55 protein-coding genes and 3 pseudogenes (1 of these 58 only partly in view) are annotated in these 56,199 nt (G+C 60.8%); 39 read left to right on the forward strand and 19 right to left on the reverse strand.

Going from position 1 to position 56,199, the window contains the following annotated elements; translation table 11 throughout:
• Window positions 1–229 precede the first annotated feature (229 nt).
• The 4 genes from rhtA to L8K08_RS00020 all read left to right on the forward strand — a co-directional run bounded on the left by rhtA (window position 230) and on the right by L8K08_RS00020 (window position 3,037).
• Window positions 230–1,117, forward strand: a complete 888-nt coding sequence (gene rhtA / locus L8K08_RS00005) for a threonine/homoserine exporter RhtA (RefSeq protein ID WP_106580606.1) — start codon at window positions 230–232, stop codon at window positions 1,115–1,117.
• 165 nt (window positions 1,118–1,282) lie between these two features.
• Window positions 1,283–1,564 (forward strand): hypothetical protein, encoded by a 282-nt coding sequence (locus L8K08_RS00010; protein WP_145165923.1) that lies wholly within the window; start codon window positions 1,283–1,285, stop codon window positions 1,562–1,564.
• A gap of 114 nt (window positions 1,565–1,678) precedes the next feature.
• A complete protein-coding gene (locus L8K08_RS00015; RefSeq protein WP_242193566.1) occupies window positions 1,679–2,410 on the forward strand; it encodes an SDR family oxidoreductase in 732 nt (243 codons plus the stop codon).
• Window positions 2,411–2,446: 36 nt separating this feature from the next.
• Entirely contained in the window at window positions 2,447–3,037 is a 591-nt protein-coding gene (locus tag L8K08_RS00020; protein WP_145165925.1) for a 2-hydroxychromene-2-carboxylate isomerase, read from the forward strand.
• Here L8K08_RS00020 and L8K08_RS00025 read toward each other — a convergent pair.
• A pseudogene (locus tag L8K08_RS00025) lies at window positions 3,030–3,176 on the reverse strand (quinone oxidoreductase); the annotation flags it as partial. The gene L8K08_RS00020 and the pseudogene L8K08_RS00025 sit on opposite strands and share 8 nt — an antisense overlap.
• Here L8K08_RS00025 and L8K08_RS00030 point away from each other — a divergent pair.
• Window positions 3,173–3,364: pseudogene (locus L8K08_RS00030) on the forward strand (hypothetical protein); the annotation flags it as partial. The pseudogenes L8K08_RS00025 and L8K08_RS00030 overlap by 4 nt on opposite strands.
• Here L8K08_RS00030 and L8K08_RS00035 read toward each other — a convergent pair.
• The 3 genes from L8K08_RS00035 to L8K08_RS00045 all read right to left on the reverse strand — a co-directional run bounded on the left by L8K08_RS00035 (window position 3,315) and on the right by L8K08_RS00045 (window position 6,836).
• Window positions 3,315–5,123 (reverse strand): aminopeptidase P family protein, encoded by a 1,809-nt coding sequence (locus L8K08_RS00035; RefSeq protein ID WP_242193568.1) that lies wholly within the window; start codon window positions 5,121–5,123, stop codon window positions 3,315–3,317. The pseudogene L8K08_RS00030 and the gene L8K08_RS00035 sit on opposite strands and share 50 nt — an antisense overlap.
• Before the next feature lie 49 nt (window positions 5,124–5,172).
• Window positions 5,173–6,333, reverse strand: coding sequence for an aminotransferase class V-fold PLP-dependent enzyme (locus tag L8K08_RS00040; RefSeq protein WP_145165927.1), 1,161 nt, complete (start codon window positions 6,331–6,333; stop codon window positions 5,173–5,175).
• 233 nt (window positions 6,334–6,566) lie between these two features.
• Window positions 6,567–6,836: a hypothetical protein gene (locus L8K08_RS00045; RefSeq protein ID WP_145165928.1), complete on the reverse strand. Its 270-nt coding sequence runs from the start codon at window positions 6,834–6,836 to the stop codon at window positions 6,567–6,569.
• 399 nt (window positions 6,837–7,235) lie between these two features.
• Between L8K08_RS00045 and msuE the strand changes: the two genes are divergently transcribed.
• From msuE to L8K08_RS00065, 4 genes are all read left to right on the forward strand, one after another.
• On the forward strand, window positions 7,236–7,799 hold the full coding sequence (gene msuE, locus L8K08_RS00050; protein ID WP_106580598.1) for an FMN reductase: 564 nt from the start codon (window positions 7,236–7,238) through the stop codon (window positions 7,797–7,799).
• Between the two features lie 9 nt (window positions 7,800–7,808).
• Window positions 7,809–8,951, forward strand: a complete 1,143-nt coding sequence (gene ssuD, locus L8K08_RS00055; RefSeq protein WP_242193569.1) for an FMNH2-dependent alkanesulfonate monooxygenase — start codon at window positions 7,809–7,811, stop codon at window positions 8,949–8,951.
• A 198-nt stretch (window positions 8,952–9,149) separates the two neighbouring features.
• Window positions 9,150–10,337 (forward strand): acyl-CoA dehydrogenase family protein, encoded by a 1,188-nt coding sequence (locus tag L8K08_RS00060; RefSeq protein ID WP_242193570.1) that lies wholly within the window; start codon window positions 9,150–9,152, stop codon window positions 10,335–10,337.
• An 11-nt stretch (window positions 10,338–10,348) separates the two neighbouring features.
• Entirely contained in the window at window positions 10,349–11,452 is a 1,104-nt protein-coding gene (locus tag L8K08_RS00065) for a sigma-54 dependent transcriptional regulator (RefSeq protein ID WP_106580595.1), read from the forward strand.
• Here the strand turns inward: L8K08_RS00065 and L8K08_RS00070 are convergent.
• Window positions 11,441–11,806: an antibiotic biosynthesis monooxygenase gene (locus tag L8K08_RS00070; RefSeq protein ID WP_242193571.1), complete on the reverse strand. Its 366-nt coding sequence runs from the start codon at window positions 11,804–11,806 to the stop codon at window positions 11,441–11,443. The two genes, L8K08_RS00065 and L8K08_RS00070, sit on opposite strands and share 12 nt — an antisense overlap.
• A gap of 99 nt (window positions 11,807–11,905) precedes the next feature.
• Here L8K08_RS00070 and soxR point away from each other — a divergent pair, with 99 nt between their 5' ends.
• The 4 genes from soxR (at window position 11,906) to L8K08_RS00090 (ending at window position 15,872) form a co-directional block, all read left to right on the forward strand.
• Window positions 11,906–12,355, forward strand: coding sequence for a redox-sensitive transcriptional activator SoxR (soxR, locus tag L8K08_RS00075; protein WP_242193572.1), 450 nt, complete (start codon window positions 11,906–11,908; stop codon window positions 12,353–12,355).
• Window positions 12,356–12,585: 230 nt separating this feature from the next.
• Window positions 12,586–13,461 carry an alpha/beta hydrolase gene (locus tag L8K08_RS00080; RefSeq protein WP_242193573.1) on the forward strand — a complete coding sequence of 292 codons (876 nt, stop codon included), beginning with the start codon at window positions 12,586–12,588 and terminating at the stop codon, window positions 13,459–13,461.
• 107 nt (window positions 13,462–13,568) lie between these two features.
• Window positions 13,569–14,879: a dicarboxylate/amino acid:cation symporter gene (locus L8K08_RS00085; protein ID WP_242193574.1), complete on the forward strand. Its 1,311-nt coding sequence runs from the start codon at window positions 13,569–13,571 to the stop codon at window positions 14,877–14,879.
• A gap of 78 nt (window positions 14,880–14,957) precedes the next feature.
• On the forward strand, window positions 14,958–15,872 hold the full coding sequence (locus tag L8K08_RS00090) for a LysR substrate-binding domain-containing protein (protein WP_218570672.1): 915 nt from the start codon (window positions 14,958–14,960) through the stop codon (window positions 15,870–15,872).
• Here L8K08_RS00090 and L8K08_RS00095 read toward each other — a convergent pair.
• The 7 genes and pseudogenes from L8K08_RS00095 to leuC all read right to left on the reverse strand — a co-directional run bounded on the left by L8K08_RS00095 (window position 15,853) and on the right by leuC (window position 22,817).
• Window positions 15,853–17,085: an MFS transporter gene (locus L8K08_RS00095; protein WP_242193575.1), complete on the reverse strand. Its 1,233-nt coding sequence runs from the start codon at window positions 17,083–17,085 to the stop codon at window positions 15,853–15,855. The genes L8K08_RS00090 and L8K08_RS00095 overlap by 20 nt on opposite strands.
• Window positions 17,082–17,861, reverse strand: a pseudogene (locus L8K08_RS00100) (2OG-Fe dioxygenase family protein). The gene L8K08_RS00095 and the pseudogene L8K08_RS00100 overlap by 4 nt, the downstream one beginning before the upstream one ends.
• Entirely contained in the window at window positions 17,812–19,173 is a 1,362-nt protein-coding gene (locus L8K08_RS00105) for an ATP-grasp domain-containing protein (RefSeq protein ID WP_242193576.1), read from the reverse strand. Before L8K08_RS00105 ends, L8K08_RS00100 begins: the two are co-directional and overlap by 50 nt.
• Before the next feature lie 29 nt (window positions 19,174–19,202).
• A complete protein-coding gene (locus L8K08_RS00110) occupies window positions 19,203–19,775 on the reverse strand; it encodes a hypothetical protein (RefSeq protein WP_242193578.1) in 573 nt (190 codons plus the stop codon).
• On the reverse strand, window positions 19,748–20,356 hold the full coding sequence (locus tag L8K08_RS00115) for a hypothetical protein (protein WP_242193582.1): 609 nt from the start codon (window positions 20,354–20,356) through the stop codon (window positions 19,748–19,750). The genes L8K08_RS00110 and L8K08_RS00115 overlap by 28 nt, the downstream gene beginning before the upstream one ends.
• A 431-nt stretch (window positions 20,357–20,787) precedes the next feature.
• Window positions 20,788–21,402, reverse strand: a complete 615-nt coding sequence (leuD, locus tag L8K08_RS00120; protein ID WP_242193583.1) for a 3-isopropylmalate dehydratase small subunit — start codon at window positions 21,400–21,402, stop codon at window positions 20,788–20,790.
• Window positions 21,399–22,817, reverse strand: coding sequence for a 3-isopropylmalate dehydratase large subunit (gene leuC, locus L8K08_RS00125; RefSeq protein WP_242193586.1), 1,419 nt, complete (start codon window positions 22,815–22,817; stop codon window positions 21,399–21,401). The genes leuD and leuC overlap by 4 nt, the downstream gene beginning before the upstream one ends.
• 291 nt (window positions 22,818–23,108) lie before the next feature.
• On the opposite strand from leuC, the gene L8K08_RS00130 reads away from it, so the two are divergent.
• The 8 genes from L8K08_RS00130 to L8K08_RS00165 are packed head-to-tail and all read left to right on the forward strand — an operon-like array spanning window position 23,109 to window position 29,266.
• On the forward strand, window positions 23,109–24,308 hold the full coding sequence (locus L8K08_RS00130; protein WP_242193587.1) for a PepSY domain-containing protein: 1,200 nt from the start codon (window positions 23,109–23,111) through the stop codon (window positions 24,306–24,308).
• Window positions 24,308–24,847, forward strand: a complete 540-nt coding sequence (locus L8K08_RS00135; RefSeq protein ID WP_145165945.1) for a thiamine pyrophosphate-binding protein — start codon at window positions 24,308–24,310, stop codon at window positions 24,845–24,847. The genes L8K08_RS00130 and L8K08_RS00135 overlap by 1 nt, the downstream gene beginning before the upstream one ends.
• Entirely contained in the window at window positions 24,844–25,173 is a 330-nt protein-coding gene (locus L8K08_RS00140) for a hypothetical protein (protein ID WP_242193590.1), read from the forward strand. The genes L8K08_RS00135 and L8K08_RS00140 overlap by 4 nt, the downstream gene beginning before the upstream one ends.
• Window positions 25,170–25,730: a DUF6162 family protein gene (locus tag L8K08_RS00145; RefSeq protein WP_242193591.1), complete on the forward strand. Its 561-nt coding sequence runs from the start codon at window positions 25,170–25,172 to the stop codon at window positions 25,728–25,730. The genes L8K08_RS00140 and L8K08_RS00145 overlap by 4 nt, the downstream gene beginning before the upstream one ends.
• Before the next feature lie 20 nt (window positions 25,731–25,750).
• Window positions 25,751–26,671 (forward strand): metal ABC transporter substrate-binding protein, encoded by a 921-nt coding sequence (locus L8K08_RS00150; RefSeq protein ID WP_242193593.1) that lies wholly within the window; start codon window positions 25,751–25,753, stop codon window positions 26,669–26,671.
• Window positions 26,668–27,414, forward strand: a complete 747-nt coding sequence (locus L8K08_RS00155; protein WP_242193595.1) for a metal ABC transporter ATP-binding protein — start codon at window positions 26,668–26,670, stop codon at window positions 27,412–27,414. Before L8K08_RS00150 ends, L8K08_RS00155 begins: the two co-directional genes overlap by 4 nt.
• Window positions 27,411–28,310, forward strand: coding sequence for a metal ABC transporter permease (locus L8K08_RS00160; RefSeq protein WP_242193598.1), 900 nt, complete (start codon window positions 27,411–27,413; stop codon window positions 28,308–28,310). Before L8K08_RS00155 ends, L8K08_RS00160 begins: the two co-directional genes overlap by 4 nt.
• Window positions 28,310–29,266 carry a zinc ABC transporter substrate-binding protein gene (locus tag L8K08_RS00165; protein WP_242193601.1) on the forward strand — a complete coding sequence of 319 codons (957 nt, stop codon included), beginning with the start codon at window positions 28,310–28,312 and terminating at the stop codon, window positions 29,264–29,266. Before L8K08_RS00160 ends, L8K08_RS00165 begins: the two co-directional genes overlap by 1 nt.
• A 170-nt stretch (window positions 29,267–29,436) precedes the next feature.
• On the opposite strand, the gene L8K08_RS00170 is transcribed toward L8K08_RS00165, so the two are convergent.
• Window positions 29,437–30,150: a UTRA domain-containing protein gene (locus L8K08_RS00170; RefSeq protein WP_145165952.1), complete on the reverse strand. Its 714-nt coding sequence runs from the start codon at window positions 30,148–30,150 to the stop codon at window positions 29,437–29,439.
• Between the two features lie 353 nt (window positions 30,151–30,503).
• On the opposite strand from L8K08_RS00170, the gene L8K08_RS00175 reads away from it, so the two are divergent.
• The 6 genes from L8K08_RS00175 to L8K08_RS00200 all read left to right on the forward strand — a co-directional run bounded on the left by L8K08_RS00175 (window position 30,504) and on the right by L8K08_RS00200 (window position 35,881).
• Complete coding sequence (locus L8K08_RS00175) at window positions 30,504–31,571, forward strand: ABC transporter substrate-binding protein (RefSeq protein WP_106580571.1); 1,068 nt, start codon at window positions 30,504–30,506, stop codon at window positions 31,569–31,571.
• Between the two features lie 204 nt (window positions 31,572–31,775).
• Window positions 31,776–32,582, forward strand: coding sequence for an alkaline phosphatase family protein (locus L8K08_RS00180; RefSeq protein ID WP_145165953.1), 807 nt, complete (start codon window positions 31,776–31,778; stop codon window positions 32,580–32,582).
• Complete coding sequence (locus L8K08_RS00185) at window positions 32,579–33,424, forward strand: ABC transporter permease subunit (RefSeq protein ID WP_145165954.1); 846 nt, start codon at window positions 32,579–32,581, stop codon at window positions 33,422–33,424. Before L8K08_RS00180 ends, L8K08_RS00185 begins: the two co-directional genes overlap by 4 nt.
• Window positions 33,411–34,211, forward strand: coding sequence for an ABC transporter permease (locus tag L8K08_RS00190; protein ID WP_106580568.1), 801 nt, complete (start codon window positions 33,411–33,413; stop codon window positions 34,209–34,211). The genes L8K08_RS00185 and L8K08_RS00190 overlap by 14 nt, the downstream gene beginning before the upstream one ends.
• Window positions 34,208–35,197 (forward strand): ABC transporter ATP-binding protein, encoded by a 990-nt coding sequence (locus L8K08_RS00195; RefSeq protein ID WP_010565203.1) that lies wholly within the window; start codon window positions 34,208–34,210, stop codon window positions 35,195–35,197. Before L8K08_RS00190 ends, L8K08_RS00195 begins: the two co-directional genes overlap by 4 nt.
• A gap of 30 nt (window positions 35,198–35,227) precedes the next feature.
• Window positions 35,228–35,881 carry an HAD family hydrolase gene (locus L8K08_RS00200; protein WP_242193604.1) on the forward strand — a complete coding sequence of 218 codons (654 nt, stop codon included), beginning with the start codon at window positions 35,228–35,230 and terminating at the stop codon, window positions 35,879–35,881.
• A gap of 137 nt (window positions 35,882–36,018) precedes the next feature.
• On the opposite strand, the gene L8K08_RS00205 is transcribed toward L8K08_RS00200, so the two are convergent.
• On the reverse strand, window positions 36,019–36,981 hold the full coding sequence (locus tag L8K08_RS00205) for a zinc-binding dehydrogenase (protein ID WP_242193606.1): 963 nt from the start codon (window positions 36,979–36,981) through the stop codon (window positions 36,019–36,021).
• Window positions 36,982–37,119: 138 nt separating this feature from the next.
• On the opposite strand from L8K08_RS00205, the gene L8K08_RS00210 reads away from it, so the two are divergent.
• Both L8K08_RS00210 and L8K08_RS00215 read left to right on the forward strand, forming a co-directional pair.
• Window positions 37,120–39,201: a carboxy terminal-processing peptidase gene (locus tag L8K08_RS00210; RefSeq protein ID WP_242193608.1), complete on the forward strand. Its 2,082-nt coding sequence runs from the start codon at window positions 37,120–37,122 to the stop codon at window positions 39,199–39,201.
• A gap of 118 nt (window positions 39,202–39,319) precedes the next feature.
• A complete protein-coding gene (locus L8K08_RS00215; protein WP_242193609.1) occupies window positions 39,320–41,089 on the forward strand; it encodes a bifunctional diguanylate cyclase/phosphodiesterase in 1,770 nt (589 codons plus the stop codon).
• Here L8K08_RS00215 and L8K08_RS00220 read toward each other — a convergent pair.
• The 4 genes from L8K08_RS00220 to L8K08_RS00235 form a co-directional block, all read right to left on the reverse strand.
• Window positions 41,086–41,457 carry a hypothetical protein gene (locus L8K08_RS00220; protein WP_010565198.1) on the reverse strand — a complete coding sequence of 124 codons (372 nt, stop codon included), beginning with the start codon at window positions 41,455–41,457 and terminating at the stop codon, window positions 41,086–41,088. The genes L8K08_RS00215 and L8K08_RS00220 overlap by 4 nt on opposite strands.
• The gene (locus L8K08_RS00225; protein ID WP_242193611.1) at window positions 41,454–41,792 is read right to left on the reverse strand and encodes a helix-turn-helix transcriptional regulator; all 339 of its coding nucleotides are present in this window, start codon (window positions 41,790–41,792) and stop codon (window positions 41,454–41,456) included. The genes L8K08_RS00220 and L8K08_RS00225 overlap by 4 nt, the downstream gene beginning before the upstream one ends.
• A gap of 96 nt (window positions 41,793–41,888) precedes the next feature.
• A complete protein-coding gene (locus L8K08_RS00230) occupies window positions 41,889–42,344 on the reverse strand; it encodes a YkvA family protein (protein ID WP_058420139.1) in 456 nt (151 codons plus the stop codon).
• Between the two features lie 323 nt (window positions 42,345–42,667).
• Window positions 42,668–43,408, reverse strand: coding sequence for an FKBP-type peptidyl-prolyl cis-trans isomerase (locus L8K08_RS00235; RefSeq protein WP_053255296.1), 741 nt, complete (start codon window positions 43,406–43,408; stop codon window positions 42,668–42,670).
• 247 nt (window positions 43,409–43,655) lie between these two features.
• On the opposite strand from L8K08_RS00235, the gene L8K08_RS00240 reads away from it, so the two are divergent.
• The 5 genes from L8K08_RS00240 to L8K08_RS00260 all read left to right on the forward strand — a co-directional run bounded on the left by L8K08_RS00240 (window position 43,656) and on the right by L8K08_RS00260 (window position 49,894).
• On the forward strand, window positions 43,656–45,464 hold the full coding sequence (locus tag L8K08_RS00240) for a di-heme-cytochrome C peroxidase (protein WP_242193613.1): 1,809 nt from the start codon (window positions 43,656–43,658) through the stop codon (window positions 45,462–45,464).
• Entirely contained in the window at window positions 45,461–46,624 is a 1,164-nt protein-coding gene (locus L8K08_RS00245) for a catalase family protein (protein ID WP_242193614.1), read from the forward strand. Before L8K08_RS00240 ends, L8K08_RS00245 begins: the two co-directional genes overlap by 4 nt.
• Before the next feature lie 413 nt (window positions 46,625–47,037).
• Entirely contained in the window at window positions 47,038–47,262 is a 225-nt protein-coding gene (gene tnpB, locus L8K08_RS00250; protein WP_242195017.1) for an IS66 family insertion sequence element accessory protein TnpB, read from the forward strand.
• 119 nt (window positions 47,263–47,381) lie between these two features.
• Window positions 47,382–48,914 (forward strand): MFS transporter, encoded by a 1,533-nt coding sequence (locus L8K08_RS00255; RefSeq protein ID WP_242193617.1) that lies wholly within the window; start codon window positions 47,382–47,384, stop codon window positions 48,912–48,914.
• 158 nt (window positions 48,915–49,072) lie between these two features.
• Window positions 49,073–49,894, forward strand: a complete 822-nt coding sequence (locus tag L8K08_RS00260) for an IclR family transcriptional regulator C-terminal domain-containing protein (protein WP_242193620.1) — start codon at window positions 49,073–49,075, stop codon at window positions 49,892–49,894.
• Window positions 49,895–50,009: 115 nt separating this feature from the next.
• On the opposite strand, the gene L8K08_RS00265 is transcribed toward L8K08_RS00260, so the two are convergent.
• Window positions 50,010–50,927 carry a LysR substrate-binding domain-containing protein gene (locus L8K08_RS00265; RefSeq protein ID WP_145166159.1) on the reverse strand — a complete coding sequence of 306 codons (918 nt, stop codon included), beginning with the start codon at window positions 50,925–50,927 and terminating at the stop codon, window positions 50,010–50,012.
• A gap of 183 nt (window positions 50,928–51,110) precedes the next feature.
• Between L8K08_RS00265 and L8K08_RS00270 the strand changes: the two genes are divergently transcribed.
• The 5 genes from L8K08_RS00270 to L8K08_RS00290 all read left to right on the forward strand — a co-directional run.
• Window positions 51,111–52,631, forward strand: a complete 1,521-nt coding sequence (locus L8K08_RS00270) for an ABC transporter substrate-binding protein (protein WP_145166158.1) — start codon at window positions 51,111–51,113, stop codon at window positions 52,629–52,631.
• 105 nt (window positions 52,632–52,736) lie between these two features.
• Window positions 52,737–53,654 carry an ABC transporter permease gene (locus tag L8K08_RS00275; RefSeq protein WP_024077467.1) on the forward strand — a complete coding sequence of 306 codons (918 nt, stop codon included), beginning with the start codon at window positions 52,737–52,739 and terminating at the stop codon, window positions 53,652–53,654.
• 9 nt (window positions 53,655–53,663) lie between these two features.
• Window positions 53,664–54,566 (forward strand): ABC transporter permease, encoded by a 903-nt coding sequence (locus tag L8K08_RS00280; RefSeq protein WP_145166157.1) that lies wholly within the window; start codon window positions 53,664–53,666, stop codon window positions 54,564–54,566.
• Between the two features lie 31 nt (window positions 54,567–54,597).
• Window positions 54,598–55,614, forward strand: coding sequence for an ABC transporter ATP-binding protein (locus tag L8K08_RS00285; protein ID WP_242193622.1), 1,017 nt, complete (start codon window positions 54,598–54,600; stop codon window positions 55,612–55,614).
• Window positions 55,611–56,199, forward strand: partial view of an oligopeptide/dipeptide ABC transporter ATP-binding protein gene (locus L8K08_RS00290; RefSeq protein WP_242193624.1) — the 5' portion only. It continues 401 nt past the right edge of the window; only the first 589 of its 990 coding nucleotides appear in the window; it begins with the start codon at window positions 55,611–55,613; its stop codon lies beyond the right edge, outside the window. The genes L8K08_RS00285 and L8K08_RS00290 overlap by 4 nt, the downstream gene beginning before the upstream one ends.

Consider the following 56,199-nt stretch of genomic DNA (forward strand, 5'->3'; position numbering starts at 1 on the left):
CCAAGGAGTTTTCCGTTTCGACTGCGCCGGAAGTGGGGCGAATTATAGACTTCCAGAATCTCCCGTCAACCCTTAATTTGGATTTTCTATCAAACTCCCCCAAAACCTAACGACACCTTCTATATAGAGGGCCAAAATCCAGAAACTGAGCAATATATTGCTCAAAGCTCACCAGTTGAGCATCATAAGCCCCCTGCCTCTCCACCACGACTTTGGACAAACACCCCCAATGACCACCCCACCCCGCAGCCTGGCATCGGCACTGTTCCCGGTCGGCCTGCTATTAATAGCCATGGCGTCGATCCAGTCCGGCGCCTCGCTGGCCAAAAGCATGTTCCCCATTGTCGGCGCCCAGGGCACGACCACCCTGCGGCTGATATTTGCCAGTGTGATCATGCTGCTTCTATTACGCCCATGGCGCGCCAAGCTCACGGCCAAGTCCCTGCGTACCGTCGTCATTTATGGCATGGCGCTGGGTGGCATGAATTTCCTCTTCTATATGTCCTTGCGCACAGTGCCCCTGGGCATCGCAGTAGCGCTGGAATTCACAGGCCCGCTCGCCGTTGCGATCTACGCTTCGCGCCGGGCGGTGGACTTTCTATGGATCGGCCTCGCGATCGCCGGCCTTCTACTGCTCATACCCATAGGCGAAGCCAGCAGCGGTATCGATCTGACGGGCGCAGCCTATGCCCTCGGCGCGGGTATCTGCTGGGCGCTCTATATTCTGTTTGGCCAAAAGGCCGGCAACGACAATGGCGTCCAGACCGCAGCACTCGGCGTAATGATTGCTGCCTTGTTTGTCGCGCCGATTGGCATCGTCCACGCAGGCGCCGCACTGCTGACCCCAGCACTGATCCCCGTCGCCCTGGCTGTCGCCATCTTGTCCACGGCCCTGCCCTATACCCTGGAAATGGTCGCACTCACCCGCCTTCCTGCCCGCACCTTCGGCACCCTGATGAGCATCGAGCCTGCATTCGGCGCGCTTTCCGGACTGTTCTTCCTGCAAGAGCACTTGTCGCTGGCACAGTGGCTGGCCATCACCTGCATTATCCTGGCCTCTGTAGGCGCTACGCTGACGATGCGCAATGAATCCAAACCGCTGGTGCCGGCCGATTGACCGCTATCTAAGGTAGCTCTGGTATTTGCCGCTTATTTAGGCCATGTTTAGGCCGTAAATGAATGTCTTTCATGGAGAATTTCGACAAGGACAGCTGAACGCTACAATCGAGAGCGAGTGAAGCCTGCATCGAGCCTTTTTGCGAAGCGGCTATTAAGGATAGTGATGAAAAGAATATTGATACTGTTCATGGTCGTGGGCATTGCGGGCTGTGCTGCGACCACCAAGACAGAAGTGAAACGGGGCAAAAAAGGGCTGCATATCAACTGTTCGGGGCTGTCCTCCTCCTGGGACCAGTGCTACACCAGCGCAGCCAATTCATGCGGTGCCAAGGGCTACCGGGTTATCGCCAAGTCCGGTGACAACTCCGAGGAGCCTGGAGACTACCCCTTCGGCCTCAACCCTGCCGGCTACACCAGTCGCAGCATGATCGTCATCTGTAAGTGAGCACCCGAGCAGTCTTCATCCGACTGCTCCCCTTTTCTGAAAATCTGATCTCGACCCGGCCCTTTGCGACGCCGCGGCTACACTCCTGCTCGACTATCGAGCAACGGAGTTCCCATGACAGAAAACAACAAAATCGTATTGGTAGTGGGTGCCGGTGATGCCACCGGCGGCGCCATCGCCAAGCGCTTCGCGCGCGAAGGCTACGTGGCCTGCGTCACCCGCCGCAGCGCAGACAAACTGCAGCCCTTGGTCGACAGCATCCAGGCGGCCGGTGGCCAAGCCCACGGCTTTGCCTGTGATGCACGCAAGGAAGACGAGGTCATCGCGCTGGTCGAACAGATCGAAAGCGAGTTGGGCCCGATCGAAGCGTTCGTCTTCAATATCGGCGCCAACGTGCCTTGCAGCATCCTTGAAGAAACCGCGCGCAAGTACTTCAAGATCTGGGAGATGGCCTGCTTCTCCGGCTTCTTGAATGCGCGCGAAGTGGCCAAGCGCATGGTCACCCGCAACCGCGGCACCATCCTGTTCACCGGCGCTACCGCAGGCTTGCGCGGCGCTGCGGGTTTCGCTGCGTTTGCCGGCGCCAAGCACGGCATCCGCGCACTCGCACAAAGCATGGCGCGAGAGCTGGGCCCCAGGAACATCCATGTGGCTCACGTAGTGGTCGACGGCGCCATCGACACCGACTTCATTCGCGACAACTTCCCGCAAAAATACGCCCTGAAGGATCAGGACGGCATCCTCAACCCCGAACACATCGCCGACAACTATTGGTACCTGCACAGCCAACCACGCGACGCCTGGACCTTCGAACTGGACCTGCGCCCCTGGAATGAACCCTGGTAAGCACGCCTCCACAACAATAAGCAGCGAGCATCGACCATGAGTAAAACCCTGGAATTCTTCTTTGACCTCGGCAGTCCCGCCACGTACCTGGCCTACACCCAACTGCCTGCCCTGTGCGCCGCAACCGGCGCGACCCTGGTGTACCAGCCGATGCTGCTCGGAGGCGTGTTCAAAGCCACCGGCAATGCATCCCCCATCAGCGTCCCGGCCAAGGGCCGGTACATGTTTAATGACCTGGCACGGTATGCCCAACGCTACAACGTGACGCTCAAGTTCAACCCGCACTTCCCCATCAATACCCTGATGCTGATGCGCGCAGTGACCGGCATGCAGCGTCACCAACCCGAGCGCTTCCAAGGCTTCATCGACTGCCTGTTCCACGCCCTCTGGGTCGAAGGTCGGAATATGGGCGACCCCGCTGTCGTGGCCGCGGTGTTGACCGAAGCCGGTTTCAATCCGGAAGAAGTGCTGGCCCTGGCCAATGATGAAAGCGTGAAAGCCGCCCTCAAGGACAACACGGAACAGGCCGTTCAGCGCGGCGTGTTTGGTGCGCCCAGCATGTTTGTAGGCAACCAGCTGTTCTTCGGTCAGGACCGTCTGGAATTTGTGCGCGAAGCCCTCAGCTAATCGCTATCACCAATCGCCCCCGAGCGCCGCTTGCGAGCAAATCGTAAGCGGCATTTGCCGTCAGCAGGTCGAATTGATGCGGGTCCATGATCGGCTTGAGCTTGCCCGCATCGATCAACCTGGCCGCGTCGGCCAGTATCGGTGTTGCAGGACTACACCCCGCCGTCACTGCCCATCTACGCGGTCTCGGCGCCCAATCGCCGCCAGTCGGCGCGGGTCAAGGCGTTCGTCGACTATATGGCCGACGCCCTGGCCCAGGCGCCCGAACTGCAACCGATCAAATCGCCGCTGTGCGCACCTGCAACCATTCCAGCGCAGCGCCGCTGAGCAGCGGGCTAAGCCGCTCGCGCACCTCGGCGTGGTAGGCGTTGAACCACTCGCGCTCGTCCGCCGTCAGCAGCGACGGCACCAGGCAACGGGTGTCGATCGGGCACAGGGTCAGGGTTTCGAACTTGAGAAACTCACCGAACTCGGTCTTGCCCGCTTCACGGTTCAACACCAGGTTCTCGATGCGCACGCCCCAACGGCCTGGGCGATAAGTGCCCGGCTCAATCGAGGTAATCATCCCCGGCTGCATCGCCGTTTGCGGTGCAGTGGCGGCCTGGTAGGCAATCACTTGCGGGCCCTCATGCACATTCAGGAAATAGCCTACACCGTGACCCGTGCCGTGGCCGTAGTCCACGCCTTCGGCCCAGATCGGCGCACGCGCAATGGCGTCCAGCAGCGGCGACAGAATGCCCTTGGGAAACTGCGCACGCGACAAGGCAATCACGCCCTTGAGCACCCGTGTGCAGTCACGCTTCTGCTCTTCGCTCGGCGTGCCGATCGGCACCATCCGCGTGATGTCCGTGGTGCCGCCCAGGTACTGGCCGCCCGAATCGATCAGCAGCAAGCCATCGCCCTCGATCAGCGCGTGTTCTTCTTCAGTGGCATGGTAGTGCGGCATCGCGCCATTGGCGTTGAAGGCCGCGATGGTGTTGAAACTCAACGACACATAACCGGGGCGACGGGTACGCGCGGCCGTCAGGTGTTCATCAATAGTCAGTTCGGTAATGCGCTCACGGCCCAGCGCACTGTCCAGCCAGGCGAAAAATTCGCACAACGCCGCGCCGTCCTGCTCCATGGCTTGGCGGATATGCTCGGCGTCGGCCAGGCTCTTGCGCGACTTGGCCAGCGTGGTCGGGTTCAGCCCTTCGACCAGCTTGACGCCGGCATCGAGGTTTTCCAGCAAACCGGCCGTCACCCGCGCCGGGTCAACATGCAAGCTCGCGCCCGACGGCACAGCCCGCAGCGCATCCGCCACTTCGCTGTAGTCGCGCAGGGTCACACCCTCTTGCTCCAGCACCGCGCGTAACTCGGCATCGACCTTGCTCAGCGCCACAAACAAGGTGGCCTGCTGCTGATTGATCAAGGCAAACGACACAAACACCGGGTTGAACGACACATCGCCGCCACGCAGGTTGAACAGCCAGGCGATGTCATCCAGGGTGGCGATAAAGTGCCAGTCGGCCCCCTTCTCTTTCAGGCTGGCACGCAGCGCGGCGAGCTTCTCGCCGCGGCTGACTGTCGCCTGCGGCGGCAGGTGTTGATAGATCGGCTGGTTCGGCAATGCCGGGCGGTCTTGCCAGACTTCGTTGAGCACATCGATATCGGTACGCAGGCGCGCGCCGCGCTCTGCCAGTTTGCCGCCCAGGGTACGCGCCGAGGCCACGGCCATGACCGCGCCATCCACCGCCACCACACCGCCTTCGGGGGTTTGCTCGGCCAGCCATTCCAGCGGGCCGGGTTGGCCGGGCTGCAACTTCACCAGCTCGATACCGCTGCCCTTGAGTTCCTTGGTGGCCTGTTCCCAGTAACGGCTATCGGCCCAGACACCGGCGAAATCTGCAGTGACAATCAGCGTGCCCACCGAACCATGAAACCCCGACAGCCATTGCCGCCCCTGCCAGTAACCCGGCAAGTACTCGGACAAGTGCGGGTCGGCCGACGGTACCAACAGGGCGTGGATGCCCTCGCGGCGCATCAGTTCACGGGTGCGCGCCAGGCGCTGGGGAACCGTTCCATGGGTCAAAGGCTGCGTACTCATTGTGTCTCCTGCTAACCACTAATAATTGTTATGTGTTGCGAATGAAAAATCAGACCGCCCAGAACGCCGGGGCACTGGCGAGTGCGGCTTTGATCAACTGCACGGCCTGATCGATGTCCTGTTCGGTGGTAAACCGGCCCAGGCTCAGGCGAATGGTACGACCAGCGCTGCGCGCGTCATGGCCCAGGGCCAGAAGCACGTGGGACGGCGCGTTGCTCGCAGAATTACACGCCGAGGTCGCCGAGAACGCCATGCCGGCACTGAGTGCGGCGGAATTGAACTCACCTTCACTGAACGTCAGGCTGAGCGTATGGGGAATGCGCTGTGTGGCGCTGCCGTTCAGGCGCACGCCCGCCACTGTTTCCAACTGGTCGAGCAGGCGCTGGCGCAAGGCGACGATGCTGGCCTTTTCCTCGGCAAAGGACTGCGCCGCCAAGGCAAACGCGGTGCCCATGCCCGCAATCTGATGTGTCGCCAGGGTGCCGGAGCGCAGGCCGCCTTCGTGACCACCGCCGTGAATCTGCGCCAACACCTTTTGCTGCGCTCGCGGGCCGACATACAACGCGCCGATGCCCTTGGGGCCGTACAGTTTGTGCGCAGAAAACGACATCAAATCCACCGGCCATTCAGCCAGGTCGATCGCGACTTTGCCGGCACCTTGCGCGGCATCCACATGCAACAGCGCGCCGTGCTCACGCACCCGTGCGCCGATGGCAGGGATGTCGTTCAAGGTGCCCAATTCGTTATTGACCAGCATCAGCGACACCAGAAAGGTGTCGTCACGTAACGCTTCACTCACCGCGGTGGCGCTGATCAGCCCGTCGGCGTCCGGCACCAGATAAGTGACGGCCACCCCGGCTTCCTGCAGCTGCCGCGCGGTATCCAGCGTGGCCTTGTGTTCGATCTGGCTGGTAATGATGTGCCCGCCCGCGACGCCGCGCGCCTGGGCCACGCCTTTGATCGCGAGGTTGTTGGATTCAGTCGCACCGGAGGTCCAGACGATCTGCTCAGGGCTGGCACCTACCAGCTCGGCGACCTGGCGCCGCGCCTGTTCAACCGTTTGCCGGGCCGCCTGGCCGTACGCATGGGAACTGGACGCAGGGTTACCGAAATTGGCATTGAAGCCCAGACACTCGACCATCACCTGGATGACCCGCTCATCCACCGGCGTGGTGGCGGCGTAGTCGAAATACAACGGACGTTTATTCATGACGTTTAAGACTCGCAGAGCGTATTCCCGAGAGCAACGTCTCAGGGGCATCAACCGGAACAGAGGTCGTCAGGTTTAACCGATCGAATGCCATTAAAGAAGAACAACTTTATGCAAATGTGCGTAGGAACGCTCCTGAAATTCAGCTTAACAGGCTGAAGTAGCCCAATGGCAAACAAAAAGCCCGAGGTTCCTTAGGGGAATCCTCGGGCTTTTTGCTGCTGAGCGCCGGCTCAACTGGGACGACCATGCAGCACCACGCTGCGTTCGGCGTTCATTTCGCCTTGGTGATCAAAGCCGAACGGCTTCTGTGGCTGGGCGGTCAGTGCGGCGCGCTGCTGTTGGTATTCATCAAACGACAAGCCGCGACGGCTCAGCGCTTCCAGGGCCAATTGCTTGGTTTCTTCAGCCGTGTAAGGGCGTGATTCAGGTGATGGATGAGTCGCACAGCCAGCAAGGACGGCGCTGACAACGAGTAAGGAAACAGCCAGAAAATGGTTCATGGTGGAGGCCCTGCGAAGGAGGTTTCGAGTCAATGAACACAGGCTACTCCCGCCCCTGCACGGTGAAAATCACCCGCCGTGATAGTCGCTATCAACCGTTCAGACACCTGCAATAGCCAGCGAGACATATTCATTTAAGATCTATAAATATGGAAATACGTTCATTTACGGAATAAACCTAACCCTCTATAAATAGCCCCATATCGAATCAACACTGTTCGCCACGCAACTGTTGCACCAGCAACAGCTATTCAACAAAACACCAGTCAGCCAACAGCTTCACTGTTCAGCAGTGAGCCTGAAGCCCGCGCCAATCAAGGCTTCCAGCCGTTGGTACAGCTCTTGCTCAACACGCTCCACTTCACCCGCTATGTACCCCTGTTGATAAAGGAACTGTTCATGACCCGTCCCCTGAATGTCGTTGCCCTCTCCGGCGGAACCTGGCGCCCCTCGCGCACCCTGGTGCTGACCCAGGCCGTGTTGGCCGAGCTGGCGACGTTACTGCCGATCCAGACCACGCTGATCGAACTGGGCGACATCGCCCGGCCATTGGGCGGCGCCCTGTCGCGTGACGAACTGCCGGCCGAGGTTGAATCGCAACTGTTGGCCATCGAACAGGCTGACCTGCTGATCGTCGCCGCGCCGGTGTACCGCGGCTCCTACCCAGGCCTGCTCAAGCACTTGTTCGATCTGGTCGGCCTCAATTCACTGATCAACACGCCGGTATTGCTCGCTGCCACCGGCGGCAGCGAACGTCACGCGCTGGTGCTCGATCATCAGCTGCGCCCGCTGTTCAGCTTCTTCCAGGCATTGACCTTGCCGATCGGTGTGTACGCCACCGAAGCCGACTTCACCGACTACCAAATAACCAGCGAGCCCTTGAAGGGCCGCATACGCCTTGCCGCAGAACGCGCAGCACCGTTGTTTGCCGCGCACTCCCCCTCTCTGCTGAAAATCGCTTAAGGATTTGTCATGGATGTTTTCTGGTTTCTGCCGACGCATGGCGACGGTCACTACCTGAGCACCACCCAAGGTGCACGCCCGGTCACCCTCAATTATTTGAAACAAGTGGCGCAAGCGGCTGACAACCTGGGCTACTACGGCGTGCTGATTCCTACCGGCCGTTCGTGCGAAGACTCCTGGGTCATCGCCTCGGCGCTGGTGCCGTTGACCGAACGCCTGCGGTATCTGGTGGCAATTCGTCCGGGCATCATCTCGCCCACCGTCTCGGCGCGCATGGCCGCCACACTGGATCGGCTGTCCAACGGCCGCTTGCTGATCAATGTGGTGACTGGCGGCGACCCCGACGAAAACCGCGGCGACGGCAGTTTCCTGGACCACAGCGAACGCTACGAAGTCTCCGACGAATTCCTGCAGATCTGGCGCCGTGTGTTGCAGGGCGAATCGGTGGATTTCGAAGGCAAACACCTGCGCGTACAGAATGCCAAGGCCCTTTACCCACCGGTGCAGAAGCCCTATCCGCCGCTGTACTTCGGCGGTTCTTCAGACGCGGCCCACGACCTGGCCGCCGAACAGGTGGACGTGTACCTGACCTGGGGCGAGCCGCCCGCCGCCGTCGCGGAAAAACTCGCGGATGTGCGTGAACGCGCCGCACGCCACGGCCGTACCGTGAAGTTCGGCATTCGCCTGCACGTGATCGTGCGCGAAACCGAAGAAGACGCCTGGAAAGCCGCCGACAAACTGATCGAGCACATCAGCGACGAAACCATCGCGGCCGCGCAAAAATCTTTCTCGCGCTTTGACTCCGAAGGGCAGCGCCGCATGGCCGCCTTGCACGATGGGCGCCGCGACAACCTGGAAATCGCCCCCAACCTGTGGGCCGGCGTCGGCCTGGTCCGAGGCGGTGCCGGTACGGCATTGGTCGGTAACCCGCAGCAGGTGGCCGAGCGCATCAAGGAATACGCCGACCTGGGCATCGAGAGCTTCATTTTCTCCGGCTACCCGCACCTGGAAGAGGCCTATCGTTTTGCTGAGCTGGTGTTCCCGCTGTTGCCGGAACCCTACGCCAGCCTCGCCGGGCGCGGCATCACCAACCTCACCGGCCCGTTTGGCGAAATGATTGCCAATGATGTGCTGCCCAAAACAAAGGCCTGAGCACGCTGAAATCGGCCTGACAGGGCAGCTGCTTTTCTGTGGGAGCCGGGCTTGCCCGCGATACAGGCGACTCGGTGTTTCAGTGAACCCCGGTTGATGCCATCGCAGCGGTGCGACGACTCGACAAGCCAGCGCCCACACTTGAGCTGCATTGCCAGACCTACAGCGCACGGCTTCTGAGCCAATTGAGGAAACCCCGTGACAGCCAACCCCCACAGCGTCCTGCCATCGCCGCTGCAAACCGCCAAACTGCTGGCCGCCGAATTCGCCCTCACGGCCGTCGAGCGCGACGAGCGTGGCGGTACACCGAAAGCCGAACGTGACGCCCTGCGCCAAAGCGGCCTGCTGGCCCTGAGCATACCCACGCAGTACGGCGGCCTCGGCGCACGCTGGAGCGAAACCCTGGGCATCGTGCGCGAATTCGCCAAGGTCGACAGCTCCATCGCCCATGTCTTTGGCTTCCACCACTTGATGCTCGCCACCGTGCGCCTGTTTGCACGCCCGGACCAATGGCAACCCTGGTTCGAACAGACCGCGCGCAAAAACTGGTTCTGGGGCAATGCCCTCAACCCGCTGGACACCCGCACGGTGGTCAAGGATTTCGGCGGCTGGCGCGAATTCTCGGGTAAAAAAAGCTTCTGTTCCGGCGCCAGCGACTCGGAAATGCTCATCGCCTCGGCGGTGGATGAAAGTGCCGGCGGCAAACTGTTGATCGCGGCCATCCCCAGCGGGCGCAGCGGCATCACCTTGCACAATGACTGGAACAACATCGGCCAGCGCCAGACCGACAGCGGCAGCGCCAGCTTTGAACGGGTGCGTGTCGAAGAATCGGAACTGCTCCTCGATCCAGGCCCACTGAGCACGCCCTTCGCCTGCCTGCGCCCACTGATCGCGCAACTGACGTTCACACACATGTTTCTCGGGATTGCCGAAGGCGCGTTTGAAGAAGCGCGCAATTACACCCTGACCGAAACCCGTTCGTGGCACAAATCCTCGGCCGACGACGTGCGCCAGGACCCTTACGTGCTGCACCACTACGGCGAGTTCTGGGTGGCGCTGGAAGGCGTGCGTCTGCTGGTCGAGCGCGCCACCGATCTGCTCGACCAGGCCTGGGCCAAAGGCGCCAAGCTTAGCGAGCACGAGCGCGGCCAGCTGGCCATTGCGATTGCCACCGCCAAGGTTGCCGCCACCCGCCAGGGCCTGGAGCTGTGCAGCCGCCTGTTTGAAGTCACCGGCGCGCGCTCCACCCACGCCTCGCTGCGTCTGGACCGCCACTGGCGCAACCTGCGCACACAAACCTTGCACGACCCGGTGGACTACAAACTTCACGAGCTGGGGGACTGGGCGTTGAACCAGTCCCTGCCGATTCCCACGTTCTATTCCTAAGAGAGGTGCCCATGCAGCTTTTAACCTTACCGCCCTCGCCCGCCCTTGCGACCTCGATCCGCGCCACGGCCCAGGTCTTCGAAGACCCCAAATCCCAGGCGCTGCTCGACCACATTCAGCAAGTGGCGCCCAGCGAAGCAAGCGTGCTGATCATCGGCGAGACCGGCACCGGTAAAGAGCTGGTGGCACGCCACATCCATAACCTGAGCGCGCGCCGCAACCGGCCGTTCGTGGCGGTCAACTGTGGCGCATTCTCCGAGTCGCTGGTGGAAGCCGAATTGTTCGGCCATGAAAAAGGCGCGTTTACCGGCGCCCTCAGCGCCAAGGCCGGCTGGTTCGAGGAGGCCGACGGCGGCACCTTGTTCCTCGATGAGATCGGCGACTTGCCGATGGCGATCCAGGTCAAGTTGCTGCGCGTGTTGCAGGAGCGCGAAGTGGTGCGCCTGGGCTCACGCAAGAGCATTCCTATTGATGTGCGTGTACTGGCCGCCACCAACGTGCAACTGGAAAAGGCCATCAACGCCGGGCATTTCCGCGAAGACCTCTACTACCGCCTCGACGTGGTCAGCCTGGAACTCAGCCCATTGCGCGAGCGCCCCGGCGACATCCTGCCGCTGACCCGGCACTTCATCGAAGCCTACAGCCAGCGCCTGGGTTACGGCCCGATCACCATCAGCCGCGAGGCCGAGCACAAACTCAAAAGCTACAGCTGGCCGGGCAATATTCGCGAGCTGGAGAACGTGATTCACCACACCCTGCTGATCTGCCGCAACGGCGTGATCGAGCGCGATGATCTGCGCTTGTCCAACATGCGCATCGAGCGCCAGGACGACAGCCAGCACGGCACCGACAACAGCGCCGAAGCCCTGCTGGCGCGCGCGTTTCAAAAGCTCTTCGAGGAACAGGCCGGCGCCCTGCATGAGAAGGTCGAGGACGCGTTATTGCGCGCCGCCTACCGCTTCAGCCATTACAACCAGGTGCACACCGCCAACCTGCTGGGCCTGAGCCGCAACGTCACGCGCACACGCCTGATCAAGATCGGTGAACTGGCGGTAAACAAGCGCAGGCCCGGTGAGAACGTGCAAGGCGAGCGCATGTTGCACCTATCCATTTAGGCGACAGTGCAACGCGTTGTCATGGCTGCGCTCAAAGCTGCGCAGTACCTGGAACGAGTCGAAGGTCACCGCCGTGGCCCGGTGGGCGCGGATCAGCGTCCAGAAATCTTCCTCGCCATGCTCAAAGCATTTGAAGGCTGCCTCGCCCTCCTCGCGCGAGCGCCATTGCAGGTAGTTGAGCACCCGCCGGCCGTCGTCGCTGACCTGCACACTCGCATTGATAAAGCCGCCATGGCCCTGGGCCAGGCGCTCGCTTTGGGTGGACAAGGCCGCCACCAGCGCGCGTTGCTGCCGGGGCTCGATCTGAAATTCGATCAATTGAGTGAAGCTGCGATTCTTCTCTGATACCTGCATGAACACTCCCCTTTCGGTGTAGGCAAAATCTTGCGATTCGATGCCACGCAGGGTAAAACCTCTAGTTAAGTCAAGGTCAAGCATTGTTTCGGAGTTTTCATGCTCAACAAAGCACTCACCGTCGGCCAGTTGGCCGCCCGCAGTGGCGTGGCGGTCACGGCCCTGCATTTTTATGAGTCCAAGGGACTGATCAAGAGCCAGCGCAATGCCGGCAACCAACGGCGCTACCCACGGGATGTGTTGCGCCGGGTGGTGGTCATCAAGATCGCCCAGCGCTTGGGCATTCCGCTGGCGACGATTGGCGAGGCGCTGCAAACCTTGCCGGATGGGCGCACGCCCACCACTGAAGACTGGGAACGCTTGTCGGCGCTGTGGCGAGAGGACCTGGACGCTCGCATCAACAAATTGTTGCTGCTGCGCGACAAGCTCAGCGGGTGTATCGGCTGTGGGTGTTTGTCGCTGGAGGCGTGCCCGCTGCGTAACCAGGATGACCAACTCGGCGAGCGCGGGCCGGGCGCCCAATTGCTGGAACCCACCACTGCACCCTGATCTGGGAATGCGATCAATGTGGGAGCTGGCTTGCCTGCGATGGCATCGCCGCGGTGTGACAGGCATACCGAGGTGTCTGCATCGCAGGCAAGCCAGCTCCCACAGGAGTCCTCAGTGTTTGAAAGGTTGAGGCTCCTACACACTTCATGAACAACCCCTCCACGCTTTCCCCCTTGCCCCGCACGCCGCGTGATTCCAGGATGCAGGCAATCATCACAAGGAGTCATTCCATGTTCGCCGGATTCCAAAAAGACCAGTGCCACGTCAACGGCGTGGACATCAGCTACCGCAAAGGCGGTACAGGTCCCGGTCTGCTCCTGCTGCACGGGCACCCGCAAACCCACGTCATCTGGCACAAAGTTGCCGAGCAACTGGCCGAGCATTTCACCGTGGTGGCTGCCGACCTGCGCGGTTATGGCGACAGCAGCAAGCCGCCGGCCAATGACCAGCACACACACTACTCAAAACGCGAAATGGCCCGCGACGGCGTTGAACTGATGCAGGCGCTGGGCTTCGCGCAGTTCTCGGTACTCGCCCACGACCGAGGCGCCCGCGTCGCGCATCGCCTGGCACTCGACCATCCCGACGCCGTGCAGCGCATGGTGCTGCTGGATATCGCGCCGACGCTGGCCATGTATGCCCAGACCAACGAAGCGTTTGCCCGCGCCTACTGGCATTGGTTCTTCCTGATACGCCCGGCGCCGCTTCCGGAAACCTTCATCGGGTCCAACCCCGAGCTCTACCTGCGCAGCGTCATCGGCAGCCGCAGCGCGGGCCTCAAACCGTTTACCGAAGAAGCCCTCGCCGAATACCTGCGCTGCCTGCAACTGCCGGGCACTGCGCGTGGCATCTGCGAAGACTACCGTGCCGCCGCCGGTATAGACCTTGAACACGACCAGGCGGATATCGACGCCGGCCATCACCTGAACCTGCCCTTGCTGGTGATGTGGGGCGCCGAAGGCACCGTCGGCCGCTGTTTCGAGCCGCTCAAGGAATGGCAGAAGGTCGCCACCGACGTGCGTGGCAAGGCCCTGCCGGCCGGCCATTACATTGCCGAAGAAGTGCCTGAATTATTGCTCGGCGAAGTCCTGACCTTCCTTCGCTGAACCAGCTCTGAACGCTGTAGCTCCGTGACCTGAAAGACCCGCCTCGCAGGCTGCTGATGGCCTGCGACGGGTTCTGCTTGCCCAAAAAAACGATTGAGATAATAACAATGACAATCAAAAAACTGCTGGGAACCCTGTATGTGCAGGTGCTCATCGCTATTGCACTGGGTGTGTTGATCGGCCATCAATGGCCGCAAGTCGGCATCGACCTCAAGCCCTTGGGCGACGGGTTTATCAAGCTGATCAAGATGATCATCGGCCCGATCATCTTCTGCACGGTGGTCTCCGGCATCACCAGCATGCACGATGTGAAACAGGTCGGTCGGGTCGGCGGCAAGGCGCTGTTGTATTTCGAAATCGTCTCCAGCATTGCCTTGCTGATCGGCATTCTCTCTGCTCACCTGCTGCACCCCGGCGTGGGCTTCAACATCGATGTGAAGACCCTGGACGGCTCGGCCATCGCCGGTTTCGTCGGCCAGGCGCAGCACGGTGAAGGCGTCACCGGTTTTCTGCTGAACGTTATCCCGGGCACGTTTTTCGACGCTTTCGCCAAGGGCGAGATCCTGCCGGTACTGTTTATTTCCGTCTTGTTCGGCCTGGGCCTGGTGATGGTCGGCGAAAAGGCACGACCGCTGGTAGGTGTGATCAATCAGGCCAGCGAGGTGTTTTTCCGCATCGTCGGCATGATCAGCCGCGTCGCCCCGATTGGCGCCTTCGGCGCCATTGCCTTCACCATCGGCAAGTACGGCGTGGGTTCGCTGCTGCCGCTGCTGAAGCTGGTCGGCACCTTCTACCTCACCGCGTTCTTCTTTGTCGCAGTGGTGCTGGGCGGCATCGCGCGTTACGCAGGCTTCAGCATTTTCAAACTGATGGGCTATATCAAGTCGGAGCTGTTGATCGTACTCGGCACCAGCTCGTCGGAATCGGCGCTGCCGCAACTGATCCAGAAACTTGAAAGCCTGGGTGCCTCCAAAGGCGTGGTGGGCATCGTGGTGCCTACCGGCTACACCTTCAACCTCGACGGCACCAACATCTATATGACCCTGGCCGTGCTGTTCCTGGCCCAGGCGACCAATACACCCCTGCCGCTGGAACAACAACTGACCTTGCTGGCGGTGGCCATGCTCACCTCCAAGGGCGCCGGTGCCGTGGTCGGCGCCGGCTTCGTGGCATTGGCCGCCAGCCTGGCGGTGGTGCCGACGGTGCCGGTGGCGGCGATGGTGCTGATCCTGGGCGTTGACCGCTTCATGGCTGAATGCCGCTCGCTGACCAATATCATCGGCAACGCCGTCGCAGCCCTGGTGGTGGCAGCGTGGGAAGGTGAGCTGGATCGCGAAAAAATGGCGCCCATCGCCCTCAAGCGCGGCCGCCATGCGCGGGCGGCCCAAGCGGCACAGGCGAAGATCGCTGCCGAGTAAGCAATAACGCCTGGGCGTGCCGGAAGGCGCGCCGATCCGGTGCTATTCTGGCGGCTCATGCCGCCACGTCTGTTTCTGATGACCCATAAGAAAGATACCGTGCCCCTACCCGAAGACCTGCGGGTGTTCCTGACCGTGATCCGCAAGGCAGGCTTTGCTGCCGCCGCCGATGAACTGGGGCTGTCGCCTGCGTACGTCAGCAAGCGCATCCAGATCCTCGAAACCACCCTGGCCACGCGCCTGCTGCACCGTACCAGCCGCCGCATCGCCTTGACCGAAGACGGTGAGCGGGTGCAGCGCTGGGCCGTGCGCATTCTCGAAGATTTCCAGCAACTGGCCGATGAGCTGTCTGACGCCCACGACAGCCCGCGCGGCCACCTGCACCTGTGCAGCAGCTTCGGTTTTGGTCGTAACCATGTGGCGCCTGCCCTGTCCTTGTTGGCCGAGCAATACCCGGACCTGGAAATTCGCCTGGACCTGTTTGACCGCGTGGTGGATATCGTCAGCGAGGGCTTTGACCTGGAAATTCGCGTAGGCGATGACATCCCCGGCCAGCATATCGGCCGACGCCTGGTGAGCAATCGCCGCGTGCTGTGCGCCGCGCCGTCCTACCTCAAGCGGCGCGGCACACCGCAGCAGTTGAGTGACCTGGAGCAGCACGACTGCCTGGTGCTCAAGGAGCGCGACAACGCCTTCGGCATCTGGAACCTGGAGCGCGATGGCGCCGCCGAAAGCGTGCGCGTGCGTGGGCCGCTGTCCTCCAACAACGGCGAGATCGTGTTGCAATGGGCGCTGGATGGGCGCGGCGTATTGCTGCGCTCGATGTGGGATGTGAAGCCACTGCTGGAACAAGGCAAGCTGGTGCAGGTGCTGCACGACTGCACCCAGAGTGCCAACGTGTGGGCGGTGTACCCGACACGGCTGGCCTACTCCGGAAAATTAAGAGCCTGCGTGGAGTTTTTGCAGGAGCACTTCAAGGGCTTGTCGATCTGACGCTCCGGTGGGCGCTGTAACCCAGCCACACCGTCATGACCAGCAACGCGGTCAGCGGCAGGCCATGGAACAACACGATCACCTGGGCCGGCGTCCACGTCAGGTAGAACGGCCCCACCACCAGCATGCCCACCCCGAAGCCGGCCATCTGGATCAGGGTCAACAGGCTGAACAGCGGCAAGCGCAGGCTATCCGGTTCGCTTTGCGCGCGGGAGACCAACGCGACCTCGGACACACCATCGCCCAGCCCGGCCCACACCACCAACAGCAGCGCCAGCCACAGCTCGGTTTGCTGGAAGGTCAGGATAAAGCCACTGGACATCAGCGCCACGCCCAGCATGAACAGGCGCTCCATGGCCTGAGTGCCACGGCCCTTCAACAGCGCACTGGCAACGCGCGCACCGACAAACTTGCCGCACGCCCACACCGCCAGCAGATAGCCCATGACGGTCTTGGCCGTGTCCGGCGAAATGTACTGCGACAACACCGGCCAGCCGACGTTATGCGCAGCGCTGCCGAGGGTGTCGAGCATGCTGATCAGCAACATCGCCGCCAGCACGGGCGCGCTGCGCAGGCCTTGGGTCAGCTCGCGCCATTCAGCCGCGAGCCCGCGGTGCACGGCAACGGCGACCGAGAACAACGCGCGCAACGGCAGGATCAGGCAGGCCGCCAAAACGTAGGTGCCAATGTTGACGGCAAACACCGCCTCGAAGCCTCCCGTAGCAATCAACAGCCCGGAGAGCAGGCTGCCGAACACCGCGCCGGTCGCCGCCGCCGACGTGATCCACGCATTGGTGCTCACCCGCTGCTCAAGCGCGACCCAGGTGGGCAGCTGGCTGTTCAGGCCAATGGCAAACAGCGAGTTGCACAAGCCGATGCCAAACGCGATAAAGGGCAGCACGTGCAGCTGATGCGCCGGTATCAGCACCAGCAGCGGTAACAGCAGCAATGCCCTGGCCAGGTCCAGCCCGGCCAGTGTGCTGCGTCCGGGAAAACGCCGAAAAAACGGAATGCCGAACAGGCTGGCGACTATCCCGCCGGTGACGCGGCACGCCAGAAACACACTGACAAACACCACGCTCTGGCTGAGCCAGTAAACGTAAGTGGACAGCGCCACCAGGTTGAGGAACGCGCCAAAATCCGACACGCCGCGGGCAAAGATGATCAAGCGGGCATTGCGGGTCGACAGGGTCAGCTGCGGATCATGGCTCATGCAGATTGCGCCTCTTGGTCGGTCGGCACGCCGCGCAGGCTCACCAGCAGCACGTCGCGCCAGGCCGGCGCCGCATCGGCATGGGGCCGCACATCGCTGGCGCGATGGTAGAGCCCACGGTCGTTGATCACGATGGTTTCCAGAAACGCCTCCATCGCCAGGTTGAGCACCCGGCTTTGCTCGGCCGGCGAGGTAAATACCTCCGAAACCACCGGCACCGTATTGCTCTGGCCAATGAAGTGCATGAACACCCAGTCCAGGCCATCCTAGTGAATCCCCGAGGTCGTCGGACTGCTCGATTGGCCATCCGCGCGGACGCGGAACTGGTGAATATCGATCGTATACGCCTGCTCGCCCAGGAGCGGGGCAATCACTGCAAGGTCGGTGGCCAACAGCTTCTGCATCAGCGGGTGCTCGATAAAGCCGTCCTCGCAATAGCTCAAATAGTTCACGCCCTGCCGATAATTGACGGCGTAGGTGACCGGCGACGTGAACGCGGTGTTGCGGTCAAGCTGCAACTGCCGCGAGGGCAATAAACGATAGCGCAGGATGCGGCGCTCGCGGTGGGTGTATGCCTTGAATGCCTCGTCCCGCACCAGGTTGGCCCAGTAGGCACGAAAGCTCTGCTCCTGCCCGGGCTCAATACCGATCAACGCGCCATAGTCGCGGCGATGGCAGTAGTGATGGTCGCGCAAATGCGCAGAGATCTGTGGGATGTCCATAGCGCTAAACCTTATCCTCGATGACCACGTGCAGGTTGTGCCTGATCGCGTCATGCACGGCGTGAGCGTCGGCGGCACCGTCGACCTTGGCCCAGCACTTGAGCAAATAGTGCTCCTCGATATCGGCGTCGAGGCAGTGGCCGGCGTCCAGTTGCGCGTACTCCAGCACCGCGGCGTGATGATCGAGAAACTGCACGCCCTCGATCCCCTTGAAGCGGCCACTGTGCTCCGGGTAAATCGCCAGCATCGCGTAGTGCTGGTTGCCGTTGGCGACTTTGTGCGCGCCAGCCTCCAGTTGCGCGTTAACGTCCGGCTCGCCCAGCAGCAGCGACAGATACAGTTGGTACGGATTGATCGCGGCCAGGTCTCGGAACGCCGCGTTGACATACAGCCCGCCCACGCGCGGGTTGATCTCAATGACCACGGGACCTTGATCGGTCATGCGAAATTCAAAATGCACCACCGCGTTGGTCAGCCCGACCGCGCGCAGGCATGCCGTGGCGTACGTGCGGATCTGCTCGCACTGCTCGGCCGTGAAAGAGGTCGGCGGAGAAATCAGCAGGTTCTCCAACACGGTGCCGCTGCGCTCGGTCAGCATGAGTTTCTCGTTGATCAGCAGCGCGTGGATGCGCTCGCCGACAACCACGCACTCCACGCTGCCTTCAATGCCCGGGATGTAGCCTTCGAGCAGGATGCTACGCCCCGGAATGTACTCGCGTGCCTGCCCGTCGACTGCCGGCAAACGGTGCGCGCAACCGTAGAAATCCGCGTAAGCCGCCGCGCCGTGGCCGCTCACGAACTGCGCGTAATGGCTGCGCAACTGCGCCCAGTTGGAGCACTTCTTGATAAAGGCCGACGCACCGCCAAAAGGCGGTTTGGCAATGAGCGGATAGCCCACCCGCTCGGCGCCGGCTTGAAGCGCCTGTTCGTTATTGCACAGCGCAAACGGCACCGAGCGCAGCCCATGTTTTTGCAGCACGCTGCGCATCAGGTACTTGTTATTGCACGCTGCAATCGCCTCGGCACTGCTGTGCACCAGCCCCAGGCGCTTGCAGGTGTTTGCAACGATGCAGCCCACTTCGCCCAATGCAGACGGGTGCCCGGCCTGGCAGAAAATCGCGCGAATCTGGTAGCGCCCGTCCAGCCGGCCCACCAGGTCCAGAATCGATTGTTCGCTTAAGGCGTCGAGCAGGAACACTTCATCACTGTCGTCGCGCAGCCGCTGCAGGTGATGACGCCCCGCGACCCCGGCGGTTAAACAGGCCAGGCCTTGTGCGCGGGCGACCGCAAAGTGCGGCTCGCGGTAGTTGTAACGCACCGTGGCACTGTCATCGACATCAATAAAAAGAACCGCATCTTGCTTCATGACCATCGTTGCCTCTTCCGTGAGTTGATTCAGGCATCCTGCCAACTGCACCAGTGCCCTTCCCAATTACGGAAACGATAATGGCGCTGCCCGTCGTGCACTTCAAAATGTGGCAAGTCTTCAGGCTTTTCAAAGTCCAGCAACGGCACCGTAAACTTGCCTTGTGCGTGCGGCAGTACATATTCGGGCAGGGCAATGTTCGACACGCGCCGTTTGAGACGATCCATAATAGCGATCGCCTGGCTGATCGAGGCTTTATATTCGGACGCCCCCGGCGAAAAGGGCATGAAGTGATACAAGTAATACGGTTTTACGCCCAGACGATAAAGATCAATAAAGAGTTTATGCAAGGTGGCTTCATCATCATTGACGCCGCGCAACAATGGCATGTTGGAGAACACTATCGGCACGGCACTCTGAATACGTTTAACCGCCGCCGCAAAATCAGCCGTCAGTTCAAGCGGGTGACAAACGTGCACCCCAAATGCATTGACGTTGTACTTCTTGAGCATGGCCACCAATTCATCGGTTACCCGGAACGGGTTGAAACTCAACGCCCGTGAATGGATTCGAATCAGCAGGTCGTCGCGGATCGAACGCAACGCCGCGAGTTTTCTTCCAGCCTGCGGTCGGCCAGCATCAACGGGTCACCGCCGCTGAGGATCACTTCTTCAATTGCCGGGTTGCTGCGGATGTACGCCACCGAATCCTTGAATGAGTCGGTGCTGGCGTTGGGCTTGTCCGTGCCGACCTGCAAGGTGCGCAGTGCCTCAAAGCAGAACTGGCAATAGGCATTGCAGGTGTTGGTCATGCGCAGGATCACGCGGTTGTCGTACTTGTGCTGGCAAATGGGCGTTTTCATCTCATGCCCGAGTTCCCAGTTCTCCGACGTTCCGTCGTAATCGCCCGCCACCTGCTCGCTCCAGTACGGCACTACCTGGCGCCACAGCGGATGATCGGTTATCGGGCCGCTGGTGAGTGAGCGCTTGATCAGATCAATGTAATAAGGCGTGATCTGCATCTTGCGGTCTTGCAAGTTGTGCTCGATATGCGCCGTTATTTCCTCACTCCACCCCCCGCAGGCAATGCGCAAGGCCGGTTCATCGCGCAGGGCGTTCTTTTGCTGCCAGCGCCAATCTTGCCATTGCACCGAGCGATGGGTGGCCTGATCAAAAATCGACATGAGTATGTACTCTCTGTGTTTTAACTTATGTTAAGGGCAGATAAATGCCTGACATTCCTGGACCGGAACAACATAAATATCTGCAACAAAGACAATCGTTTACAGGCGAGCGCGCGCAATCAGGTTATTAACGTGATCACCGACACCCAAGAGACATAACCACTCACTAACTCAACGGTCATAGTATTAACTTCCCTTTCTTATAATGTGCTGACTTTCCAAGCCAGCCCCCACTTAAGCCGATGGTCTGCGGGGTGTCAACCCAATACCCTTGTGGTTTTTGCGGGATTATTCTTTCAACTGGCCACACCCCCCGTAATAATGGGCGAAGCCGGCATTTAATGACTGTTATTTGAAAAGTAAATAGCACACAAAAACGCCCTCTTATTAAAGAGGACGCTGTGTTGGCTACTTATATAACTACGTGTTTATCAACTGAGCCAAGGGTTGGCAGCCAAATGCTCGCGTTCAAATGCTTTGATGTGTTCACTGCGTTGCAACGTGCTGCCAATGGCATCCAGGCCCAGCAGCAGTGCGGTCTTGCGCAAGGTGTCGATCTGGAACGCAATGACCTGGCCATCCGCCAGACGAATCTGCTGAGCCTCCAGGTCGACACTGATCTGCGCCTGGTCTGCCTGGCTGACAGCCTGTGCGAGTGTGTGCAGCAGCGCCTCGTCCAGGGTGATCAGCAACACTCCATTGCGCTGGCAGTTGTCATAAAAGATCCCGGCAAAACTGCTGCCGATCAGCGCGCGAATGCCCATTTGTTTCAAGCCCCACACCGCGTGCTCGCGGCTGGACCCGCAGCCGAAGTTGGGCCCGACGACCATGAAGCATGCGCCCTGCCAGCCCGGCTGGTTCAACACGAACGCGGGGTTGGGCTCGCCGGACGCCAGAAAGCGCAGATCGAAGAACAGCCCCCGTTCCAGGCCGCTGCGGTCGATGCCCTTGAGAAACTGCTTGGGCATGATCACGTCGGTGTCGATATTGGCCGCCAGCATCGGCGCGGCCTTGCCGGTGACCACAGTAAAAGGTTGCAGGCTCATGCACGGTCTCCAAAGTGGCGAATATCAGTGAGGCGGCCGGTGATCGCGGCAGCGGCGACCATTGCCGGGCTCATCAGGTGCGTGCGCGCGCCGGCGCCCTGGCGGCCTTCAAAGTTGCGGTTGGTGCTGGAGGCACAGCGGTCGCCAGGGGCCAGCACATCGTCGTTCATCGCCAGGCACATCGAGCAGCCGGACTGGCGCCACTCGAAGCCGGCGTCGATAAAGATCGCCGCCAACCCTTCGGCTTCGGCCTGGTCGCGCACCTCGGTGGAGCCGGGCACGATCATCGCCCGTACGTGCTCGGCCACGTGTTTGCCGCGCACCACGCTGGCAGCGTCGCGCAGGTCTTCGATGCGGGCATTGGTGCAGGAGCCGATAAACGCATGGCTGATGACGATGTCGCTCAGCGGCATGCCGGCTTCCAGGCCCATGTAGTTGAGGGCCCGGCGCATGTCCTGGCGCAGGATCAGGTCGCTGACGTCCTGCGGGTCGGGCACGCGGGCGCCAATGGGCGCAGCCTGGTCGGGGCTGGTGCCCCAGGTGACCATGGGTTCCAGGGTGTGGGTATCCAGGTGCACTTCCTGGTCGAACACGGCGTCGGCGTCCGAATGCAGTTGGCGCCAGCCCACCAGCGCCTGCTCCCATAACTCGCCCTTGGGCGCACGGGGCTTGCCCTTGAGATAGGTGAAGACTTTTTCGTCCGGCGCCATGAAGGCGCCGCGCGCACCGGCTTCGACCGCCATGTTGCAGATGGTCATGCGTGCCTCGACGCTCAACGCGTCGATGGTGGAACCGCGAAATTCGATGGCGTAGCCGGTGGCACCGGATGCGCCGATCTTGCCGATCAAGGCCATGATGACGTCCTTGGACGTGAGGCCTGGCGCCAGGTCGCCTTCAACCGTCACGCGCATGCTTTTCAGGCGTTTGTAAACCAGCGTCTGCGAGGCCAGCAGATGCTCGATTTCCGAAGTGCCGATGCCAAAACCGAACGCCCCGAGCGCACCGTAGGTGGTGGTGTGGCTGTCGCCGGCGGCGATCACCATGCCCGGCAGGATGAAGCCCTGCTCTGGGGCAATCACGTGTTCGATGCCTTGACGTTTGTCGAGGATATCCAGCAGCTCGATGCCGAAATCGCGGCAGTTTTCGGCCAGGTACGAAACTTGCCGCGCCCCGCCGGCGTCGGGCATCGCCGCGATGCGCTTGGGCGTGGTGGGGTTTACATGGTCGACCACCGCCAGCGCCGTGGCGGGGCGCCACACCTCACGCCCGGCATCGCGCAGGCCGCTGAAGGCCTGGGGGCTGGTGTATTCGTTGATCACCTGGCGGTCTATGTAAAGCAGGACATGGCCCTGGTCATCCAGGGGGCACACCGTGTGGGAATCGATGTGTTTGTCGTAGAGGGTTCTAGCAGTCATTTTTCTCAGGGCTCACGTTTCTGGAGGCGGGCTCAACGGTTTAAATCCATCCTACGCAGCCCTTGGGCCCTATCAATGGCGACCGGGTGATGGCTTGGAACATGTTTCGTGTTCGATGAAGGCCCTGTCAGCGCTTTGAATGGAAACCTGAAACATTTTCTTTCATATCCGGGTTAGGGATTTCCAGGCCTCATCCGTCTTAACTTAGATACAGCCCGTCGCGTCAGCAAAAGCTACGACCGGCCTTTTCCGGGCCTCCTTCGCCCCTCTCCGATCAAGACCCGCATTCACATGTCGAAGAAGTCACGCTCAAAACTCTGGTTTCTCGTACACAGCTGGCTGGCATTGCCCATCTGGTTTTTTGTACTGATCGTCTGCGTCACCGGCACCCTGGCGGTGGTCAGCCAGGAAATCGTCTGGCTGGCCAACCCGGATATCCGCGCGAGCAAGCCGTCGGATGACGCCCAAATGCTGAGCTTTGACCAGGTGATCGCCGCCATCAAGCGCGAAGAACCCCAGGTGATCGTGCAATCGATCATCCGTCCGGACGAAACGCACTTTGCGCTGAGTGTCGACCTCAGCTACCCGGACGGGCGTTCCGTGGAGGTCTACGTCAACCCGTACACCGGGGCGATCCAAGGCATCAGCCCGTCGTTCGATTTCAAGCAATTTACCCGCGCTCTGCATGGCTGGTGGCTCGTACCGTTCACCAACGGCTTCAGCTGGGGCTGGTACCTGGTTTCGGCGCTCGGCCTGCCGTTGCTGGCGTCGCTGGTAACCGGGCTGGTCGTCTACAAACGCTTCTGGAAAGGGTTTCTGCGCCCAACCCTGCGCATCCGCCACGGCGCGCGAATCTTCTGGGGCGACTTCCATCGCCTCAGCGGTATCTGGTCGATCTGGTTTATCGCGGTGATTTCCATCACCGGCACCTGGTTCTTGATCCAGGCGATTTTGGGCGACAACCAGATTTCCATCTCCAGCGAACCGATCGTCCCAGTGATTGCCCGCGAGAAAGTGCCGATGTCTGCGCCCGGCGTGCCGGCACCGATGATCGCGCTGGACGAAGCCATCGAAATCGCCACCCAGCGCATTCCAGGGCTGGACGCCACATTCGTGTTCCTGCCGCTCAACGCCTACAGCCACCTGCAAATCGGCGGGCGCGGCTGGTACCCGTTGATGTTTCAGACCGCTCAACTCAACCCCTACAGCGGTGAAATCGCGGTGTCGCACCTGCTCTCCGATCGCTCGACGCTGGAGTTCGTCACCGAATCCATGCGCCCGCTGCACACCGGCGACTTTGGCGGGCTGTGGATCAAGCTGATCTGGGCGTTCTTCGGCTTGGTGCTGAGCATGATGGTGTTGAGCGGCCTGCTGATCTGGACCAAACGCACCGCGCTGGCGACCCTCAATGCCCTCAAGCGCGAAGCCAAGACCCAACGAGCGACTGCTGCCGCTGCAGCCCTGCAGGCTGAAACCTCGGAGGCCAAATAATGAGCAAGGTCAGTGCTGCAACACCGCCTTCGCCGCTGCGCGCCTTTTGGCTGAAATGGCGGTTCCATATCAACATCCTGCTGTTGCTGGTGCCGCTGGGGTTCATGCCCAAGTACTTTGCCGATGCCGCGTTGTTTCGCGGCGACACCGGCATTGGTGAACGAGTGGTCGGTGACGTGCAGGTCGGGCCTTGGAGCCTGAAACTCGCCGAATTCCGCAATGAAGGCCCGCGCCCGGACCCGGCCGGCCCGATGAAATTTTTCAATGCCGCCCTGTGCGACACCTGCGCCGAGCAGGTCAAGGCCACTTACCTGCGTATCGGCAAGCCCCGCAGCCTGCGCGCCGCCGGCGTGATCTTCTTCGGCACGCCGTACCGCATGGGCGCCGCCCTGCCGGTGCCGGAACGCACGCCGGCCGACGCCGAACTGTGGATCACCATGGAAGGCTGGGACGGCACGATGCACCAGGGTTCCATCCCGCTGAGCCAGGCCTCGCCTGCCACCATTGCCTGGCTGAACAAGCAAGGAGTCAAACCATGACGTTGATGCGCCTGACCCGCGCCGGTGCAGCGCTGTTGCTGTGCGCCGGCTTCAGTACCACCGCCTTCGCCCACAACCCGATGTGCGAATGCAAGGAAATCCCCGGCGAGCAGATCCAGTGCACCGGCGGTTTCTCCGACGGCAGCGGCGCCCCGGGCGTGACCCTGGACGTGATCGGCTACGACGAAACCATCCTGCTGCCCGGCAAGCTCGGCCAGGACTCGGCCCTGACTTTCAAGAAGCCCGCCGCCGAGTTTTATGTGCTGTTTGACGCCGGCCCCGGTCACGTGGTGGAAATCGACCAAGCGGATATCCAACCTCAATGAGCACCACACAGGTTGTACGCCCCGCCGGTGCCGGCCACGAAACCCTCTACGTGCTATTGCTGTGCCTGATCATCCTGGCGGTGGCAGGCTCGGTGGTCGCCCTGCACGGTGAAACCCAGGAAGTTGCAGCGCTGCCCAGCCACCAGCTGGACGCCCGCCGTGACCTCAGTGCCTCCGAGCAAGGCATCTACGCCGACCTGCGGGTGACCCTGGATGAAATCCAGTTGCTGCAACAGGAGCAAGGCGCCCTGCCGACGCCTGAACAATTGGCCGAAGAAGGGTTTGCGCCGTTTGCCCAGGACGCCAGTTCGGTCAGCCGTGGCGACCATCGCTGGCAATTGCTGGAGCCTTCGGCCTACTTGGGCGTGAGCCAGACGCCCAGCATCAGCGGCTCGCTGCTGATGCGCGTGCACGGCGCCGAGCCGGATATCTGGCTCAACCGCAAGGCCAACCTCGCCGCCCCTTCCGACCTCTCTGACCAGGCGCTGATCGCGGCCGGCTGGCAGCAGGTGGTCGCGCAATTCGATGCCGGCGTCACGCGCCAGCACCGTCACTGACCCGAGAAGACCGAGTGCCCATGTCTATTTCATCTCCCCTGTTGCGCCTGTTGCTGGTCAGCCTGTTCAGCTTGCTGCTGGCGCCGTTGGCGAATGCCGAGGCGGCCAAACGCCTGCGCATCGGCATCACCCTGCACCCTTATTACAGCTACGTGACCAACATCGTCGGTGACAAGGCCGAGGTGGTGCCGTTGATTCCGGCGGGTTTCAACCCGCACGCCTACGAGCCGCGCGCCGAAGACATCAAGCGCATCGGCACCCTCGACGTGATCGTGCTCAACGGCGTCGGCCATGACGATTTCGCCGACCGCATGATCGCCACCAGCGAGCGCCCGGACATCCCGGTGATCGAGGCCAACGCCAACGTGCCACTGCTGGCTGCCACCGGCAATGCCGCGCGCGGTGCAGGCAAGGTGGTCAACCCGCACACCTTCCTGTCGATCAGCGCATCCATTGCCCAGGTCAACAACATCGCCCGCGAGCTGGGCAAACTCGACCCGGACAACGCCAGAACCTACACCCAGAACGCCCGCGCCTACGGCAAGCGCCTGCGCCAGATGCGCGCCGACGCCCTGGCCAAGCTGACCAGCGCGCCCAACCCCGACCTGCGCGTGGCCACCGTGCATGCGGCCTACGACTATCTGCTGCGCGAATTCGGCCTGGAAGTCACGGCTGTGGTCGAGCCCGCGCACGGCATCGAACCAAGTCCCAGCCAGTTGAAAAAGACCATCGACGAACTGCGCGCGCTGGATGTGAAGGTGATCTTCTCGGAGATGGATTTCCCGTCCACCTATGTCGAGACCATCCAGCGCGAATCCGGCGTGAAGCTGTACCCGCTGTCGCATATTTCCTATGGCCAATACACGCCTGAGAAGTACGAAGTGGAAATGACCGGCAACCTCAACACCGTGGTGCGGGCGATTCAGGAGTCCGGGGCATGACGGCGGCGGAGCAGCTGAAGGTGGCCAGCATTGGCCCGACGATCGAGTTCGACACGGTATCGCTGACCCTGGGCCGCACGACCATTCTTGACGGTGTGAGCTTCCAGGTAGAACCGGGCAGCATCCATGCTTTGGTGGGGCCGAACGGCGGCGGTAAAAGCTCGCTGATCAAGACCCTGCTGGGGCAGATGCCGCATCAGGGCCACTTGCGCCTGCACTGGCAGGCCACGCCCGGCACCATCGGGTATGTCCCCCAGGCGCTGGAGTTCGACCGTGGTTTGCCGATGACCGTCGACGATTTCATGGCCGCCATGTGTCAACGGCGCCCGGCGTTTCTCGGCCTGTCCAGGCACTACGCCAGGGCAATCGGCGAGGCACTGGAGCGGGTGGGCATGCAGGACAAACGTAAACGCCGCATGGGCGCGCTGTCGGGCGGCGAGCGTCAGCGTGTATTGCTGGCCCAGGGCCTGATTCCGGCTCCGCACCTGCTGGTGCTGGATGAACCGATGTCGGCGCTCGATGAAGCCGGCATCCAGGTTTTCGAACGCCTGCTGAATGACTGGCGCCTGGCCGGAATCACCGTGCTGTGGATCGAGCACGACCTCGAAGCCGTGGGTCGCCTGGCCGACCGTGTGACTGGCCTGAACCGTCGCGTGCTGTTCGACGCCGCGCCGAAAGCGGCACTGACGCCCGATCGCCTGCTGACCCTGTTCTCCACTCACCCCCGGAGCCCGGCACCATGAGTTATGAAGCGTTTCGTCTGATGGTCCAGGGCTGGGCCTCTTCCGGCTATCTGCCGCAAGCGCTGGCCTATGGGTTTGTGGTCAATGCCTTGCTCGCCGGCTTGCTGATCGGCCCGGTACTGGGTGGCCTGGGCACGCTGGTGGTGGTCAAGCGCTTCGCGTTTTTCTCCGAAGCGGTCGGGCATGCCGCGCTGACTGGCGTGGCCGTGGGCATTTTGCTCGGTGAACCCTATACCGGGCCGTATGGTGCGCTGTTCGGCTACTGCCTGCTGTTCGGCATCCTGCTCAATTACCTGCGCAACCGCACCGGCCTGGCGCCGGACACCTTGATCGGCGTGTTCCTCTCCGTGTCGCTGGCGTTGGGCGCGAGCCTGTTGCTGATTCTGGCGGGCAAGATCAACGTGCACATTCTGGAAAACGTGCTGTTCGGTTCGGTGCTGACGGTCAACGGCAATGATTTGCTGGTACTGGCCGTGGTGGGTTCGCTGGTGATGGCGCTGGCGTTGCCGCTGTACAACCGCATCATGCTGGCCAGCTTCAACCCGCAACTGGCAGCCGTGCGTGGCGTGGCGGTGAAGACCCTGGACTACCTGTTCGTGATTCTGGTGACGCTGATCACCGTGGCGGCGGTCAAGGTCATCGGCGCGATCCTGGTGGGCGCCCTGCTGGTGATTCCAGCCGCGGCGGCGCGCCTGCTGAGCCAGTCGCTCAAAGGTTTTTTCTGGGTGTCGGTCGTGATCGCCACCGTGAGCACGCTGTGCGGCATCCTGCTGCCGATCATCTTCGACCTGCCTATCCCGTCCGGCGCCGCGATCATTCTGGTCGCCGGTATCGCCTTCGCCTTCGCCGCCATCGCGCGCGGCACCGTGCCCAGCCTCAAAGGGAATCTTGGATAATGTGCCCTTTTTTTCGCCCACTGGCCTTGGCCATCGCTTGTTTGGTCGGCACTTCGGCGCTGGCCGCCGTCGATGGTTTTAATCCCAACGACTTCAAAGTCAACCAAGGTCTCGGCCATGCCGCCCTGACCAAAGCAAAGAAGCCGGTCAAAGTCCTGGCCTCGTTGCCCATCACTTACGGCTTGGCCGAGGTGCTGCTCAAAGGCACCGGGGTGAAACTGGAACGCGCCGCCCCCGCCAATTTGCCCGGCTCGCGGCAAGTGTCTTATTTCACCGGCCGTGGCGCACCCGCGTTGAATAGCCTGGCACTGGACGCCGACGCCGCCATCGGCCTGCGCTCGTTGTGGCCGGATGACCCGCTGTATCCGGTGGCGCGGCGCAGCAATATCCGCATCGTTGAAATCGACGCTGCGCGCCCGGTGGACGGCGGCCTGCCGGGCATTGCCGTGCAACCAGGCAGCACCGACGGGCTGAACAGCCAGCCCTGGCAGTCAAGCAACAATATGGGGCGCATGGCCGATGTGATGGCCGCCGACCTGAGCCGGCTGGCGCCGAATGCCAAACCGACCATTGATGCCAACCTCGCCGCCCTCAAGCAACGCCTGCTCAAACTCAACGCCGACAGCGAAGCGCGACTGGCACAAGCGGACAACCTGAGCGTGGTCAGCCTGAGCGATCACTTTGCGTACCTGGTCAGCAGTTTGAACCTGGAAGTGGTCAGCACCGATGCACGGCCGGACGCAGACTGGACACCCGAAGCGCTACAGGGGTTAACCGCCAGTTTGAAAGACAGCGAAGTGGCGGTGGTGCTGCACCATCGTCAACCGAGCGAAGCGGTGAAAGCAGCAGTGACGGCATCCGGTGCGCAGCTATTGGTGTTGAACGTCGACGGTACCGACCCGGTAGCGGAGCTGGAAGGCAACGTGGATCAGGTGATCAAGACACTGACGCCATAGGCGAGCGATTCTTCAAGTCGATCTCGGTTCAAGTGTGGGAGCTGGCTTGCCTGCGATAGCATCAATGTTATTTGCCTGATGTACCGAGGCGCCCGCATCGCAGGCAAGCCAGCTCCCACATTAAGCTCGCGGTGCATCCGCTGACTATCGGCCAGCCCAGCACCCGAATGTCACACCACATCCACGCCCACATGAATCGCATCATGGCGCCAGAACTCCAGGTCGCAGTCGATCAACCGCTGGTGCTGGTCATAGTTGACCCGAGCAATGCGCAACCCCGGGCTGCCCACCGACACGCGCAACGCGGCGGCGGCTTCCACTGGCAGTGACGTCGGCACGATTTCAAAGCGCACACGGCCATAGTGCAGGTCGTACTTGCGCGCATACAGTTCGGTCATCGACTGATTCAGATCACACGCCAGAATCCCCGGAAAATACTGTGGGTTCAGGTAGTGCTCCACATACAACACCAGGCGCCCATCAATCCGCCGGCCTCGGCAGATCTGGATCACACTCGACAGCGCCGGCAACTGCAACCACGCACACACCGCCGCCGACGCCGGTTGCAGCCGCGCAGAAATCACTTCGGTGGACGCCACCCGGCCCTGATCCCCAACCATCGCGTGGAAGTGGCTGCGTTGCATCAGGTTGTAGGCCAGCCGTGGCGGCGAGACAAACCAGCCACGGCGCTCCTCACGGTAAATCTGCCCTTGGGCTTCCAGCTGTAACAAGGCTTCACGCACGGTAATGCGAGTGGTACCAAACAACTCGCTGAGCTTGCGCTCGGCGGGCAATTTACTCGCAGGCGGCAACAGACCGTGGTCGATCTGCTCTTGCAGCGCCAGGCCGATGGATGTCACCGCCTTGATTGCCTCATCACGCATCAACGTTACCTATCTGGACTAGACCAGCACCGTTCAGGTGCACATACCGCTCCGTAAATGGGCTTTTGCTTCTGCTTGCCAGCCTAGGCATTACAGATGACCGACAGATGACAGTCCCTGTCCGCGCCCTGCACCACACCCTGCAATACATCGGCCAAGTCCAGGTCCTGCGGGCACTTGAGCATGGTCTACGCTAAGCCTGCACTGCGCGATAAAAGCGATTTAAAAACGACATCGACATGAAACTGTCATGCACCGAGCCTAGATTGGCTCAGGTATTGCTCTGACCTAGACCAACACCACCGCAAACGTTCATAAAAACGCCGCGTTGAAAACGCCCAAAGGAGCTTCGGATGAAAAAGCTTTTCCTGGCATCACTGTTAGGCTCGACCATTGCCATGTGCACCGCCGCCATGGCTGCTGATACCGATCTAAAGACTCTGGAAGCCGCCGCGAAAGCCGAAGGCGCCGTCAACAGCGTCGGCATGCCCGATGACTGGGCCAACTGGAAAGGCACCTGGGAAGACCTGGCCAAGACCTACGGCCTCAAGCACATCGACACCGACATGAGCTCGGCCCAGGAAATCGCCAAGTTCGCCGCCGAGAAAGACAACGCCAGCGCCGATATCGGTGACGTCGGCGCCGCCTTCGGCCCGATTGCGGTGAAACAGGGCGTGGCCCAACCGTACAAGCCGAGCACCTGGGCGCAAGTGCCGGACTGGGCAAAAGATAAAGATGGCAACTGGGCCCTGGCCTACACCGGCACCATCGCCTTTATCGTTAATAAAAAGCTGCTGCACGGCTCCGAAGCTCCAACAAGCTGGGCTGACTTGAAAACCGGCAAATACAAGGTTTCCATCGGTGACGTGAGCACCGCCGCCCAGGCCGCCAACGGCGTGCTCGCGGCAGCCCTGGCCAACGGTGGCGACGAGAAGAACATCCAGCCTGCGCTGCTGATGTTTGCCGACATCGCCAAGCAAGGCCGCCTGTCGCTGGCCAACCCGACCATCGCCACCATGGAAAAAGGCGAAGTCGAAGTGGGCGTGGTTTGGGACTTCAACGGCCTGAGCTACAAAGCCAAGATGGCCAACCCGGATGACTACGTGGTGCTGATCCCATCGGACGGCTCGGTGATTTCCGGCTACACCACCATCATCAACAAATACGCCAAGCACCCGAACGCCGCCAAGCTGACCCGTGAGTACATCTTCAGCGACGCCGGCCAGACCAACCTGGCGCGCGGCAACGCCCGTCCGATCCGTGCCGAGCACTTGACCTTGCCGGCTGACGTGCAGGCCAAGCTGCTGCCGAACGAGCAATACAAGAAAGTCACGCCGATCAAGGATGCCGATGCTTGGGAGAAGACCTCCAAGGCACTGCCGCAGAAGTGGCAGGAAGAAGTCATCATCAATATGCAGTAAGGCTTCAACCCACATTGGCTCTCCACTGGAGATCCAATGTGGAAGCGGCTTGTGTGGGAGCGGGCTTGCTCGCGAAAGCGGTGGTTCAGTGAAAGAAGTGCTGCCTGACACACTGCTTTCGCGAGCAAGCCCGCTCCCACATTTTTACCCGGTTCCTCCAAGAAAACCGAGCCAAGATTAATCCGTCGCGGAGCCCCAGCCCCTATGAAGCACAACGTCATCCTTGTGGTGCTCGACGGCCTGAACTACGAGGTTGCCCGACATGCCATGGGGCATCTCCAGGCCTATATCGGCGCAGGACGCGCAGCGCTTTACAAACTGGACTGTGAACTGCCGGCCCTGTCCCGGCCGTTGTATGAATGCATCCTCACCGGCGTGCCACCGATCGACAGCGGCATCGTCCACAACCATGTCTCGCGCCTGTCCAACCAGCGCAGCATTTTCCATTACGCCACCGACGCCGGCCTCACCACAGCGGCGGCGGCTTACCACTGGGTCAGCGAGTTGTATAACCGCACGCCCTTTATTGCCGCGCGTGATCGCCATACCGACGACACGGCGCTGGCGATCCAGCACGGGCATTTCTACTGGAATGACCATTACCCGGATTCGCACCTGTTCGCCGACGCCGAAAGCCTGCGCCGCAAACACGCGCCGAACTTCCTCGTGGTGCACCCGATGAACATCGATGACGCCGGCCACAAGCATGGCCTCGATACCTCGCAATACCGCAACAGCGCACGCTCGGCCGACATCATCCTCGCCGATTACCTGCAAGGCTGGCTCGACGCCGGCTACCAGGTGCTGGTGACCGCCGACCACGGCATGAACAACGATCGCTCGCACAACGGCCTGCTGCCCGAGGAGCGTGAAGTGCCCCTGTTCGTGCTGGGCTCGGCCTTCAACTTCGACCCTGCCGCTACCCCCAAGCAAACCGAACTGTGCGGCACTGTCTGCGAACTGCTCGGTGTGCCCCACGACAAACCTGTATGCCGGGAGCTGTTGAAGTGAATTCCCTAACCCGTGGCAAATGGCTGGCGATCCTGTGCCTGGTGCCCTTTGCGCTGTTCTTTATCGTGTTTGAAATCGCCCCGCTGGTGTGGGTGTTGATCAACAGCCTGCAATCGGAGGAGTCCGGCTGGGGCGTGGCCAACTTCATCAAGATCTTCAGTTCGAAGTTCTACCTGCAGGCCATCCAGTACAGCCTTGAGATCAGCTTCTACTCCAGCGTGTTCGGCATCATCATCTCGGTGCTCGGCAGCTATTCGTTGCGCCGCGTCGATGGGCCGTTGCGCAATTTCGTCACCGCCTTCGCCAACATGACCAGCAACTTTGCCGGCGTGCCGCTGGCCTTCGCCTTCATCATCCTGCTGGGCTTCAACGGCAGCATCACGATCATGCTCAAGCAGGCCGGGATCATTCAGGACTTCAACCTGTATTCCAAAACCGGCCTGATCATTCTGTACACCTACTTCCAGATTCCACTGGGCGTGCTGCTGCTCTACCCGGCCTTCGATGCGTTGCGTGAAGACTGGCGCGAGTCGGCCTCGCTGCTGGGCGCCAGCGGCTGGCAGTTCTGGCGGCACATCGGCTTGCCGGTGCTGACCCCTGCGCTGCTTGGCACTTTCGTGATCCTGCTGGCCAATGCGCTCGGCGCCTATGCCACGGTGTACGCGCTGACCACCGGCAACTTCAACGTGCTGCCGATTCGCATTGCGGCGATGGTCTCCGGTGATATTTCCCTGGACCCGAACATGGCCAGTGCCCTGGCCGTGGTGCTGGTGGCGCTGATGACCGTGGTCACCGTGGTTCATCAACTGCTGCTCAAGAGGAGCTACCATGTCTCGCGCTGAAGCCGGCTCGGCCTCCCTCTACCATCGCGTAGTGGTGTACCTGTTGTTTGCGATTTTGGTGTTGCCGCTGGTGGGCACCTTTGTCTACTCCATTGCCAGCAGTTGGTCAGCGACGATCCTGCCCGCCGGCTTCACGGTGAAATGGTATGTGCAACTGTGGAGCGACCCACGCTTTCTGGCCGCCTTTGGCCAGTCGCTGCTGGTGTGCGTGGGTGCGCTGATCCTGTCGGTGGTGCTGATTCTGCCGCTGCTGTTCGTGGTGCATTACCACTTCCCTCGGCTCGATGCGCTGATGAACATCCTCATCCTGCTGCCCTTCGCGGTGCCGCCGGTGGTGTCGTCGGTGGGCCTGCTGCAACTCTACGGTTCCGGGCCGCTGGCGATGGTGGGCACGCCGTGGATTCTGATCGGCTGCTACTTCACCGTGGCCCTGCCGTTCATGTACCGCGCGATCACCAACAACCTGCAAGCGATCAACCTGCGCGACCTGATGGACGCCTCGCAATTGCTCGGCGCGAGCACTTGGCAGGCGGCAATCCTGGTGGTGCTGCCGAACCTGCGCAAGGGCTTGATGGTGGCGCTGCTGCTGTCGTTCTCGTTCCTGTTCGGTGAGTTCGTGTTCGCCAACATCCTGGTGGGCACCCGCTACGAAACCCTGCAGGTGTACCTCAACAACATGCGCAACAGCAGCGGCCACTTCACCAGTGCCGTCGTCATTTCCTATTTCTTCTTTGTGCTGGTGCTGACCTGGGCCGCCAATATCTTGAACAAGGACAAAAGCCAATGAGCTTCGTCAGCGTCCAACACCTGCAAAAAGGCTACGCCGGCACCCCGGTGTTCAGTGACATCAACTGCGAGATCGCCAAGGGCGAATTCGTCACCCTGCTCGGCCCGTCCGGTTGCGGCAAGTCGACCTTGCTGCGTTGCATCGCCGGCCTCACGTCGGTGGACAGCGGCAAAATTCTGCTGGATGGCCAGGACATCGTTCCCCTCAGCCCGCAGAAACGCCACATCGGCATGGTGTTCCAAAGCTATGCGCTGTTCCCCAACATGACCGTGGAGCAGAACGTTGCCTTCGGCCTGCGCATGCAAAAGGTCAACGCCGACGACAGCCACAAGCGCGTGCAGGAAGTGCTGCAACTGGTGGAGCTCAAGGAGCTCGCCGGCCGCTACCCGCATCAGATGTCCGGAGGCCAGTGCCAGCGCGTGGCGCTCGCCCGCTCGCTGGTGACCCGCCCACGCCTGTTGCTGCTCGATGAGCCCCTGTCGGCGCTGGACGCGCGGATCCGCAAGCACCTGCGCGAGCAGATCCGGCAGATTCAGCGCGAATTGGGGCTGACCACGATTTTCGTCACCCATGATCAGGAAGAGGCCCTGACCATGTCCGACCGCATCTTCCTGATGAACCAGGGCAAGATCGTGCAGAGCGGCGATGCCGAAACGCTCTACACCGCGCCGGTGGATGTGTTCGCCGCCGGTTTCATCGGCAACTACAACCTGCTCGACGCCGACAAGGCCAGCCAATTGCTGCAGCGCCCGATCAGTGGGCGCATTGCGATTCGCCCGGAGGCCATCGAACTGAGCCGCAGCGGCGAACTGGACGCTCTGGTGCGCAGCCACAGCCTGCTGGGCAACGTGATTCGCTACCGCATCGAGGCGCGCGGCGTGGAATTGGTGGTGGATGTGCTCAACCGTTCCGCCGACGACCTGCACCCGGATGGCCAGCGCCTGGCACTTTCCATCGACCCCAGTGCGTTGTGTGAAGTAGCCTGACGCCACGATTTATTTCAGAGAGCATGACGGATGGCATTGGTAATTTTTGATTTGGACGACACCTTGATCCACGGCGACTGCGCCACGCTGTGGAGCGAGCAGATGGGCCGCCTGGGCTGGGTCGACCCTGAGTCATTCATGCGCAAGAACAACGAACTGATGGACGCCTACGGCCTTGGCAAGCTGCGCATGGAAGATTTCATGGACTTCAGCCTGGAACCAATGATCGGCCGCACGCCGGAAGAGATCGAGCACCTGGTAGAGCCATGGGTCGAGGACGTCATCGAGCCGCTGATCTACAGCGACGCCACCAAGACCATCGCCCGCCACCGCGCGAATGGCGACCGGATTCTGGTGATTTCCGCGTCGGGCACTCACTTGGTCAAACCCATTGCGGCACGTATCGGTATTGATGAAGTGCTCGGCATCGACCTGGATGTCAGCCATGGCGTGTACAGCGGCCATACCGTGGGCGTACTGACGTACCGTGAAGGCAAGATCACGCGGTTGCTGGAATGGCTGGAGCAGGAAGGCGAGACATTGGACGGCGCGTATTTCTACTCGGATTCACGCAATGATTTACCGTTGCTGCTGAAAGTGGATCACCCGCAGGTGGTGAATCCGGATCCGGTGTTGCGTGAGCATGCAGAAAAGGCCGGTTGGCCGATTCATCACTGGGTGTGACTCTATTTAATTGAAATGCAATCAACGGTGGGAGCTGGCTTGCCTGCGATAGCGGTGTACCAGATGAAACATTCTTCACTGAGGCACCGCTATCGCAGGCAAGCCAGCTCCCACACTCACTGCATTTCAACTTGAGATCAGGCCAACGTCTCGTCAATCACCAACACCAATTTCCCCGAAATCTGATTGCTCGCCAACTCAGCAAACGCCGCCTCGGCATCCTTGATCGGGAAGGTCTTGGCCAGTTGCGGGCTCAGGCGTCCCTCGGCAAACAGCGGCCATACATGCTGGCTCAAGTCACTGAACAGGTCTGCCTTGAACTGATCGCTGCGGCTGCGCAGAGTCGAGCCGAGCAACTGAATGCGCTTGCCCAGCACCTGCGCCAGGTCGAGCTGCGCATCGCGCCCGCCCATCAAGCCGATCAATACCCAACGGCCGTCCAGGGCCAGCAGCTTGAGGTCCAGCGCGGCGTAGTTGCCACCCACCGGGTCGAGGATCACATCGAACGGCCCGAAATCGCTTAGCCCTTCAATGCCGTCAGTACGCACCACGCCGCCCTGGGCACCGAGTGCTTCGCAGTACGCCAGGCGCTGCGCCGAGCCGACGCTGACCCAGCACGGGCTTCCAAACGCTTTGCACAGCTGGATCGCCGCCGAGCCCACGCCACTGGCGCCGGCATGCAGCAAGACTTTTTCGCCGGGCTTGAGGCCCGCCAGCTGGAACAGATTCAGCCACGCGGTGCTGTACACCTCAGGCAATGCCGCCGCTTCGGTCAGCGACAAGCCTTCCGGCACCGGCAGGACGTGGCGCGCATCCACCACCACTTCTTCGGCCATGCCGCCCCCGGCGAGCAATGCGCAGACGCGGTCACCGACCTGCCAGGACGACCCCGGCCCGACCTCACGGATGACCCCGGAGCACTCAAGACCCAGCACGTGGCTGGCACCAGGCGGCGGCGGATAGAGCCCGGCGCGCTGTAATAAATCGGCGCGATTAAGGCCCGCAGCCGCCACACGAATGCGAACTTGGCCTACATCGCAGGTAGGGCTGGGTTCTGTCAGCCACTCCACATGACCTTCAACGCCTTGCAATGCTTTCACAGTGCCTCCATAGTGAGTCTGGACTGAGCCCGTAGCTGTAGCGCCGGGCTTTTTGCATTATGCGACCGGATCATATGGAACCGGCTCCCTCAAAGACGGCCTAATATGCGTTATCAATTGCCCCCGCGTCGAATCAGCATGAAGCATCTGTTCCCCAGCACCGCCCTCGCTTTTTTCATTGGTCTCGGCTTCGCGTCGATGTCGACCAATACGTTCGCAGCCAACAGCTGGGACAACCTTCAGCCTGATCGCGATGAGGTGATTGCAAGCCTTAACGTCGTCGAGTTGCTCAAGCGTCATCACTACAGCAAGCCGCCGCTGGACGACGCCCGCTCGGTGATCATCTACGACAGCTACCTCAAGCTGCTGGATCCGTCGCGCAGCTACTTCCTGGCCAGCGATATCGCTGAGTTCGACAAGTGGAAGACCCAGTTCGACGACTTCCTCAAAAGCGGCGACCTGCAGCCCGGCTTCACCATCTACAAGCGTTACCTGGACCGTGTCAAAGCGCGTCTGGACTTCGCCCTGGCTGAGCTGGACAAAGGCGTCGACAAGCTCGACTTCACCCAGAAGGAAACCCTTCTGGTGGATCGCAAGGACGCGCCTTGGCTGACCAGCAGCGCCGCCCTTGACGACCTGTGGCGCAAACGCGTCAAGGACGAAGTGCTGCGCTTGAAGATCGCCGGCAAAGAGCCCAAGGCCATTCAAGAGCTGTTGACCAAGCGCTACAAGAATCAGCTGGCACGTCTGGACCAGACCCGTGCCGAAGATATCTTCCAGGCCTACATCAACACCTTCGCGATGTCCTACGACCCGCACACCAATTATCTGTCGCCAGATAACGCGGAAAACTTTGATATCAACATGAGTCTGTCGCTGGAGGGCATCGGTGCCGTCCTGCAAAGCGACAATGACCAGGTCAAAATCGTGCGTCTGGTGCCGGCAGGTCCGGCAGACAAGACCAAGCAGGTTGCTCCGGCCGACAAGATCATCGGCGTGGCCCAGGCCGACAAAGAGATGGTCGACGTGGTCGGCTGGCGTCTGGACGAAGTGGTCAAGCTGATCCGCGGGCCGAAAGGCAGCGTGGTGCGCCTGGAAGTGATTCCGCACACCAATGCACCGAACGACCAGACCAGCAAGATCGTGTCCATCACCCGTGAAGCGGTGAAGCTTGAAGACCAGGCCGTGCAGAAGCAGATCCTGAACCTCAAGCAGGATGGCAAGGATTACAAGCTCGGCGTGATTGTGATCCCGGCCTTCTACCTGGACTTCAAAGCGTTCCGTGCCGGTGATCCGGACTACAAGTCCACCACCCGCGACGTGAAGAAAATCCTGACCGAGCTGCAGAAGGACAAAGTCGACGGCGTAGTGATCGATCTGCGCAACAACGGCGGCGGTTCCCTGCAGGAAGCCACCGAGCTGACCAGCCTGTTTATCGACAAAGGCCCGACCGTGTTGGTACGCAACGCTGACGGCCGCGTCGACGTGCTTGAAGACGAGAACCCGGGTGCCTTCTACAAAGGGCCGATGGCGCTGCTGGTCAACCGTCTCTCGGCTTCGGCCTCGGAGATTTTCGCCGGCGCGATGCAGGACTACCACCGTGCGCTGATCATCGGCGGCCAGACCTTCGGTAAAGGCACCGTGCAGACCATTCAGCCGCTCAACCATGGCGAACTGAAACTGACCCTGGCCAAGTTCTACCGGGTTTCCGGGCAGAGCACCCAGCATCAGGGCGTGCTGCCGGATGTCGACTTCCCGTCAATCATCGACACCAAGGAAATCGGCGAGAGCGCACTGCCTGAAGCCATGCCGTGGGACACCATCCGCCCTGCGATCAAGCCAGCGTCGGACCCGTTCAAACCGTTCCTGACGCAGTTGAAGGCTGACCATGACGCGCGCTCCGCCAAGGATGCCGAGTTTGTGTTCATCCGCGACAAACTGGCCCTGGCCAAGAAGCTGATGGAAGAGAAAACCGTCAGCCTCAACGAAGCCGATCGCCGTGCGCAGCACACCAGCATCGAAAATCAGCAACTGGTACTGGAAAACGCCCGCCGCAAGGCCAAAGGCGAAGACCCGCTCAAGGAACTGAAGAAAGAAGATGAAGATGCGCTGCCGACCGAGCCGGAAAAAACCAAGCCGGAAGATGACGCCTACCTGTCTGAAACAGGCCGGATCCTGCTCGACTACCTGAAGATCAGCAAGCAGGTGGCCAAGCAGTAAATGATGGCAGTTTAATGTGAACGCTCCTCGGAGTGTCATCATATAGACATCATTCTGTCGTGAAATGAAGGACCGCAGGCGCCAAGCCCGCGGTCCTTTTTTTTCGATCGAGATCGCCATGACCATGACCGAACAGCTGAATGCATTGGGCTCTATCCTGGCTCAAGGCAGTTTGCACAGCCTGTTCCAACCGATCATTTGCCTGTCCGAACGGCGCATCCTCGGCTACGAAGCCCTCAGCCGTGGCCCCTCCAATAGCCCCTTGCACTCCCCGGTCGCGCTGTTTTCCGTGGCCAGGCATATCGGGCGCCTCAGTGAACTGGAAATGGCCTGCCGCGAAAGCGCGTGTCGACGGTTCAGCGAACAGAAACTGCCAGGCAAGCTGTTCCTGAATATCTCGCCGGAATCCTTGATGGAGACCGCGCATCAACCGGGGCGCACCTTGCAACTGCTGCGCGACGTTGGCATTCCTCCTAGCCAAGTGGTGATCGAACTCACCGAGCAGACCCCCACCGACGACTTCGATCTGCTGCAAACCGCGCTGCACCATTACCGCGACATGGGCTTCGCCATCGCCCTGGATGACCTGGGCGCCGGCTATTCCAGCCTGCGGTTGTGGTCGGAGCTGCGCCCGGACTACGTGAAGATTGACCGGCATTTTATCGACGGCATCCATCAGGACGCGCTCAAGCGTGAGTTCGTCGGCTCCATCCTGCAAATCGCCAGGGCGTCGCGGGCACAGGTCATTGCCGAAGGTATTGAGTTACCCGAAGAATTGGCGGTGTTGACCGAGATGGGCGTGGACCTGGTCCAGGGCTACCTGCTCTGCCGCCCGCAGGAACAGCCGCCCCAGGAAGCACGCCTGATGCTGCCCAAGCAGGACAACGCCAACCTCGCCCTAAGCGAAGAAGGCAGCGACCTCAGTGCCCTGCTGAACGAGCAACCGGCGGTGGATCAGGACACGGCCACCGCCCAGGTGCTGGAGTCGTTCCGCCGTCAGGCCAATCTCAATTCGCTGGCGGTGCTGGACGGGCGTGGCCACCCGGTCGGCATCGTGCACCGGCATTCGTTATCGGACGCCCTGCTCAAGCCCTTCGCCACCGACCTGTTCGCGCGCAAGCCCATCAGCCGTTTGATGAGCGATGACTTTTTGGCGGTTGAATTGAGCCAATCGCTGCAGCAAGTCAGCCGCCTGCTGACCAGCCGCGCACGGCAACGGATTGAAGAAGATTTCATCATCACGCTCAATGGCGACTACCTGGGCCTGGGGCGGGTGATCGATGTGCTCAAGCTGATCACCGAGCTGAAGATCCAGCAGGCGCGTTACGCCAACCCGCTGACGCTGCTGCCGGGCAACGTGCCGATCCAGCAATGCCTGACGCGGCTGTTGCAGCAACAACGAGAGTCAGTGATCTGCTACGTGGATATCGACAGCTTCAAGCCGTTCAACGATATCTACGGCTACGGGCGCGGGGATGAGGTCTTGCTGTGCCTGGCGCAATGCCTCAACGACCGGGTTGACCCCAGCCGCGACTTTGTCGGGCATATCGGCGGCGATGATTTTTTGCTGGTGCTGGGCCCACAGGATTGGCGCAAGCGTCTCAACCAGTTGCTGGATGATTTTCACACCCAGTGCCGACGCTTCTACCGCGCTGAACACCTCGACGCCGGCTGCTTTGTGGCATTGAACCGCCAGGGCGCGCGTCAGGAATTCGCCTTGCTGTCGCTGTCGATCGGCGTGGTTCACTTATATCCACAGGCCTGTGGGCAACTCGATGCCAGCCAGTTGGCGGAGCTGGCCTCGCAGGCCAAGCACCACGCCAAGGATGTGGCGGGCTACAGCATTCATGTGATCGACAGCATGGACATGCTGGCCCAGGCGCTTTAAGCCTCGGCAGATTCCGGGTAATCGTATTCGAACACGCGCACCACTTCCGAGGCGTGCCAGGAGGCGGCGGCCACGCCATCGGACGGCCCGCTGAAACGCCCCAGGCGCTCCACGCATTCGAAGAAACCGGTACGCGGCAGGCGGCTGGCACCCTGGCTGATCACCAGTGAGCTGCGCAATGGCTGCTCGGCCTTGGCGTCCAGCGCGGCCAGGTGCTCAAGGGCGGCGGCCAGGGTCTGCATGGCCGGCGTGGGAAATTGCAGACGCTCCAGCAGCGCGCGGTAGGTCAGCAGGTGACGCTGGCGGCGCGCCTGATCCAGTTCGTTGAGTAGTCCATCCCAGTGTTGACGGCTGATACGTAGGCTCAAGATTCATCCCTCCAACCTGCAACGCCCAATTCCCAGGCCAGGCTGCGGCGAATGGCGGCATCCGGCTGGCGTTCACCACTTTCAATCAATCCGAGATACGAAGGGCTGATACCCACGGTGCGGGCCAGGGTTTCGATGGCCAGCCCCCGGGTTTCACGCAGGCCGCGCAGGTCCGCGAGCGGGCGCAAAGCCTGATCGGGAACGACCTGAGCGTCAGAAGAAGGAGGGAGTGCTGGTTGTTGCTGACCGGCGGCTTTTAGTAGCGCCTGGTACTGGTCCCATGGCAACACCGCGTACTCGGGTTCGCCATTGCGTGAAATTATCTGAATATCCATGACTGCCCCGTAGGATAACAACACTCACTAAGTAAGCTCTTTCCTTAGGAGTGTAATCCTAACAGCCACAAAGGTCGCAGGGGGATAGCCGTGTGATCAGTTTTTTTGCGGGTTTTCCTCAGCCAGCAGCGCAGGCGTCGCAGGCAGGCGCTCAACCACCGCAAGCTTTTCCGGGCGCTGGGCGTCACGCCAGGCGCGAAAGGCGCTCAGTTCGCCGTCCAGGGTCTTCATGACCCATGCCAGCACCGCGATGTCATCGAGCATGCCAAATACCGGGATAAAGTCCGGGATCGCGTCAATCGGGCTGAGGAAGTACATCAAGCCCGCCACCACCGAAATCAGCGCCTTGGGGCTGATTGCCCGGTATTCGCCGCGCCAGTAGGCCAGGCACAGGGCCTGAAGCAATTTGAGATCATCCTTGAGCTTACCCAGGCGATTGCCCTGGCTTGAGCCTTTTGCGGCGACAGCAAACAGCAAGGTTGGCAAACGCCCACGGCCAAGCAGACGCGCGGCCATGGGCAAAAAACGGGTGAAATTGAACGGTGGTTTCATCTGTCACTCCAGTTCCAGGCGACATAAAAGGTTATCCACACAAATTGTGGATAACCTTGTGAACAGAGCCTGTTTTATCGTCTGAAAGCCACGGACTACAAGGCTTGCAGTCAGATCGGGCGTTTTTTGCGCACATAAAAAAAACCCAAGATTTCATTGACTTGGCGTTGATGTGCGGCTACCCGTGCTCGAGTCTTATATAAGACTGTTTCAGTTTGCAGGGGTTCGTTTGAATTTACGTCGGGTGTGAATCACGCGGATTTACCGGGCCGCAGATACGACAACGCCCCGTCGAAACGGGGCGTTGTCTGTTCAGGCGCCGATTACTTCTTGGCGGCTGGAGCAGCAGGTGCGTCAGGGGCTTCAGCCTTGGCTGGGTCCTTGATGCCCAGCAGTTCCAGGTCGAATACCAGCACGGAGTTGGCTGGAATCGCCGGGCTCGGGCTCTGAGCGCCGTAGGCCAGGTCAGACGGGATGTACAACTCGACCTTCTCGCCAACGTGCATCAGTTGCAGGCCTTCGACCCAACCCGGGATCACGCCGCTGACCGGCAGGTCAATCGGGCTACCGCGATCAACGGAGCTGTCAAAGGTCGTGCCGTTGGTGAGCTTGCCGGTGTAGTGAACAGTCACCACGTCGGTCGGCTTAGGCTGAGCGCCGTCGGCCTTCTTCACGATCTTGTACTGCAGACCGGAAGCAGTGGTCACTACGCCGTCTTTCTTGGCGTTTTCCTCGAGGAATTTCTTGCCGGCGGCTGCCGACTCTTCGCTCATTTTGGTCATACGTTCTTCTGCACGCTTCTGCAGTGCGGCAAACGCTTCAACCAGTTCGTCGTCTTTCAGCTTCTGTTCTTTCTTGCCGACGGCATCTTCGATGCCTTGGGCTACCGCTTTGGAGTCCAGGTCATCCATGCCTTCCTGGGCAAGACTTTTGCCCATGTTCAGGCCGATACCGTAGGAAGCTTTCTGCGCCGGGGTTTTCAGCTCTACGCTGGTCTGCGAATCACAACCCGCAAGTACCAGGCTAACCAGGGCCACCGCCGCCGCCAACCGATGCTGTTTCATGCTATTTCCTTGTTCGTGCGCCAAAAGGGCATTCGAGTAAAGTCGCGAGCTTATCAGGCGGCCACGACCAATGGCTACCGGCATGTGAGCAGGAAACTTCCGATAAGTTCACGTGTTTAAAAGCATTTTCATTCATGATGGAGGCCCGCGACGGATCGCGGGACTGCCTGCAACCAGGCTCATGGCCACTTGCCGCACCTATGGCGTAGTGGCATAACAACGCGACAACTCGACAAGGATAGTTATCTTGCGCATTTTTTCCCGTGTTCTGCTTCTGATATTGCTCGCCCTCGGCCTGCTGCTGGCCGTCGTGCTCTATTACACCATCAACCCCAAGCTGCCCGACTACGTGCCCGTGCAGCAGGTGCGCTACCAGGATCAATGGAGTGCCGCCGATCGCCAGACCTACTACTTCACGCCTCAGGGCACTCAAGTGAAAGGCCTGCACTACGACTGGTTCACCGCCCTGGAACTGCCGTTCTCCGAACAGCGTTTTGCCACGCCCGAGTACCTGGCGCGCTTTGGTTTTCTGGTCGACCCCAAGCAGGTCCCCACCGCGCAGAACCCCGGCAATCTGCCAGTCGGTTTTGCCCGCCATCAGAATGCCGGCAGCAAGGTTGAATACCTGGATATCACCTGCGCCGCCTGCCACACCGGCGAGCTGCACTTCAAAGGCCAGGCTCTGCGCATTGATGGCGGCTCGGCCCAGCACGTGCTGCCCTCCAGCGTGCCCACCTTGCGCGGCGGCAGCTTCGGCCAGGCACTGGTGGCCAGCCTGGCCGCCACCTATTACAACCCGTGGAAATTCGAGCGCTTTGCCCGCCAGGTGCTGGGGGATCGATACGACGCCGAACATGGCCAGCTGCGTCAGGACTTCAAACGGTCGCTCAACCAGTTCCTCAAAGTCGCCTGGAATGACACCCACCGCGGCCTCTACCCCACCGAAGAAGGCCCGGGCCGTACCGACGCGTTTGGCCGCATCGCCAATGCCAGCTTTGGCGACGCTATCTCGCCGGACAATTACCGCGTGGCCAATGCTCCGGTGGACTACCCGCACCTGTGGGATATCTGGACCTTCGACTGGGTGCAATGGAACGGTTCGGCCCAGCAACCCATGGCGCGCAACATCGGCGAAGCCCTCGGCGTCGGTGCGACACTGGACTTCTTCGACAGCGCCGGTCAGCCCCTTCAAGGCGAAGCGCGCTACCCTTCCAGCGTGCGCGTGCGTGACCTCAACCTGATCGAAGAAACCCTGCAACGCCTCAAGCCGCCCACCTGGCCGGAAGACCTGTTCGGCGCCATCGACAAACCCCTCGCCGCCCAGGGCCGCGCGTTGTTCGCCGAGAACTGCGCCGGTTGCCATGTGCCCGCCGTCAGCCAGGTCAATGGCCGCCCGGTGCAGCAGTTGAAAATGCTCCCCGTTGAATACATCGGCACCGACCCCGGCACCGCCAGCAACATCGCCGACCAACGCTACGACCTCAGCGCGCTGCAATGGGACCCGGCGGAACTGGCCAGGCTCAACGTCGAACTGCAACCCACGCCGACCGCGCCGCTGGACCTGCACAATATGTCGGTGGCGCAAGGCCTGGCCTACGTCACCGCCTTTGTCGAAGACCACGCCTACCGCGCCGCCGGCGTGACCCCGGCCGAGCGGCCAGGCCTGGACGGTTTCGGCCTGCCTATCGGTGTGCGCGAGGTGCGTGCCTACAAAGCGCGGCCACTGGCCGGCGTGTGGGCCACGCCGCCCTTCCTGCATAACGGCTCGGTGCCGACGATCTACCAATTGCTCTCGCCTCAGGACGAGCGCAGCACCACTTTCTATAAAGGCACGTTCGCCTACGACCCGCGCCACCTGGGCTTTGAAACGCAGGCGTTCAAGAATGGCTTCCTGTTCGATACCAAAGTCACCGGCAATCACAACAGCGGCCACGAGTTTCGCGCCGGCCAACGTGGCAATGGCGTGATCGGCCGCGGCCTGCAACCGCAGGAACGCTGGGCGCTGCTGGAATACCTCAAAGTACTGGGCGGCCCGCTGGAGCAACAGTTGCCATGAATATCCGATCTGACTACAAGGAATCTTCGATGCTCGCGCGTCTGTGGCTGCGCCTCGGCGCGTTTCTGGGTAAAACCCTGTTATGGCTGGTGGGCCTGGGGCTGCTGGGCTGGCTGATCGCTGCCGCCTGGTTTGCCTGGCAGCACAGCGGCCCGGTGTCGCCGGACGAGCAGATCCCGCCCGGTGAAGCGGCCATGACCCAGGGCATCATTCAGACGGCCGTGCGCATCGTCGATCAGCACCGCGAAGGCACGCGCTACTTGCGCGATGCGCATGCCAAGGCTCACGGCTGCGTGAAGGCGCAAGTCAGCGTAGTGGCGGATCTTGACCCGGCATTGCGCCAAGGGGTGTTCGCCGAGCCGGGCAAAACCTGGCAGGCACTGATGCGTCTGTCCAATGGCAATGCTTATCCGCAATTCGACAGCATCCGCGATGCGCGGGGCATGGCGATCAAGTTGCTGGATGTTCCGGGCAAACAGTTGATGGCGGATCAGCAAGCGCGTACCGAACAGGATTTCGTGATGTTCAGCCATCCGAATTTCTTTGTCAGCGATGTGGCGGAGTACGCGCAAAACATCGGCGCCCAGGCCGACGGCAAGAAGGTCCTGGCGTTCTTTCCCAAGGCAGACCCGCGCAGCTGGCAGGTGCGCCATTTGTTTATCGCGCTGGCCACGCTGTCGCCTGCCCCGGCCAGCCCGACGCAGACGACTTACTTTTCGGTGTCGCCCTACAAGTTCGGCGCAGCCAATGCCAAGTTTCGCGTAGCGCCTGACACGCTCAGTTGCCCTGAGTATGTGTTGCCCAAGCAGAACCAGGACCTGCCGAACTTTCTGCGCAGTGCCTTGAGCCAGCAGCTGTCGACCGACCGTGTGCCGGCGTGTTTTGTGTTGCAGGTTCAGCGGCAGAATCCACAGAAATTCATGCCGATTGAAGACACCAGCATTGAATGGAAGGAGAGCGATGCGCCGTATGAGACCGTGGCGACCGTGCGGGTTGAGGCGCAGGATTTTGATACACCGGCGTTGAATCTCGCTTGTGATAACCAGTCGTTTAATCCGTGGTTTGGGCTGGAGGCGCACCGACCGATTGGGGGGATTAATCGGTTGCGTAAGGCGGTGTATGAGGCTGTGAGCGACTATCGGCATCGTCGTAATTTGTGAGGTATGGGGGGGCGAGTACATATCCGTTTTTGGGTGATGGCGGGTATGGATTCGGCCCTTACGGCGGGTCACTTTGGAAAAGCCTGTACGGACCGGACACATGGTTGACGGGTGTGCGGGGACATGGTGGACACTTTTGGCGAGCCAACTTCGCCGGAAAGCCATCATGCCCTGGACACGAGAAATACCATGAGCCTGAAAGAAGCGTTTATTGCCTTGGCACGGCAACCGGCAGCAATAAACGAGAGCTTTGTCGACGGTTCGACATCAGTCCGCAAACGGAGCATATGTTGGGCAGGCCGGCGCACAACACGCACAGGGAATCGCGGTGATTGGCGGCATGCTCTCGGGAACATTACTGGCGATTTTCTTTGTGTCGGTGTTCTTTGTCGTCGTCTACAAAATATTCAAAATTGATTCTTCGTCATGAGGGCTCCCCACACACAAGTCGAAAAAGACTAGCCCTGCCCAAGCCCATCGATGTCCGAAAATCCATCGACGGGCTTGCAGCGCGGGTCAAGCGGGACATTAAGGTCGCAGTGCTTGACCCGCCAGTTTCCGTGCTGCTCAACACGCCTCAAAAACGAGTGAAGATTTTGTATGGGACACGCAGTGGCTTTTGCGTTTGGCGGGCCTGAGCCGGGCTCGCATCTATAGAGCGCGATAACCAGGGCCAGCGCCCACAACGCTCCCTCTTCGGGCAATAGCCAGACGCGGCAGATCACGCCAAGAACGGCTCCCGCGGTCGAGCCATCAAATGAAAAAACTACATATTTCCTGCAATTTGGGATTTTGCAATATTTTGTCTTTACAGGATTTTTGCTTAGTACTAGATTTGGCCGTAGTCGAGGACACCTGCCTGCCCCAGACAATAAAAACAATAAGAGGTACGTTCATGCACACACCTACCCCCAGCAATATCCTCTGCGACGTAGTGGACGCCCGGCCTGTCAGTCGCTTGCAGTGGGAGCTGCTCGCCCTCTGCGTACTGGTTGCAGTGCTTGACGGGTTCGATACCCAGATCGTCGGATTCCTGGTGACGGCCATGGCTTCGACCTTGAACGTGACGCCCCAAGCCCTGGCCCCGGTGTTCGCGGCAGGTTTATTGGGTTTGATGCTCGGCGCCCTGCTACTTGCCCCTATGGCGGACCGCCTGGGGCGCAAGAAGATTCTGGTGTTGTCGATCCTGTTGTTCGGCACATTCGCGTTACTGACCGCTTTTGTTAACAGCGTTCCGCAATTGCTGGTCGTGCGCTTCCTGACCGGTATAGGTCTTGGCGGCGCGATCCCCAACCTGGTGGCGCTGATCTCTGAATACAGCCCACGGCGTTATGCGCGCAGTGCCGTCACACTGCTGTTCTGTGGCATGCCACTGGGCGCGATGCTGGCAGGTTTGACGGTCGACCAACTCCTCGCCACCTGGGGATGGGAAAACCTTTTCCTGATTGGTGGCGCGCTGCCCTTGCTGGTCGCCGGCGTCGTGGCACGGCGGCTTCCGGAGTCGGTTGAGTTCCTCAGTCGCAAGCCCGGCAGTCGCCCTGCCCTGAGCGCTATCATCAAGCGGCTCGCACCCGATCTCGCTGAACTGCCCGCCAGCCTTGGCCGTCCGCGTCAACAGGCAACCTCCTCTACTTCCCTGAGCCGTCTTTTCACCGCCGGCATGTGGCGTCGCACACTGTTACTCTGGCTGCCGTACGCCATGAACCTGCTGATTTTGTACTTCATCATGAGCTGGATCCCGACACTGCTGGTGGCAGCCCATGCACCGCTAAGCATGGGGATCCGCGCGATTATTCTGTTCAGCCTGGGAGGTGTGATCGGCTCAGTTATACAAGGCTGGCTGATGAACCGTTGGGGCTCGGTCAATGTGCTGACCCTCGAGTTCATGGGCTACCTGGCGGTCGTGCTGGCGCTCAGCCAATTGCCGGTTTCGCTTTATTCGCTTTTCCCCGCGATGCTGGCGCTGGGCATTCTGGTACAGGGCGCGCAGGCCGGTCTTAACGCTTTAGCCGCCGAGTTGTACCCACAGGAAATACGCTCCACAGGTATCGGCTGGGCATTAGGCGTCGGGCGCGTGGGTTCCATTACAGGGCCTGTTTGCGGAGGCTTGATGCTGGCGGCCGGCTGGGTTTTGACAGAGATCCTCATCGCAGCGTTGATCCCGGGCGCCATCGCGCTGACGGCGATTACCTTGCTGCGACTGGACCCCGCAAGCAAGCGACAACCAACACGCTCACAAAGCGAACGGGCGCTGATGCGCTCAAAGACCTGCCCGCCAGGGGTTGAGTGAAATCGGCTTTCTGCCGGTTATTGCCAGCCCTGGCAAAGTGCTCCCCTCCAGTTCATTCCGGCCGGCCGCCCCGGCCTGGATGAAGCCGAGTGATATCGTCAAAATCGAAATCGAGCGAATTGGTATCCTGCGCACCAGTAATGTAGACGAGCGCTGACATGCAAAAACCGTTTGATTGCGAAGACAACACCGAGCACCTGGCTGACAGCAAAGGCTCCAGCCTGGAGCGGATGTTGCGAATCCTGGACCTGTTTACCGAGCGCCATCCAATCTGGACGGTCGATGGAATGGGAAATGCGCTGGGGTTCACACGCTCCACCGCCTACCGTTACGTACGTGAACTGGCCGAGGCCAATTTGCTGTTTCAGGTAGAGGCCGGGCGCTACGCTCTGGGCGCGAGAATCATCACTTGGGATCGCCAACTGCGCGTCAGTGATCCGCTGGTTCGTGCCGCACATGCACTCGAGCCCAGCTTTCCAAAGTGGGGCGCCGAGCAAGCATGGCTGGTGTGCCGATCGTTCAAGGATCAAGTGGTCTGCGTCCATCAAACCGGCAATCTGTCCAATCAGGTGAGCTATTCACGAGGCTCGCCAAGACCGTTGTTCATGGGCGCCACTTCCAAAGTCATTCTGGCCAATATGGGCTCGCGACACCAAAGCCGGATATTTCTGGAAAACCCGAGTGATGTCGAATCCAGCAACCTGGGTAAGACGTGGGAGCAATTCCGACGCTCGCTGCAGCGCCTGCGCCGCCAGGGATATGTACTGAGCATCAGCGAAGTGGATGCTGACGTCTTCGGCCTGGCGGCGCCCATATTCGATGGCGACGGCAAAGTCGTGGGTAGCATCAGTTGCGTGCGCCCGACCTCGCAACGCGACAGCGAACAGGATGAAGTGCAAGGCCAGCAGATCCTCACCCTTGCCGACAATCTTTCACAACTCATGACCGCACTGGCGCACAGAGCAGAACTTCTGGACTGACCTGTGCGCAGGTCATCTACGGATGAGGGACGTAACACCGGACGCATCGCCACGGTCGGCCAACCCATCAATCGCGTTGCCCTTGAACTCGGCGGCAACGCCCTACTGATGGTGTTCAGCGACGTTTGGCTTTCACCAGCTCAGCAATCAAAAAATCCCTGAACGCTGAAACCGCTGCCGGCAAATTGCGCCCAGCCATGCTCTGCAGTTCGATGCGGCGTGCCTGCATGCCTTCATCAAGGATCGGCACGCATTGCAGCGCCTTGTCCGCCACCTGCTTGTGCAAGGTCATTTCGCTGGCCAGGCTGATAACGCCTTCTTCGCGGACGAAGCTGTAGAGCGCGGCAACGTAATTGGTGGTCAACACCGGGTCGAACAACAACCCCTGTACGCCGCAACAGATGTCAAACAGCTGCCGTATGGTGGTGTCAGCCTTGGGTAACGCAATGGGCCAGGGTTGCAACTCGGCAAGGGTGACCGCTTCACGCCCGGCCAAGGGATGAGAATTGGAGACCACGGCGAAAATCGCCCCGCTCAGGACATGTTCAACCTTGATTTCCTTTTGCGGCGTCAGGCTGAAGGTCATCGCCAGATCGGCTTCGCCGGAACGAACTTTCTCAGTCGCTTGCGCAGGCGCACAGACCTCCAATGTGAAATGAATGCCCTGATACTCACGCCTGAACGCGCTGATGCTCCTGGGCATGTATTCCAGTGCAAATCCTTCCGAACAAGCAACATGCACATGGCCCCGCCGCAAGCCATGCAGCTCGGTAATTTCCAGCACCACCTGCTCGGCCTCAAGCTGCGACTTGCGCGCATATGCCGCCAATCGCGCCCCCGCCTCGCTGAGCACCATGCCCCGGGCACGACGCTCAAACAGGCTGGCATCCAGAGCCACCTCAAGCTTGGAAATTTGTCGGCTCACCGCTGATGCCGCTACATTCAGCCGCAATGAGGCTTCGCTGATCGACCCGCATCGCGCGACTTCGAGAAAATAGCGCAGTGCTGTGGACTGCACGCCATACAGTTGCATCGGCGCCTCCAAGGGTTGCCTTTTCGGCAAAGGAAGTATCGAAATATTATTCTTGTGGCATTGATAGCCTTTCCCTACATTCGTGTCCAGACCAAAAAAACCTTGCCTGAGCTTTCATCCTCCTTACGCATTTGCGACCCGCTGCCCTTTGATTCAACCACACTCGCCAACGGAGACGACGGCATGGGCATCAAAGGTTTCGCCTGCAGTATCGCGCTGATGGGCATCATCATCAGTTTTCCGGCTCATGCCGGTAAAGCCAACGACACCTTGGTTTACGCTTCCGACAGCGAGCCTGAAAACATCAGTCCCTATCACAACGATTTACGCGAAGGTGTGATTCTCGGCCGGCTGATCTGGGACAACCTGATCTACCGCGATCCCAAAAGCGGCGAATACAAACCCATGCTGGCCACCAGCTGGAAACAGGTCGACGACACCACCATCGACTTTGAGCTGCGCAAAGGCGTCAAATTTCACAACGGCGACGCGTTCACCGCCGACGACGTGGTGTTCACCCTCAACTACGTGGTGTCGCCCGAAGCGAAAGTCGTTACCGTGCAAAACGTAGACTGGATCAAGAGCGCCGAAAAAACCGGTGACTACAGCGTTCGCCTGCATTTGAAGAAGCCTTTCCCTCCCGCACTGGAATACCTGTCCAACGCCGTTCCGATGTTTCCCAAGCAGTATTTCGAGAAGGTCGGCCTGGCCGAATTCAGTCGCAAGCCCATTGGCACCGGGCCGTATAAAGCCGTGTCGGTGGTGGCCGGCGAAGGCGTGACCATGGAGATCAACAAGGACTACTTCCCGGACAGCCCACAAGGCCAGCCACATATCAGCCACCTCAAGTTCCGGGTGATCCCGGATGCGGAAACCCGCCTGGCCGAGCTGATGACCGATGGTGTCGACTGGACCTGGCGTGTCACCCCGGATCAGGCAGTCGACCTCAAAGGCATGCCGAACCTGACCGTGACCAGCGGCGAAACCATGCGCATCGGCTTCCTGATTCTCGATGCTCGGGGCACCTCCACTGAAAACTCGCCGATGAAGAACCTCAAGGTGCGTCAGGCCATCAACCATGCGATCAACCGCAATGCGCTGGCCACGCAATTGGTGGGTGGCGAAGCCAAACCCCTGCAGGTTGCCTGTTATCCAGGCCAGTTCGGCTGCGATACTACCGCAGCCACGGTCTACAACTATGACCCGGCCAAGGCCAAGGCGCTGCTCGCCGAAGCCGGTTACCCAAATGGCTTCGAGACAGAAATCTTCGCTTATCGCGACCGTGATTACGTCGAAGCCATCATCGGCAACCTGCGCGCCGTGGGCATCAACGCCAAGCTGCGCTACTTGAAGTACGCCGCCCTGCGCGATCAGCAACGTGGTGGCAAGGTACCCATGTCGTTTCAGGCCTGGGGCTCGTTCTCGATCCTCGACACCTCGGCGTCGGCCGGTACCTGGTTCAAGGGCAACCCGGACGACAACATCAAGGACCCACAAGTCCAGGGCTGGTTGCAGACCGCCGACAATGCCCTCGACCCGCAAGTGCGCAAGGACAACTACCGCAAGGCGTTGCAGCGCATCAGCGAACAGGCCTATTGGGCGCCGCTGTTCAACTACTCGATGAACTACGCCTACACCTCCGAACTCGCGTTCACCCCGTACCCGGATGAGCTGCCGCGTTTCGTCGAGTCCACGTGGAAGTAATGCGCAAGCTGGCGGACTGATCCAAAGGTGCCGTAGCGCCTGGACTCGTCCCTGCCACAGACACGTCCTCACACATGTCACCCAATAGATATGAGAAAACTCGCCATGCTTGGATTCCTTCTGCGCCGTCTGGGCATCGCTATTTGCGTTGCCATTACCGTGTCGGTGATCAGCTTTTCTCTTTTGCATCTGTCCGGCGACCTGGCCACTGCCATTGGCGGACCGGAAGCCACTAGCGAACAGATCGAACAGATCCGCGTGCAGTACGGTTTGAACAAACCGCTACCGACCCAGTACTTCAACTGGCTGGGCGATTTGCTACGGCTGGACCTGGGCAATTCATTTTTCTTTCAGGAGTCGGTCTACAACCTCGTCGCCAGCCGCTTGCCGATTACCCTCGGGTTGGGCGCCATGGCGTTGGGCATCGCCTTGCTGGTGGCAATTCCCCTGGGCGTGCTGGCCGCGGTCAAACGCGACACCTGGGTTGACCGACTGGCCTTGAGCATTGCGGTGCTGGGTCAGGCAATGCCAAGTTTCTGGTTTGCGCTGATGTTGATCGTGGTGTTCGCGGTGACGCTCAAGTGGCTGCCGGTGTCCGGCAACTCGACCCTGCTGCACTTCGTCATGCCGGCCATTGCCCTGGGCTACTACGCGACTCCGGCAATCATGCGGCTGACCCGCGCCGGCATGCTTGATGTGCTCAGTTCCGATTACATCCGCACCGCCCGCGCCAAGGGCCTGCGCCCTGCCCGCGTGTTGTTCAAGCACGCACTGCGCAACGCCTTGATTCCGGTAGTCGCGCTGGCGGCGGTGGAGTTCGGCTTCATGCTCGGCGGTTCGGTGGTGATCGAAACCGTGTTTTCCCTGCAAGGCATCGGGCAACTCGCCTGGGACGCCATCGCCCGTGACGACTTCCCGGTGGTGCAGGCCGTGGTCCTGCTGATTGCGGTGATCTACATCATCCTCACCTTGCTGGCCGATGTGCTCAACGCACTGCTCGACCCGCGCATTCGCGTGCGCTAGGAGGCTTACATGAGCACCCCCACTACCCTCACGATCAATGACTACCTGCCACCACCGAGCAGCCTGAGCCGAGTACTTGGCAAGAGCTTTCGTCATCGTGGTTTCGCCATCGGCGCGGTGTTGTTGCTGATCATCTTCGCTGGCGCACTGTTCGCGCCGTGGCTGGCCCCTTACGACCCTTACGCGCAAGACGTGATGCTGCGCATGAAACCGCCGGTATGGATGGCCCACGGCACCTGGGAATACGTCCTTGGCACCGACAAGCTGGGCCGTGATTACCTGTCACGACTGCTCTACGGCGCACGTATTTCGCTGTTCATCGGGATTGCGGCGGCGCTGATTTCCGGCTTTATCGGCACCGTCATGGGGCTGTTGGCGGGTTACTACGGCGGCAAGGTCGATGCGTTTATCAGCTACCTGATCACCACCCGGCTGGCGATGCCGGTCGTGATGGTCGCACTGGCCTCGGCCTCGCTGATGGGTGGCTCACTGAAAGTGGTCATCGTGCTGCTCGGCTGCCTGTTATGGGATCGCTTCGCGGTGGTGGTCAGGGCTTCTGTGCAACAGATTCGCGATGCTGAATATGTGGCGTCGGCCCAGGCGCTTGGCTGCTCGACCCTGCGCATTCTGGTCAGTGAAATTCTGCCCAATCTGGTCGGTGCACTGATCGTCGTCGCGACGCTGGAAATGGCCCACGCGATCCTGCTGGAGTCGGCACTGTCGTTCCTCGGGGTCGGCGTGCAGCCGCCGACGCCGTCCTGGGGTTTGATGATCGCTGAAGGCAAACCCTACATGTTCTTTTCCCCGTGGGTCATCGCCATTCCCGGCGTCGCCCTGATGATTCTGGTGCTGGGCATCAACCTGGTCGGCGACGGCCTGCGCGATCTGATCCTGCCCGACGGCCGTAACTGATAGACGGCCGTAACTAAAGAGGGTACCGAACATGGCACTACTCCATGTGGAAAACCTGCGCGTGGACATTCCAATGGGCAACAGCCCGACACCGGATGACATGCTGCATGCCGTGCGCGGTCTGAATTTTGAAGTCGAGCGCGGTGAAATGCTGTGCATCGTCGGCGAATCCGGCTGCGGCAAATCCCTGACCTCACTGGCGCTGATGGACCTGTTGCCACGCAAGGCCAAACGCACCGCGTCACGGCTGACGCTGGACGGTATCGACATGCTAAACCAGAGCGAGCGGCGCATGTGCGACCTGCGCGGCAACCGTCTGGCGATGATCTTCCAGGAACCCATGACCTCGCTGAACCCCGCCTACAGCATTGGCGATCAGCTCAGCGAAGTACTGACTCAGCATCGCAAGGTGTCGCGCAAGGATGCCCTGGCTCGCGCCGCGCAGATGCTGGAGAAAGTCGGTATCAGCAATGCGACCGAGCGCTTGCGTCAGTATCCGCATCAATTGTCTGGCGGTTTGCGCCAGCGGGTAATCATCGCCATGGCGTTGATGTGCGAACCGGACCTGATCATCGCAGATGAGCCAACCACGGCACTGGATGTGACTATTCAAGCGCAGATCCTGCGCTTGATTCGCAACATTCAGAAAGAACTCGGCCTGGCGGTGATCTTTATCACCCACGACCTTGGGTTGGTGGCACGAATCGCCGATCGGGTCGCAGTGATGTATGCCGGGGAAATCGTCGAAACCGCCCCTGCCCTGCAACTGTTCGAGAACCCGCAGCATCCTTACACCCGCGGTCTGCTGGCGAGTATTCCAATCCCTGGCCGGACTAAACCGGGTGAGGCGCTGGGTTCGATTCCGGGCCTTGTGCCGAGTCTGGTAGGCGAACAGCAAGGTTGTGCGTTCCGCAATCGTTGCAGCCAGGCGACACCGGACTGCGCGCAAAACATCCCCGAAGTCGAACAGGACGGGCACATGGCGCGCTGCCTGCTCGCCGCACCGAACCCGGCACCGATTCGCCTTCAGGAGCGTGCAAGGTCATGAAAAAAGACATCGCTTTAGAGCTGTGTGACATTCGCCGCGAGTTTCGGATCAACAAGGGCTTTTTCAAACCCGCCGCCACCCTGAAGGCCGTGGACGGCGTTTCCCTGCGCCTGATGCGTGGCGAGACCCTGGGTCTGGTGGGCGAGTCCGGTTGCGGCAAAAGTACCCTGGCCAAGATGCTGCTCGGTCTGTTGCCGCCTACCAGCGGCGATGTGCTGGTCAATGGCAAACATCTGGCGGCGACTGATCGCAAAGAAATGTCCCGGCATATCCAGCCGATTTTCCAGGACCCGTACTCCTCGCTGAACCCACGCAAGACACTGCGCGAAATCGTCACCCTGCCGCTGATCGTGCATGACATCGGCAGCACCGCCGAGCGACGCAAGAAGACCGAAGAGATGCTTGATGTGGTCGGCCTGCCCAAGCGGGTGATCGACAGCTACCCGAGCCAGCTGTCTGGCGGGCAACGCCAGCGGGTGGCGATTGCCCGGGCGCTGATCATGCGCCCTGATGTATTGATCTGCGACGAGCCCACATCAGCGCTGGATGTGTCGGTGCAGGCGCAGATCCTCAATCTGCTGCAAG

Origin of the sequence: Pseudomonas sp. TREG-RG-20F-10-E-6-01, from assembly GCF_022662455.1 — a bacterium.
Taxonomy (GTDB): Bacteria; Pseudomonadota; Gammaproteobacteria; order Pseudomonadales; family Pseudomonadaceae; genus Aquipseudomonas.

Bases quoted from the DNA above. Each gene is read 5' to 3' on its own strand.
- rhtA (WP_106580606.1), top strand. From the start codon at position 230: ATGACCACCCCACCCCGCAGCCTGGCATCGGCACTGTTCCCGGTCGGC.
- L8K08_RS00010 (WP_145165923.1), top strand. From the start codon at position 1,283: ATGAAAAGAATATTGATACTGTTCATGGTCGTGGGCATTGCGGGCTGT.
- L8K08_RS00015 (WP_242193566.1), top strand. From the start codon at position 1,679: ATGACAGAAAACAACAAAATCGTATTGGTAGTGGGTGCCGGTGATGCC.
- L8K08_RS00020 (WP_145165925.1), top strand. From the start codon at position 2,447: ATGAGTAAAACCCTGGAATTCTTCTTTGACCTCGGCAGTCCCGCCACG.
- L8K08_RS00035 (WP_242193568.1), bottom strand. From the start codon at position 5,123: ATGAGTACGCAGCCTTTGACCCATGGAACGGTTCCCCAGCGCCTGGCG.
- L8K08_RS00040 (WP_145165927.1), bottom strand. From the start codon at position 6,333: ATGAATAAACGTCCGTTGTATTTCGACTACGCCGCCACCACGCCGGTG.
- L8K08_RS00045 (WP_145165928.1), bottom strand. From the start codon at position 6,836: ATGAACCATTTTCTGGCTGTTTCCTTACTCGTTGTCAGCGCCGTCCTT.
- msuE (WP_106580598.1), top strand. From the start codon at position 7,236: ATGACCCGTCCCCTGAATGTCGTTGCCCTCTCCGGCGGAACCTGGCGC.
- ssuD (WP_242193569.1), top strand. From the start codon at position 7,809: ATGGATGTTTTCTGGTTTCTGCCGACGCATGGCGACGGTCACTACCTG.
- L8K08_RS00065 (WP_106580595.1), top strand. From the start codon at position 10,349: ATGCAGCTTTTAACCTTACCGCCCTCGCCCGCCCTTGCGACCTCGATC.
- L8K08_RS00070 (WP_242193571.1), bottom strand. From the start codon at position 11,806: ATGCAGGTATCAGAGAAGAATCGCAGCTTCACTCAATTGATCGAATTT.
- soxR (WP_242193572.1), top strand. From the start codon at position 11,906: ATGCTCAACAAAGCACTCACCGTCGGCCAGTTGGCCGCCCGCAGTGGC.
- L8K08_RS00080 (WP_242193573.1), top strand. From the start codon at position 12,586: ATGTTCGCCGGATTCCAAAAAGACCAGTGCCACGTCAACGGCGTGGAC.
- L8K08_RS00085 (WP_242193574.1), top strand. From the start codon at position 13,569: ATGACAATCAAAAAACTGCTGGGAACCCTGTATGTGCAGGTGCTCATC.
- L8K08_RS00090 (WP_218570672.1), top strand. From the start codon at position 14,958: ATGACCCATAAGAAAGATACCGTGCCCCTACCCGAAGACCTGCGGGTG.
- L8K08_RS00095 (WP_242193575.1), bottom strand. From the start codon at position 17,085: ATGAGCCATGATCCGCAGCTGACCCTGTCGACCCGCAATGCCCGCTTG.
- L8K08_RS00105 (WP_242193576.1), bottom strand. From the start codon at position 19,173: ATGAAGCAAGATGCGGTTCTTTTTATTGATGTCGATGACAGTGCCACG.
- L8K08_RS00115 (WP_242193582.1), bottom strand. From the start codon at position 20,356: ATGTCGATTTTTGATCAGGCCACCCATCGCTCGGTGCAATGGCAAGAT.
- leuD (WP_242193583.1), bottom strand. From the start codon at position 21,402: ATGAGCCTGCAACCTTTTACTGTGGTCACCGGCAAGGCCGCGCCGATG.
- leuC (WP_242193586.1), bottom strand. From the start codon at position 22,817: ATGACTGCTAGAACCCTCTACGACAAACACATCGATTCCCACACGGTG.
- L8K08_RS00130 (WP_242193587.1), top strand. From the start codon at position 23,109: ATGTCGAAGAAGTCACGCTCAAAACTCTGGTTTCTCGTACACAGCTGG.
- L8K08_RS00135 (WP_145165945.1), top strand. From the start codon at position 24,308: ATGAGCAAGGTCAGTGCTGCAACACCGCCTTCGCCGCTGCGCGCCTTT.
- L8K08_RS00140 (WP_242193590.1), top strand. From the start codon at position 24,844: ATGACGTTGATGCGCCTGACCCGCGCCGGTGCAGCGCTGTTGCTGTGC.
- L8K08_RS00145 (WP_242193591.1), top strand. From the start codon at position 25,170: ATGAGCACCACACAGGTTGTACGCCCCGCCGGTGCCGGCCACGAAACC.
- L8K08_RS00150 (WP_242193593.1), top strand. From the start codon at position 25,751: ATGTCTATTTCATCTCCCCTGTTGCGCCTGTTGCTGGTCAGCCTGTTC.
- L8K08_RS00155 (WP_242193595.1), top strand. From the start codon at position 26,668: ATGACGGCGGCGGAGCAGCTGAAGGTGGCCAGCATTGGCCCGACGATC.
- L8K08_RS00160 (WP_242193598.1), top strand. From the start codon at position 27,411: ATGAGTTATGAAGCGTTTCGTCTGATGGTCCAGGGCTGGGCCTCTTCC.
- L8K08_RS00165 (WP_242193601.1), top strand. From the start codon at position 28,310: ATGTGCCCTTTTTTTCGCCCACTGGCCTTGGCCATCGCTTGTTTGGTC.
- L8K08_RS00170 (WP_145165952.1), bottom strand. From the start codon at position 30,150: ATGCGTGATGAGGCAATCAAGGCGGTGACATCCATCGGCCTGGCGCTG.
- L8K08_RS00175 (WP_106580571.1), top strand. From the start codon at position 30,504: ATGAAAAAGCTTTTCCTGGCATCACTGTTAGGCTCGACCATTGCCATG.
- L8K08_RS00180 (WP_145165953.1), top strand. From the start codon at position 31,776: ATGAAGCACAACGTCATCCTTGTGGTGCTCGACGGCCTGAACTACGAG.
- L8K08_RS00190 (WP_106580568.1), top strand. From the start codon at position 33,411: ATGTCTCGCGCTGAAGCCGGCTCGGCCTCCCTCTACCATCGCGTAGTG.
- L8K08_RS00195 (WP_010565203.1), top strand. From the start codon at position 34,208: ATGAGCTTCGTCAGCGTCCAACACCTGCAAAAAGGCTACGCCGGCACC.
- L8K08_RS00200 (WP_242193604.1), top strand. From the start codon at position 35,228: ATGGCATTGGTAATTTTTGATTTGGACGACACCTTGATCCACGGCGAC.
- L8K08_RS00210 (WP_242193608.1), top strand. From the start codon at position 37,120: ATGAAGCATCTGTTCCCCAGCACCGCCCTCGCTTTTTTCATTGGTCTC.
- L8K08_RS00215 (WP_242193609.1), top strand. From the start codon at position 39,320: ATGACCATGACCGAACAGCTGAATGCATTGGGCTCTATCCTGGCTCAA.
- L8K08_RS00225 (WP_242193611.1), bottom strand. From the start codon at position 41,792: ATGGATATTCAGATAATTTCACGCAATGGCGAACCCGAGTACGCGGTG.
- L8K08_RS00230 (WP_058420139.1), bottom strand. From the start codon at position 42,344: ATGAAACCACCGTTCAATTTCACCCGTTTTTTGCCCATGGCCGCGCGT.
- L8K08_RS00235 (WP_053255296.1), bottom strand. From the start codon at position 43,408: ATGAAACAGCATCGGTTGGCGGCGGCGGTGGCCCTGGTTAGCCTGGTA.
- L8K08_RS00245 (WP_242193614.1), top strand. From the start codon at position 45,461: ATGAATATCCGATCTGACTACAAGGAATCTTCGATGCTCGCGCGTCTG.
- L8K08_RS00255 (WP_242193617.1), top strand. From the start codon at position 47,382: ATGAAAAAACTACATATTTCCTGCAATTTGGGATTTTGCAATATTTTG.
- L8K08_RS00260 (WP_242193620.1), top strand. From the start codon at position 49,073: ATGCAAAAACCGTTTGATTGCGAAGACAACACCGAGCACCTGGCTGAC.
- L8K08_RS00265 (WP_145166159.1), bottom strand. From the start codon at position 50,927: ATGCAACTGTATGGCGTGCAGTCCACAGCACTGCGCTATTTTCTCGAA.
- L8K08_RS00270 (WP_145166158.1), top strand. From the start codon at position 51,111: ATGGGCATCAAAGGTTTCGCCTGCAGTATCGCGCTGATGGGCATCATC.
- L8K08_RS00275 (WP_024077467.1), top strand. From the start codon at position 52,737: ATGCTTGGATTCCTTCTGCGCCGTCTGGGCATCGCTATTTGCGTTGCC.
- L8K08_RS00280 (WP_145166157.1), top strand. From the start codon at position 53,664: ATGAGCACCCCCACTACCCTCACGATCAATGACTACCTGCCACCACCG.
- L8K08_RS00285 (WP_242193622.1), top strand. From the start codon at position 54,598: ATGGCACTACTCCATGTGGAAAACCTGCGCGTGGACATTCCAATGGGC.